The sequence below is a fragment of the Stenotrophomonas sp. YJH_SMC_120 genome (genome assembly GCF_059368675.1).
Genome location: NZ_JCAFRY010000010.1, coordinates 114,556 through 159,746 on the forward strand (window position 1 = coordinate 114,556; position 45,191 = coordinate 159,746).

Sequence of the window (45,191 nt, forward strand, 5' to 3'; positions counted from 1 at the left end):
CCTGTTCTTCGTCGCCGACGCCTTCCGTGCCGGCATGAGCGTGGACGAGATCTACGCGCTGTCCTTCATCGACCACTGGTTCCTGGACCAGATCGAGGAAATCATCGCGGCCGAAGGCGAAGTCGCCGCCGGTGGCATCGACGCACTGGACGCTGCGCGCCTGCGCAAGCTGAAGCGCGCCGGTTTCTCCGACGCGCGCCTGGCGCAGCTGACCGGCACCAACGAAGCCGCCATCCGCGCGCTGCGTCGTGCGCACAAGGTGCGCCCGGTCTACAAGCGCGTGGACTCCTGTGCCGGTGAATTCTCCACCGGTACCGCCTACCTGTACTCGACCTACGAGGACGAGTGCGAGGCCGCGCCGAGCAACCGCGACAAGATCATGATCCTGGGCGGTGGCCCGAACCGCATCGGCCAGGGCATCGAGTTCGACTACTGCTGCGTGCACGCGGCACTGGCGCTGCGCGAGGATGGCTATGAAACCATCATGGTCAACTGCAACCCGGAAACCGTGTCGACCGACTACGACACCTCCGACCGCCTGTACTTCGAACCGCTGACCCTGGAAGACGTGCTGGAAATCGTCGAACTGGAACAGCCGAAGGGCGTGATCGTGCAGTACGGCGGCCAGACCCCGCTGAAGCTGGCGCGCGCGCTGGAAGCCAACGGCGTGCCGGTGATCGGCACCAGCCCGGATTCGATCGACCTGGCCGAGGACCGCGAGCGCTTCCAGCAGCTGGTCGACAAGCTGGGCCTGAAGCAGCCGCCGAACCGCATCGCCCGCAACGACCAGGAAGCGCTGCTGCTGGCCCGCGAGATCGGTTACCCGCTGGTGGTGCGCCCGAGCTACGTGCTGGGCGGCCGTGCGATGGAAATCGTCTACGGCGAAGCCGACCTGGCCCGCTACGTGCGCGACGCGGTGAAGGTGTCCAATGATTCGCCGGTGCTGCTGGACCGCTTCCTCGACAACGCCGTGGAGTGCGACGTCGACATCATCGCCGACAAGGAGGGCAACGTCCTGATCGGTGGCGTGATGGAGCACATCGAAGAAGCCGGCGTGCACTCGGGCGATTCCTCCTGCTCGCTGCCGCCGTACTCGCTGTCGGCTGAAACCCAGGCCGAGCTGCGCCGCCAGGTGGTGGAGCTGGCCAAGGCCCTGAACGTGGTCGGCCTGATGAACACCCAGTTCGCGATCCAGACCAGCGACGAAGGTGCCGACACCATCTACCTGCTGGAAGTGAACCCGCGTGCCTCGCGCACCGTGCCGTTCGTGTCCAAGGCCACCGGCATGCCGCTGGCCAAGATCGCCGCGCGCTGCATGGCCGGCAAGAGCCTGGCCGAGCAGGGCGCGACCAAGGAAATCGTGCCGGACTATTACTCGGTGAAGGAAGCGATCTTCCCGTTCGCCAAGTTCCAGGGCGTCGACCCGATCCTCGGGCCGGAGATGCGCTCCACCGGTGAGGTGATGGGCGTGGGCCGCAGCTTCAACGCCGCCTTCGCGCGTGCGCAGGAAGCCGGTGGCATCAAGGCGCCGCCGGTCGGCAAGGCCTTCGTTTCGGTCCGCGATCCGGACAAGAAGCGCGTGCTGCCAGTGGCCAAGGCGCTGCTGGCGCGTGGCTACAGTCTGGTCGCGACCCGTGGCACCGCCGCGTGGCTGCAGCAGCACGGCATGGACTGCGAGATCATCAACAAGGTGGTCGAAGGCCGTCCGCACATCGTCGACTCGATCAAGAACGGCGAGATCGTCTACATCGTCAACACGACCGAAGGTCGTTCGGCGATCAACGACTCGTTCTCGATCCGTCGCGAGGCGCTGCAGCATCGCGTTACCTACTCGACCACCATTGCCGGCGCCAAGGCGCTGGTGGATTCACTGGAATTCCGCGGCACCGGCCCCGTCTGGTCGCTGCAGGAGCTGCACAAGGAGTTGAATGCATGAGAGCCCCCATCACGATGAAGGGCGCGCAGAAGCTGCGCGACGAACTGGATCACCTGAAGTCGGTCAAGCGCCCCAAGGTGATCGCCGCCATCGCCGAAGCACGTGAGCATGGCGACCTGAAGGAGAACGCCGAGTACCACGCCGCGCGCGAGGAACAGGGCTTCATCGAAGGCCGCATCAAGCAGCTCGAAGGCGAGCTGTCGCACGCCGAGATCATCGACGTGAGCAAGCTCAATGCAGGCTCCAAGGTGGTGTTCGGCGCCAGCGTGACGCTGGCCGACGTGGAAACCGACGAAGAGAAGAAGTACCAGATCGTCGGTGACCTGGAGGCGGACATCAAGCAGGGCCTGATCGCGATTTCCTCGCCGGTGGCGCGCGCGATGATCGGCAAGCTGGAAGGTGATTCGATCGTGATCGACGCCCCGGCCGGCCAACGCGAGTACGAGATCGTCAGCGTCAGCTACGTGGACTGACCCGGTGGCAACGGCGACCCTGCTGTTGCCGGCACGCAGCCGCTTTGCCGCGGCTGCGTTGCCGGACGATGTGGCGCGCGCGCTTGGCCGCGCCACGACGGTGCAGGTCGCACCGGGTGAACGCGCGCAGCTGACGCGCCATTTCACGGTCGCCGCGCCGCAGTGGCCGGTGGCCGCGTTGACCCGCCAGCGCGACGTCGGCGATGCCGCTGGCGCCAGCTGGCTGCGTGCCGATCCGGCCTGCATGGTGCCGGACATGCATGGCGCGCGGATGATGGCCTACGGCGAAACGCTGCGACCGACCCTGGCCGACTGCCTGGCCCTGCTGCCGGTGCTGCAGCCCTTGTTCGCCGATGCCGGATTCGTGCTCGACGCACCGGACCCTTCGCGCTGGTACCTGCGCCTGCCGATCGACCTGGCCCTGCCGGACTTCGACAGTCCGGACGAGGTGCTGGGCGATGACCTGTTCTCGCACCTGCCGGAAGGCGAGGGCGGCCGCCGTTGGCGGGCGCTGATGACCGAAGCGCAGGTACTGCTGCATAACCATTCCTGGAACCAGCAGCGCGCCGCGCAGGGACAACAGCCAATCAATTCGCTGTGGTTCTGGGGTGGTGGCGTGATGCCGGTGTCGGTCAGCACGCCGCACGCACAGGTGCGCAGCCGCGATGCGCTGCTGCAAGGCCTGGCTCTTGCGGCTGGCGTAGCCGTGGATGGCGAGCAGGCGGTGGATGCACTGGTTGATCTGCGCCAGCTGCGCTCGCTGCAGCAGCTCGGCAACGATGCGATCCGTCCGCTGCTGGCCGCGCTCAAGCGCGGCGAGCTGCAGCGGCTGGTGCTGGATTTCGAGGACGGCCTGCAGTTCCAGCTGGATCGCGGACAGCACTGGCAGTTCTGGAAGAAGCCGCGCCAGCTTCACGACTGATCGGGGCCTCCGCCGAGCGGGGTCGGGTCCGTTCTCCTAGGGAAAACGGCTCTGACCCCATTTTGTCTATCGATATCTGAAAGATGTGTCGACCAAGGTCGACACCTACCAGCAGCGGCGTGAACCTGTCGAAGGTGGGGCGGTGTCGGATTGCGGGGTGTCAGCCGCATGGATGCGGCTGCCAAGCCTACAGGGACGTACTTGCGGCGTCCCCGCAATCCGACACCGCCCCGCCAACCCACGGACTCCCCGCTGTTGCTGTTGCTTCGGATGTTGCTTCGGCAGGTGCAGGGCGCAGCCCTGCAAACAATCACCTCACCGTGCTGACCACGGTCGGCAGCTGCCAATGCCCTCCCGCCACGCCGCGGCACTGCCCGGTGGTGAACTCGCCGCTCTTCACGAATCGCGCGCCATCCCAGGCCCAGTCGTGGCCGGAGAAGCAGTCACCGATGCCGCGTCCACGGAAGCGCCCACGCAGCGTCGCGTCATCGCGATCAAAGTCCTCCGCGTTGGAGGTCACGAACTTCGCCTGGTACGGCGCCTTGTCCTGCACTACCCAGTAGCCGCTGCTGAAGTTGTAGGCACCCATGAAGCAGCTGGTGCTTGCCAGTACATGCTGGGCGTCCAGTCGCTGGGTCTCGATCTCGTCTGTCCCACCCTCGCTCAGGCGGCCGCACTCATCCGGCTTCGGCAGGCTGGCGATCAGTGCCTTGCGCAGGCCCGGTGCGTTCGCCAGTGCCGCGTCCGAGGCGCGCGGTGCCATCAGCGTGCCGCGCATGATCACTGGCACCGGCAACGCCGCAGGCACGCTCGCTTCAGCCTTGTCGCCACGCCGCACCAGCGCACCGGGCGTGCCCAGCCGGCCTTGGGCCTCGTCCATCTTCAGCAGTACGGCCGCTGCACCACTGTCGGAGATCGGCCACGCCTTGCCCTTGCCGTCGATGATGCCGATGCGTGCGTGGCGCGGCAGCGCGGCGACCAGCGCATCGGTCTGTCCCTGCTGCAGCAGTACTTGATCTCCTTCGCCGGTGTCGCGCACCGGGCCCAGGTCCTTGCCGTTCAGGCGCAGGCGCAGCGCCCCGGTCGGCGTCGCGCTTTCGCCATCCTCGCCATTGCGCAGCCGCGCGAGCACCTTCGTACCCGGGCCGCCCGCGCGTTCCAGCATCAGGCTGAGCAGATTGCCGGGTTGTTCCGGACTGTAGCCGGCGGCGCGGCAGGTGCGGGTGTTGTCACAGGCCAGCGATCAGTCGTTGTGCTGGAACTGCACGCCGGCCTTCGGTTCGGGCGTGGCGGCGTGGGTGGCCGGGGCCAGGGCGAGGCCCAGCAGCGCGGGAAGGAGCGTGCGATGCATGCGTTGAAGTCCATTTCCGGGCCGACAAGCATGGAAGATGGGCTGGCAAACTCCAAATGCCAGCGATCGGGGTGGAGCCTCCTGCGGGCAGAGAGATCCGACCCCGCGCTATCATGGGCATGTCTTCCGCAACCCGGCGATGCCGATGTCCCTTGCCGCCGATGCTGCGCAGCCGTCCTCTGATACGCCGATGATCCGCCGCCGCGATGCGGTCGTGCCCGGCAGCTGGCCAGACGGCACGCTGCCACTGCTGGCGCGACTCTATGCCAGCCGCGGCGCCGGTACGCCAGAGCTGGCACTGCCGAAGCTGGGCAGCCTCCACGCGCCGGAGCTGCTGACCGGCATCGATGATGCGGTGGGTCTGCTGATCGAGGCCATCGCCAACGACAAGCGCATCCTGGTGGTCGGCGATTTCGATTGCGATGGCGCCACCGCCTGTGCGGTCGGCGTGCGGGGCCTGCGCATGCTCGGCGCGCAACACGTCTTCCACGCGGTGCCGAACCGCATGGTGCACGGCTACGGCCTGTCACCTTCTCTGGTGGAGGAGCTGGCCGAGCTGCAGCCGGACCTGCTGGTCACGGTCGACCACGGCATCGCCTGCCATGCGGGCGTGATCGCGGCCAAGGCACGTGGCTGGCAGGTACTGGTCACCGACCATCATCTTCCCGGTCCGCAGCTGCCGCCGGCCGATGTCATCGTCGATCCCAATCTGGACGGCGATGCGTTCCCCAGCAAGTCGCTGGCCGGCGTCGGTGTGATCTTCTACGTGCTGATGGCGCTGCGCCGTCACATGCGCGAGGCCGGCGTCTTCGCCGATGGCAAGGGGCCGGACCTGACCACGCTGCTGGACCTGGTGGCGGTCGGCACCGTTGCCGACCTTGTGGCGCTGGATCCGAACAACCGGGCACTGGTCAGCGCGGGCCTGCGCCGTCTGCGCGCGGGGCAGGGCTGCGTCGGCCTGCGAGCGCTGATCGAAGCCAGCGGCCGTGATGCGGCGCGGCTGACCGCCACCGACATCGGCTTCGCGCTCGGCCCGCGCCTGAATGCCGCGGGCCGGCTGGAAGACATGGCGCTGGGCATCGCGCTGTTGCTGACCGAAGACCCGCGCCAGGCGCGGGAGATCGCGCAGACGCTGGAGCAGATCAACTCAGAACGCCGCGCGGTGCAGCAGGCGATGACCGATGACGCCGAGCAGGCGTTGACCCGCGTGGTGCTGGACATGGCCGGGCAGCGCCCGGTGGCCGCCTGCCTGTTCGATGCCGACTGGCATCCGGGTGTGGTCGGCCTGGTCGCGTCGAAGATGAAGGATCGCCTGCATCGCCCGGTGATCGCCTTCGCGCCGGCCGAACCCGGCGCCGACACCCTGCGAGGCTCGGCGCGCTCGATTCCCGGCCTGCACATCCGTGACGCGCTGGCGTTGGTCGATGCACGCCATCCGGGCCTGATCGAGCGCTTCGGTGGGCATGCCATGGCGGCCGGCCTCAGCCTGCGGCGTGACCACGTCGATTCCTTCAAGGCCGCCTTCGTCGCGGTGGTGCTGGAAATGCTCGACCCGGCGGCACTGCAGCAGCAGGTGCTCAGCGACGGCGAACTGGCCGCGGACGAGCTCGATCATCGCCACGCCGATGCGCTGCGGTTGGCCGGCCCATGGGGCCAGGGCTTCCCCGAACCCCTGTTCGACGGCCACTTCGAAGTGGCCAACTGGCGCGTGCTGAAGGAGCGCCACCTGAAGCTGGAACTGCGCCTCCCGGGCGTGCCTGGCACGATCAACGCGATCCACTTCGGCGGCTGGCACGGCAATGCCCCTGGCCGCCACGTGCATCTGGCCTACCGGCTGGCCTGCGACGACTATCGCGGCGGCAGCGCCATCCAGCTGATCGTGGAGCACTGCCTGCCCGCCTGAGAAAAAGGGGACGGAGGGGATTAAGTCGCAACTGGCAAACAGGGCATAAGCGACTTAATTCCCTCCGTCCCCTTTTTGGGGCCCCGCCAACCCCGTTACGGTTGCTGGTGCGTTCAACGATCCACGATCCCACTGGAGTCCGGTCATGGTCTTCGCCCGTTGCTGCACTGTGTTGTTGCTGGCCCTTGCGGCCTGGCCCGCTGGCGCACAGTCGCCGCCGATCTCCCGGCCGCAAGCCAGCACGCCGTTGTTGATTGCCCCGGCTGCCGAGCAGGCGGTCCAACTGCGACACGCCCGCATCGAAGGCGAAGTCCAGGCCGGCATTGCCCAGACCCGGATCACCTTGGAATTCCACAACCCGAACCGTCGTGTGCTGGAGGGTGAGCTGCAGTTCCCGCTGGCTGACGGCCAGCAGATCACCGGCTTCGCGCTGGATATCAACGGCGAGATGCGTGACGCGGTGCTGGTGGCCAAGGACCGCGGCCGCCAGGTGTTCGAGGAGATCGCCCGCCGTGGTGTCGATCCGGGCCTGCTGGAACAGACCGCCGGCAACCAGTTCCGCCTGCGCGTCTACCCGCTGCCGGCCGGTGGCAGTCGGCGTGTGCAGCTGGTGATCCGCGAACCGCTGGCCTTCGCCGGGCAAAGCTGGCAGTGGACGTTGCCGCTACAGTTCGCCGCCGGTGCAGCCTCGGTTGAACTGAAGGTGCATGCTCCCGACGCGGCCACCGCAGGTACTGCGCCATTCCGCATCAGCGCGGGCCAGCTGCAGTGGCAGGGCAAGGGTGCGCAGCTGCCGAAGCAACTGCAGTGGAACCTGCCGGCAGCCCGCCACGCACAGGTGCAGGTGGCGCCCTGGCAGGATGGGCACTACCTGTTGGCACAGCTGCCGGTGGCGGCCAGCAGTACACCCCGCACGTTGCCGAGCGAGATCGGCCTGCTGTGGGACGGCTCCGGTTCGGCGGGGCAGCGCGATCGCACACGTGAGTTCGCCCTGCTGGATCGCTATTTCGCCGCGCTGGGTGACGGCACCGTGGCCTTGACCGTCCTGCGCGATCGCGCCGAGCCGGTGCGTCGATTCCGTATCCGCGCCGGCAACTGGAACGAGCTGCGCGCAGCGTTGCAGGCGGTGCGCCCTGACGGTGCCAGCGCGCTGGCGCAGTGGCAGCCGCAGCCGGGCGTGAAGGAATACCTGCTGGTCAGCGATGGACTGTTGACCTACGGGCCGGAACAGCTGCCGGCGATGGCGCCGGATCAACGCTTGTTTGCGGTCAGCAGCGCCGGTGCGCGCACCGATGCCGTGCGACTGCGTGGTTGGAGCGAAGCGCGTGGCGGCCGCTTCGTTGCGCTGGGCGAGGATGTCGATTCGGCGGCGCGCGAGCTGCTGTCGTCGCCGCTGGATGTGCAGGTCGATGCGGGGCGCGGCGTGCAGGACGTGGTTATCGATCGTCGCAGTGAAGCCCAGGGCTGGCTGTGGCTGCACGCACGACTGGCGGCCGACGGAGTGCCGATGCGGGTGCGCGTGGGTGGCGGCGAATGGCAGGCGCTGCCCGCCACGCAGAAGAGCAACGACGGAGAACTGCTGGCGGGCTTGTGGGCGCAGGCGCGCCTGCAGCAGCTGGCCGCCGACCGCCGTGGCAACCGCGAGTCGATGCAGCGGCTGTCGCAGCAGTTTGGCCTGGTCGGCCCGGACACCTCGCTGATCGTGCTGGAGACGCTGGAGGACTACCTGCGCTATGCGATCCGCCCTTCGGGCACGCTGCGCGCCGGGTACGACGCCAGGTTTGCAGTGCAGGTAAGAGATCGCGCCGCTGCTGATCGCCAGCGCCTGGATGAAGTGGCGGCACGCTGGAAGGAGCGCCAGCAGTGGTGGAGCCGCAGCTGGCCGAAGGGCGGGCCGCCGCAGGCGAAGGGCGGGGCGCTGGAAGTGGCCTCGGCGGACTACGCGATGGAATCGGCGCCGGTGGCAATGCTCGCCGCGCCGGCCCCTGCGGCACCGCCCGCCCCGGCACCGATGGCCGCCGCCGCCGAGCAGCGCATGGAAGCCAGCCGCGCGCGTGCGCGTCGCTCTGCGCCTGCGTCGAACAAGGCCCTGGATTCAATAACGGTCACTGGTGGTCGTGTCGCTGCGCCCGCTGCCGCCAACGAGGGCGAGCTCGGCATCCAGCTGGCGGCCTGGCAGTCGGATTCGGCCATCGCCCGGCGCCTGCGTCAGGGCCCGGCGTCGCAAGTGTATGACCGCTACCTGGCCGAGCGCGATGCGCATGCCGACAGCAGCGCGTTCTTCCTCGACGTAGCCGACCTGCTGCTGGAGCAGGGTCAGCGCGACCTGGCACTGCGTGTGCTGTCGAACCTGGCCGAGATGGATCTGGACAACCGCCACCTGCTGCGCGTGCTCGGTTACCGGCTGATGCAGGCTGATGCCCCCGCACTGGCGGTGCCGGTGTTCGAGCAGGTCCTGGCGATGGGCCAGGAAGAACCGCAGAGCTTCCGCGACCTGGGCCTGGCACTGGCCGCGGCCGGCAAGCCGCAGCAGGCGCTGGCGCCGCTGTACCAGGTGGTGGTGCGGCCGTGGGACAGCCGCTTCGATGGCATCGCCCTGATCGCATTGGATGAACTGACCAACCTGGTGGCCCGCAGCACGCCCCGGCTGGATACCACCAGCATCGACCCGCGCCTGCTGCAGGCAATGCCACTGGACCTGCGCGTGGTGCTGTCGTGGGACGCCGACAACAGCGACATGGACCTGTGGGTGACCGACCCGAACGGCGAGCGCGCCTACTACGGCAACCGCCTGACCTACCAGGGTGGGCAGATGTCGGAGGACTTCACTGGTGGCTATGGCCCCGAGCAGTTCTCTCTGCGCAACGCCAAGCCAGGCAAGTACAAGGTGGAAGCGAACTACTTCGGAAGCCGGCAGCAGCTGGTGACCGGCGCGACGACCCTGATGCTGCGCCTGACCACCCACTGGGGCACGGCCAAGCAGAAGGACCAGATGGTGACGATGCGCCTGAAGGACCGTGCCGAGACCGTGCTGGTGGGCGAGTTCGAGGTGCGTTGATCGCTCGGACGTCCGCGTAGCGTCGAGCTTGCTCGACTGCTTTGCTGTAGAGCCGGGGCCATGCCCGGCTCACGGCACAGGCAGCCGAGCCTCGGCGCGGCGCTACAACGCCACGGTGCGCGCCTTTGACGCCGCTGGCGGTTCGGCACGCAGGCCGAACAGGGGCCGCAGCCAACGCACGCGACGGATCAGCAGTTCGTGGATCAGCAGGCAGCCGCCCACCGTGCCGCCCAGCAGCAGTGCCGGTTCCAGCCACGGTCCCAACTGAAGCGGCCTGAGCCAGAACAACAGCACGATGATCAGGCTCTGGTGCAGCATGTACCACGGATAGATCGCCTCGGTACAGTACGGCAGCCAGCGGAACGGGCGATCGAGGAAGACCTTTCCCCAGCCGAGGATGGCCAGCAGCGCGGTCCATACGTAAAGCGACTGGCTGGCCCGGCCCTGCAGGTCCCAGAACGGTTCGGGCCATTGCCGCAGCGGGGAATCGGCGGGCAGCACCTGGCCGAGGATGCGCAACCCCAGGTACCAGCCAACGGCAGCAAGCGCCAGCCACAGCGTGGTGCGGCGCAGGGCGACCACGCGCTGCCAGAACACCGGCTCACGACCCAGCAGGTAGCCGGCCAGGAATACCGTGGCGTACTTCGCGTGCTGGTACCAGTCGCTGAGCAGGGCATTGGTGGACGGGTAGATCGGCTCCAGCCAGATCACCCAGGCCAGCAGCAGGGCGGACGGAAGGCCGATCAGCAGCATCGGTGATGCTGCGCAGAACGCCACCGCGCGGCGCACCACCGCCGTTCCCAGCAATGGCATCAGCAGGGCCAGGGCCAGGGTGTAGTTCCAGAGATACGCCAGGTACCACAGATGGTTCCAGGTGATGCCGTACTGCCAACCGGCGAAACTCCCTTCCGGCCACGGCCGCACCTGCCAATAGCGCAGCAGGAAGTGGCCGAAGCCGGGTGCCACGTGGCCGTTGGCTACGCCTTCGCAATAGGGCTGGATCGGCACGATCACGAACATGCCGAACAGCAGCGGCAGCAGCAGCCGCCAGGTGCGCAGGCCGGCGAAGCGCAGCAACCTGCCTTCCGGCCGCATCAGCGCGATGGCGATACCCGAGATCAGGAACAGCAGCGACATCCGCCAGCGGTTGACGAACAGCATCGGCCACTGCAGCCATTCGGCGGTATGCACGCTCTTGAGGTGAAAGCCCCAGTCGTCCACGTAGGCCATGGCGGTGTGGTAGAGGATCAGCAGGGCGAAGGCGAACACGCGCAGGGCGTCGATGTCGTAGCGTCGGGTCATGGTGGTGGTGTGCCGGAGAGTCGAGCCAAGGTGACGCCGTCCGGTCCGTGCGGCGACCGGCAAGGGGCCGCTGGAACCGACGCAGTGACCAATGGCGGGGGTGGTGGGACCAATGGAGCCGCTACCCTTGGTCCCTTGAGGCAGGCTGGAGCACCGCAACGACATGGATGCAGCAATGACCCAGGGCCGACCATCGCGCTGGCGTACTTCAACCCGCCTGCTGGTATGGGCGGCGATCCTGTCGGCCTCGGCAGTGACCAATGCGCTGGTGGAAGTGATGGACGCCAGTCGCCGCGGCGCCGATCTCGGGCTGTGGGAGCCGATGATCTGGGAGTTCAGCAGCCTCGCCCTGATCCTGTTGACCCTGCCGTTGCTGTGGTGGGGCTGCGAGCGCTGGCCGCTGCATGCCGATACCTGGAGGCGGCGGTTGCCACTGTATCTGCTGGCCAGCGTCGGCTGGTCGCTGCTGCACGTGGTGGGGATGATGCTGCTGCGGCATCTGGCCTACGCGTCGCTGGGCTACCGCTACCAGGACGATGCCGGTTTGTTGGAGCGTTTTGCGTACGAGTACCTGAAGGATGTGCGCACGTTCGCGATGTTCGTGGCCCTCGAGCACTTTGCCAGCTGGTTCGGCAGGCGCAGGCAGGGCGAAGCGAGCCTGCTGGCCGAGCCCGACGTCGGCCCGCCGGTGGAGCCGGTCGAGCGCCCCCAGCATTTCCTCGTGCGCAAGCTGGGCAAGGAGTTCCTGGTTGCCACGGCCGACGTGGAGTACGCCCAGGCCGCGGGGAACTACGTGAACCTGCGGGTACGTGGCCACGACTACCCGCTGCGCATCACCATGGCGGTGCTGGAGCAGCGGCTGGACCCGGGCGAGTTCCTGCGCCCGCATCGCAGCTGGCTGATTAATCGCGGCCAGTTGCGCTCGATCGAGCCGCTGGACGGAGGCGAGGCCCTGCTGCACATGGCCGATGGAGCCAAAGTGCCCTGCAGCCGGCGCCAGCTGCCGGTCCTGCGGCAGGCGCTGGGCGGCGCGGGCGCGGGTAGAGTCGACTGTTGGTCGACTATCGCGCGCAGCGCGGGCTCCACCGCAACCTGAATGAAAAGCAGTCGACTGACAGGCGACTCTACAGGGGCGGGTCTACCAGTGGTTGGCTCCCAGCGGCAGGCCTGGTCCCTCATTCCGGGCGCCCCCGGCCTGCGGTATCATTGGCAGTCATCTTTTGAATGCATAACCGCCGACATGATCGAACTGAATCCTGTCCGCCAGCGCATCACCGATCTGACCGATCGCGTGCTGTCGCTTCGGGGGTATCTTTGACTACGACGCCAAGAAAGAGCGTCTTGAAGAAGTAACGCGGGAGCTGGAAAGCCCCGACGTCTGGAACAACGCCGAGTACGCCCAGAACCTGGGCCGCGAGCGTTCCAGCCTGGAAAAGACCGTGGGCGGCATCGCCTCGGTGCTGGATGGCCTGAACGACGCCACCGAACTGCTCGAGCTGGCCGAGTCCGAGCAGGACGAGGACACCGCACTGGCGGTGGTCGCCGACCTGGACAAGCACCAGGCGCACGTGGAGAAGCTGGAGTTCCAGCGCATGTTCTCCGGCGAGATGGACAATGCCGCTGCGTTCGTCGACATCCAGGCCGGTGCCGGTGGCACCGAAGCCCAGGACTGGGCCGAGATCCTGCTGCGCATGTACCTGCGCTGGTGTGAATCGCGCGGCTGGAAGACCGAGCTGATGGAAGTCTCCGGTGGCGACGTCGCCGGCATCAAGTCGGCCACGCTGCGCGTGGAAGGCGACTACGCCTATGGCTGGCTGAAGACCGAAACCGGCGTGCACCGCCTGGTGCGCAAGTCGCCGTTCGACTCGGACAACCGCCGCCACACCAGCTTCACCTCGGTGTTCGTGTCGCCGGAAATCGATGACAACATCGACATCACCATCAATCCGGCCGACCTGCGTACCGACGTGTACCGTTCGTCGGGTGCCGGTGGCCAGCACGTCAACAAGACCGAGTCGGCGGTGCGCATCACCCACATCCCGACCAACATCGTCGTGGCCTGCCAGACCGGCCGCAGCCAGCATCAGAACCGCGACAACGCGATGAAGATGCTGGCCGCCAAGCTGTACGAGCTGGAGATCCAGAAGCGCAACGCCGAAAAGGACGCCGTGGAAGCGACCAAGTCCGACATCGGGTGGGGCAGCCAGATCCGCAATTACGTGCTCGACCAGAGCCGCATCAAGGACCTGCGTACCGGCATCGAACGTTCGGATACGCAGAAGGTGCTGGACGGCGATCTGGACGAGTTCGTCGAGGCCAGCCTGAAGGCCGGCCTGGCCGTGGGCTCCAAGCGCGTCGATGCCTGATCGGCGCGCCTGCGCGGATATCGTCACCCTCGTGCGCAACGCCGAGGGTGGCTGATCACGCTTCCGGTAGAGCCGAGCCCATGCTCGGCTGCTGTTGGCGCGGTAGCAGATGCGTCGAGCATGGCTCGACGCTACAACAGGTACGGCGGTAGCGATGATGCGCAGCGAAAGTGAACGCAAGGAACTCGGCGGCTTCCTCAAGGCCTGCCGCGCCCGTGTCGACCCCGCCACGCTTGGCCTGCCGGCTGGGCGGCGGCGCACCCCGGGCCTGAAGCGCGAGGAAGTGGCGCTGGCGATCGGGGTCAGCGTGAGCTGGTACACCTGGATCGAGCAGGGTCGTGAAGTGCGCGCCTCTCCCGAAGTGCTCGAGCGCCTGGCACAGGTGCTGCGCATGAGCGACGACGAACGCGCCTATGCATTCGCGCTGTCCGGCTACGGCGTGCCGCTGCAATCACCGGACGAGAGTGTGACCGACGGCCTGCGCCAGCTGGTGGAGGCGATGCAGCCGATCCCGGCGTACGTGCGCAACACCCGCTTCGACATCCTGGCCTGGAATCCGGCCATTGCCGATCTGTTCGTGGACTACAGCCAGCTGGCACCGCATGAGCGCAACACGCTGCGGCTGATGTTCCTGTACCCGCCGTACCGCACACTGATCCTCAACTGGGAAGAAATGACCCGCGGCCTGCTGGCAGGCTTCCGCGCGGCGATGGCGCAGGCGCCGGACAAGGCCCCGTTCCTGGCGCTGGTCGAGGACATCTCGGCGCACAGCGAGGAGTTCCGCCAGTGGTGGCCGGAGCACGATGTGCGCCGGTTCGATGAAGGTGCGAAGAAGCTGAACCACCCCACGCGCGGGTTGCTGGACCTGCAGTACGTGGCGCTGGTGCCGGAGAGCCGGCATGACCTTTCCCTGGTGACCTACCTGCCGCGGAAGTAGGGGGTGTTCGGCAGGGCTTGCAGCCCTGCACCTGCTCAATGCAACGGCCAACGCCAGAGCCAGAGCTAGGTTCCGTGGTTTGGCGGGGCGGTGTCGGAGTGCGGGGACGCCGCAAGTACGTCCGTGTAGGCTTGGCAGCCGCATCCATGCGGCTGACACCCCGCACGCCGACACCGCCCCACCTTCGACAGGTTCACGCGGTTGTTGGCAACTGCGGCTTTGTTCCGCGCGGCTGTTGGTAGGTGTCGACCTTGGTCGACACGATCTTTCTCTCAGAAATCGAATGAGTCATCCACGCATGGCGTGGGTCTACTGTGTCGACCAAGGTCGACACCCACCAACAGCAACGCACTGCGCCGTCCCGACAGATCGCGGGAAATTGTCGAAGGCGGGATGGGTCCGGTTGCGGGAGTGTCCGCGGCATGGATGCCGCGGCCAAGCCCCCAAGGACGGGTTTACGGCGTCTCCCGCAACCGGACCCACCCCGCCATCCCTCAGGAAACCAGCTTCTGCTGTTGCTGTTGCTGTTGCTGTTGCTCTGGATCGTAGCGGGTGCAGGGCGCAGCCCTGCCGAAAACCCCATTCAGGCAGGTAAGTGCAGGTCACAGGATAAGCAGACGCCTTGTTGCCTCCGCCATTCGGGTCCACATTCCTGTGCAGGAGACGGGCCGCCCGCCCGTTGTCGAGACACCAGGAGCCCTGCATGTCCGCTGCCCCCACCACCGCCATTTCCCGTGATCCGGCCACCGGCCAGCAGATCGCCAGCCATCCCTTCGCCACCGACGCCGAGCTGGAAACAATCCTGGATCGCGGCCAGGTCGGCTTTGCGGCCTGGAGCATCAAGAGCCTCGAACAGCGCGCAGACGTACTGCGTGCGATGGCCGCGGTGCTACGCCGTGACCGTGAAAAGCTGGCCGCGCTGGCTACCGCCGAAATGGGCAAGGTCCAGGCCGAAGCGCTGGCCGAAATCGAGAAGTGTGCTGTGCTGTGCGACTGGTACGCCGACAACGGTGCGCAGTTCCTGCGCGACGAACCGACCCAGGTGCCCGACGACAAGGCCTACGTGTCCTACCTGCCGCTGGGCGTGGTGCTGGGCATCATGCCGTGGAACTTCCCGTACTGGCAGGTGATGCGCGCGGCGGTGCCGATCCTGATGGGCGGCAACGGCTTCCTGCTGAAGCCGGCCGAGAACATCGTCGGTACCGCGCAGCTGCTCGACGCCGCCTGGCGCGATGCCGGCTTGCCGGAGGGCACCTTCATCGCGGCCAACATCAGCCGCGAGGGCACCAGCCGCGCGATCGCAGATGACCGCATCGCGGCGGTGACCCTGACCGGCAGTGTGGCCGCCGGCCGCAGCATTGCTGCACAGGCCGGGCAGGCGCTGAAGAAGGTGGTGCTGGAACTGGGCGGTTCCGATCCGTTCATCGTCCTGGCCGATGCCGATCTTGATGCGGCCGTCGATGCGGCGGTGGCCTCGCGCTTCCAGAACACCGGGCAGGTCTGCATCGCCGGCAAGCGCATCATCGTCGAAGACGCGGTCTACGATCGTTTCGTGGCGCAGTTCTGCCAGAAGGTGCAGGCACTGACCATTGGCGACGGCCGCGACCCGGCGAACCGCATCGGCCCGATGGCGCGCCAGGATCTGCTGGAGCAGCTCGACGCGCAGGTACGTGCTTCGGTCGACGCCGGTGCGCAGCTGCTGGTCGGCGGGCACCAGCTGGATCGTCCGGGTGCGTTCTATGCCCCCACCGTGCTGGCCGGGGTTGAGCCGGGCATGCAGGCCTTCGACACCGAAACGTTCGGGCCGGTGGCCTCGATCAGCCGCGCCCGCGACGCCGACCATGCGGTGGAACTGGCCAACCAGAGCGAGTTCGGCCTCAGCGGCAACCTGTGGAGCGGCGACCGCGCCCGTGCGATGCAGCTGGCGCGCCGGCTGCAGACTGGCGGTGTATTCGTCAACGGCTTCTCCGCGTCCGATCCGCGCGTGCCGATCGGCGGCGTGAAGAAGAGCGGCTTCGGCCGTGAGCTCTCGCACTTCGGCATCCGCGAATTCGTCAACGCGCAGACGGTGTGGTTCGACAAGCGTTGACGCGCAGCTTCCATCCTTCCTGCAACGATCCACCATCAGTCCAGCGAAAAGGACGGCATTCCAATGTCCAAGGGTTCAGATCTGCTTGTCGCCGCACTTGAGAACGAAGGCGTCGAGCGCATTTTCGGCATTCCCGGCGAAGAAAATCTCGACGTGGTCGAGTCGCTGCGCCATTCCAGCATCGAGCTGGTCATCACCCGCCACGAGCAGGCGGCGGTGTTCATGGCGGCCACCTATGGCCGCCTGACCGGCAAGCCGGGCGTGTGCCTGGCCACGCTCGGCCCCGGCGCGCTGAATTTCACCACCGGCGCCGCGTATGCGCTGCTTGGCGCATGGCCGGTCATCATGATCACCGGGCAGAAGGGCATCGTCGCCAGCAAGCAGGCGCGCTTCCAGATCGTCGACATCGTCAGCACGATGAAGCCGCTGACCAAGCAGGCGCGGCAGATCGTGTCGGCGCGCACCATCCCGACCATCGTCCGCGAGGCGTTCCGTGTCGCCCAGGAAGAGCGCCCGGGCCCGGTGCTGCTGGAGCTGCCCGAAGATATCGCGGCCGATGAGGTCGAGGGCGTGGCGCTGATTCCGCCGCACGCGGTGGATCGTCCCATTGCCAGTCCGGAGGCGCTGGATCGGGCGGCGGAGATCATCCGCAACGCCAGGCGCCCCCTGCTGATGATCGCCTCGGCGGCGTCGCGGCCGCAGTCCAGCGAAGCGCTGTCGGCGTTCGTGTTGCGCGCCGGCATTCCGTTCTTCACCACGCAGATGGGCAAGGGCGCGGTGGCCGGTGGTTCGGGCCTGTACATGGGCACCGCGGCGCTGACCGAGCGCGATTACGTGCACATGGCGATCGACCAGGCCGACGTGATCGTGACCATCGGCCACGAGGTCACCGAGAAGCCGCCGTTCGTGATGCGCCCGGGTGGGCCGACCGTGATCCATATCGGCTACTCGCAGGCGGCGGTGGAGCAGGTGTACTTCCCACAGGTGGAAGTGATCGGTGACATCGGTCGTTCGCTGACCCAGTTGGCCGATCGTATCGAAGGCGCGGTGCCAAACGCTGACGCGCTGCTGCCGCTGCGCGCGACCATTCTGGAACACCTGGCTGACCGAGCCGAGGAGGCTGGATTCACGCCTCAGCGGCTGGTGCACGACGTGCGCCAGGTGATGCCGCCGGACGGCATCGTGGCGCTGGACAACGGCATGTACAAGATCTGGTTCGCGCGCAATTACCGCACCCAGGTGGCCAATACGCTGCTGCTGGACAATGCGTTGGCGACCATGGGCGCGGGCCTGCCGTCGGCGATCATGGCTTCGATCCTGTACCCGCAGCGGCGGGTGCTGGCGGTGTGTGGCGATGGCGGGTTCATGATGAACAGCCAGGAGCTGGAGACCGCGCGTCGGCTGGGCCTGAACCTGGTGGTGCTGATCCTCAACGACGGCGCCTACGGCATGATCCGCTGGAAGCAGGCGGTGGATGGCTTCACCGACTACGGCATGACCTTCAGCAATCCCGATTTCGTGAAGTATGCCGAGGCCTATGGCTGCAAGGGGCATGAGGTGACGGCCATCGAGCAGTTCATCCCGACCCTGGAGGCGGCCTTCAACGAGGGCGGGGTGCACCTGGTGTCGGTGCCGATCGATTACTCGGAGAACCAGCGGGTGCTGGTGGACGAGCTGCGGCAGGCGTTTCCCGGGAACGGTTGACGCCGGGACGAGCGCCAACCAAGGTTGGCGGCCATCTGGGCGGGCCCGGCCCAAGGCCGGGGCAGGGCGGTTTTGGTATGCTGGGCAACCGGCTGTGCCGGGTGCAACATCCCCCCTCACTACACGATTCCCGCAGATCCATGAGCGAAGCTACCGATACCCCCCCCGTCGACGAAAACAAGTTGATCGCCGAGCGCCGCGAGAAACTCAAAACGCTGCGTGGGCAGGGCATCGCGTACCCGAACGACTTCCGTCGCGAGGACTTCGCCGGCCGCCTGCAGGAAGAATTCGCCGATGCCGAGACCTGGACCGCCGAGGCGCTGGAAGGCAACGGCCGCCAGGTGAAGATGGCCGGCCGCCTGATGGCCAAGCGCATCATGGGCAAGGCCAGCTTCGCCCAGATCCAGGACGAGTCCGGCCGCATCCAGCTGTTCCTGCAGGGCGCGGTGCTGGGCGATGCCTACACGGCCTTCAAGGGCTGGGACGTGGGCGACATCATCGCCGTCGAAGGCGGCCTGACCCGTACCAAGACCGGCGAACTGTCGGTCAAGGCCGAGTCGATCCGCCTGCTGACCAAGTCGCTGCGCCCGCTGCCGGACAAGTGGCACGGCCTGGCCGACGTCGAGCAGCGCTACCGCCAGCGTTACGTCGATCTGATCGTGACCCCGGAATCGCGCGCAGTGTTCATCAAGCGCTCGAAGATCATCCGCGCCATGCGCGCGTGGCTGGACAACCGCGACTTCCTGGAAGTCGAGACGCCGATGATGCATTACATCCCCGGCGGCGCGGCGGCCAAGCCGTTCACCACGCATCACAACGCGCTGGACCTGGACCTGTACCTGCGCGTGGCGCCGGAGCTGTACCTCAAGCGCCTGACCGTGGGTGGCCTGGAGCGTGTGTACGAGATCAACCGCAACTTCCGCAATGAAGGCGTCAGCACCCGCCACAATCCGGAATTCACCATGATGGAACTGTACGAGGCCTATGCCACGTACAACGAAATCATGGACCTGACCGAGGGTGTGATCCGTGATGTGGCCAAGGCCGTGAACGGTGGCACCGAAGTGGAATGGGACGGCGCGAAGATCGACCTGGGTCCGGCGTTCCGCCGCTGGCGCATGGATGAGGCGGTGCGCCACCACAACCCGGAAATCTCGGCCGCTGATTGCACTGACCGCGATGCGCTGCTGCGCCATTGCGAGCGCTTGAACATCCGCGTCAAGCCGTCCTACGGCTGGGGCAAGCTGTTGCTGGAGATCTTCGAGGCCACGGTCGAGCACACCCTGATCCAGCCGACCTTCATCACCGACCATCCGGTCGAGGTCTCGCCGCTGGCCCGTGCCAATGACAACGACCCGGGCTACACGGATCGCTTCGAGCTGTTCGTCAACGGCAAGGAGCTGGCCAACGGCTTCTCCGAACTGAACGACCCGGAAGACCAGGCCCAGCGCTTCCAGGCCCAGGTGGCCGCGAAGGAGGGTGGCGACGACGAGGCGATGCACTACGACGCCGACTACATCCGTGCGCTGGAGTACGGCATGGCCCCGACCGGCGGCCTCGGCATCGGCGTTGATCGCCTGGTGATGCTGCTGACCGGCAGCAGCTCGATCCGTGACGTGCTGCTGTTCCCGTACATGCGTCCGGAGCAGTAAGTCGTCTTTTTGACTCCCGTTTGTGCGCGCCGTCGCGAAATGAGACGGCGCGATTGACGCCTTCCGCGCTCGGCGTATCGTTAATGCACTACCTTGACGTCTGTTATGGCTTGATCGGCGCCAGGGGGAGTGCGCATTGTGGAGAGTCCGCTTCACAATGTGATGACGATCATGAACCGGGATGCATGACACGGGAGTCGGGCCGATGCAGGGTGCGAGCGTTCGCAGCAGCAGGGTATCCTCGCCTGCTGATGATCCAGCATGGTCGAGAAACCAGGCGGAGTACGCGTTGAACATCGTCATTGTTGACGACCAGACGTCCGCGCGGACGATGCTGCGTCACGTTATCGAAGACATCGCGCCGGAACTGAGCGTGTATGACTTCGGTGATCCGCTGACCGCATTGGCCTGGTGCGAGGCGCACCCGGTCGACCTGCTGCTGCTCGATTACCGCATGCCGGAGATGGACGGGCTGGAGTTCGCCCGTCGATTCCGTCGCCTGCCCAAGCACCGCGATATCCCGGTGATCCTGATCACCGTGGTCGGCGACGAGCCGATCCGCCAGGCGGCGCTGGAAGCAGGGGTCATCGACTTCCTGGTCAAGCCGATCCGTCCGCGCGAACTGCGCGCGCGCTGCTACAACCTGCTGCAGCTGCGCCAGCAGACCGAGAACGTGAAGCAACGTGCGTTGTCGCTGGAGCAGCGCCTGCTGGCCAGCATGCACGAGGTCGAGGAACGCGAACGCGAGACCCTGTCGCGATTGGCCCGGGCGATCGAGTTCCGTGATGCCGGCACCAGCGCCTATCTCGAACGCATGGCGCGCGTTGCGGGGCTGATCGCCGAGCAGCTTGGCCTGCCCGAAGACGACGTGCGCCTGATCGAGATGGCGGCACCGCTGCATGACATGGGCAAGATCGCCATTCCCGACGCGGTGCTGCTCAAGCAGGGCAAGCTCAATGACGAGGAGCTGGCGATCATGCGCCGGCACCCACGCATCGGCCACGAGCTGCTCAGTGGCAGCCAGAACCGTTTCATCCAGGTGGGCGCGCTCATCGCGCTGCGCCATCACGAGCGCTATGACGGCAGCGGCTATCCCGACGGCCTGGTCGGCGAAGCGATTCCGCTGGAAGCGCGGATCGTTGCTGTCGCCGACGTCTTCGATGCGCTGATCTCGCCCCGTCCGTACAAGGAAGCATGGACCATGGAAGCCACTCTGGCTTATCTGTACGCCCAGCGTGGGCGACTGTTCGATCCGCGCTGCGTGGATGCGCTGATGCGCGGCCACCAGCAGTTGATGGATATCTGCGCCCAGCACTCGACGGCATCGACGCGACCGGGTGGGTGACATGCAGGACCTGTTCGCACGCGTGAGGCGTCGGCTGGCGCAGCGTCCGGATTCGGAACATGGCCAGGCGATCGTGCGGGGGGTGCTGATCTCGCTGATCCTGGTCTATGTTCTGTTGTCCGGCGCCCGCCTGCACCGGCTGGATCAATACCAGGGCGCGCTGGCTACGGCGTTGACCGGACTGGGCCTGTCGCTGCTGTTGTTCGGCTGGCTGCTGTGGAAGCCGCAGCGCTCGGACCCGCGGCGGGTGGCCGGGATGCTGGCCGATTACGGCCTGATCGCGATCGGCATGATCCAGATGGGTGAGCCGCTGGCGTGGGTGTATGCGGTGGTGATGTGGGTCACGGTGGGCAACGGCCTGCGCTTCGGGCCGCGTTACCTGACCGCTGCCATCGTGCTGGCGATGATCAGTTTCGGCACTACCGTGCTGTTGACTCCCTATTGGCAGGCCAACCTGGGGCTGGCCATTTCCCTGTGGTTGGGGTTACTGGCAGTACCGTTGTGCTGCTCCTCCCTGCTGCGCCGAAGGATGCGACATCCAACCATGGATACGATTCCCGCCGCTGGATCCGACAAGCGCTCGCTGTTGGCCCGCTTCAAGCAGCGCCTGTCCGGGCGCGAGGACAGCGAGCACGCGCAGAACCTGATCCGCATCATCATCACGGCACTGTTCATCAGCTATCTCGGCTGGCGCTCGCTGAGCGGCGGCGGTGAGGCGCTGACGGCGACGTGGCTGATCCTCGCCTTCGAGCTGACCATTTCCGCCGGCCTGCTGACCGCGATCCTGGTCAATCCGGGCGTGTCGCATGTGCGCCGGGTGATCGGCATGCTGACCGACTACACCTGCATGGCCTGGATCATGACCATCCAGGGCGAGCCGGCCGCACCGCTGTATGCGGTGATGCTGTGGGTGACGATCGGCAACGGCATGCGCTACGGCAGCACCTACCTGCGCGTGGCCACGGCCATGGGCTGTCTGGCCTTCCTGTGCACGGTGATGCTGTCGCCGTACTGGCGCGGCCACGATTATCTGGGCTGGGGCCTGTTGCTGGGCCTGGGTGCGATTCCGCTGTACTTCGATTCGCTGCTGCATGCCTTGACCCGGGCGGTGGCCGAGGCGCGGCAGGCCAACGAAGCCAAGAGCCGCTTCCTGGCCAACATGAGCCATGAGTTCCGCACGCCGTTGAACGGGCTGGCCGGCATGACCGAAGTGCTGGCCACCACCCGCCTGGACGACGAACAGCGCGAGTGCCTGAACACCATCCAGGCCTCGACCCGCAGCCTGCTGGCGCTGGTGGAAGAGGTGCTGGACATCTCCGCGATCGAAGCTGGCAAGGTGCGCGTGGAGTGGCACGAGTTCGCGCTGGCCGACGTGCTGCAGGCGATCAACCTGATCCTGACCCCGCAGACCCGCTCCAAATCGCTGGATTATCGCGTGCAGGTGGACGACAACGTACCGCCGCGCCTGTTGGGGGATGCCGGGCATCTGCAGCAGATCCTGCTGAACCTGATGGGCAACGCGGTCAAGTTCACCGACAGTGGCTACGTGCATCTGCGCGTGTCCAGCCCCGATGCGCTGGGCAGCGAGCGGATGCGCCTGCGATTCGAGATCGTCGATACCGGCATCGGCGTGCCGGTGGCGTTGCGCGGACGCCTGTTCAATGCGTTCGAGCAGGGCGATGTCGGCCTGGCCCGTCGCCATGAAGGCACCGGTCTGGGCACCGCCATTGCCAAGGGCCTGGTCGAGTCGATGGGCGGGCAGGTCGGCTATGCGCCGAACAGCCCGCGCGGCAGCGTGTTCTGGGTCGAGATCACGCTGGACGTCGCAGACACCTCATCAGCCCCGGCGGTTCCGTCCGAGGTGGCTGAAGCCGGCAATGTCATCGCGTTTTCCAACCCCTTCCTGCGCCATCGTGCACGGGTGCGGAGCCTGCGGGTTCTGGTCGCCGACGACCACGAGGCCAATCGCATGGTGCTGCAGCGGCTGCTGGAGAAGGCCGGCCACAAGGTCACCTGCGTCAACGGCGGCGCCGAAGTGCTCGATGCGCTGGAGCAGGCCAGTTACGACGCAGCGATCGTCGACCTGCACATGCCCGGCATGAGCGGACTGGATCTGCTCAAGCAGTTGCGGGTGATGCAGGCCAGCGGTATGCCTTACGTTCCGGTCATGGTGCTGAGCGCAGACGTCACCCCCGAGTCCATCCTGCGTTGCGAGCAGGCCGGCGCCCGCGCCTTCCTTGCCAAGCCCGTGGTGGCCACCCGCCTGCTGGAAGTGCTGGCCGATGTCGCCGCCAACACCCGCGCCGAGCCCGGCATCCAGTCGGTGCCTGCATTGCCGGTCGGCGATGGCGTGCTCGATACCGCGGTCCTGGACGAGCTGGCGTCGCTGGGCATGGGCGATGGCTTCGAACGCAAGTTCATCGACCAGTGCCTGGCGGACGTCGACGCGAGCATGGGCCAGCTGCAGGGCTGCGGCGAGCGCCAGGCCTGGGAGGATTTCCGCGAGCACGCCCACGCGCTGCGCGGCGTGGCAAGCAACCTGGGGCTTGTCCAGGTTGCCGCCTCCAGTGGCGAAATCATGCGCATGGCGGACTGGCAGCTGAAGGGTGAATGGAGCTCCCGCCTCGGCAACCTGGCGACCGCTCTGCGCAACGGCAGGAATGCGTTGGCTGCCCGAAGTGCGGGGGCACCGCATCGCGACGACAGCGAGCGCAGCCCGTCCTGACCCGCCAGACGATCAGGCCGGGTCGCCATTGCGTCGGGCCTGCGCCCGTACCAGCCGATCCATGGTGCGCAGGGACTTCTCGCCGAGCTGCATCGCAGTGTCTACCCAGATCTCGGTGATCCGCATCATTTCATGCAGCGGCACCATGGTGGCGATCTCGTTGACCTCACGCATCGCCGCCCAGGCGTGCGGGATGCGTCGGCTTTCCTTGATCACCTGTTCGACTGCGGCAACACCTTCGCCCACCGGCACCACGATGTCGACCAGGCCCATTTCCTTCAGCTGGCTGGCGGTGTAGAGGTTGCCTTCCAGCATGATCTTCTCCGCCAGCCGCGGACTGATCCGCTGGCACAGGAAGGAGTAGGCGCCCATGCCGGGGAACAGGTCGAACAGCACCTCCGGCAGGCCCATCAACACGCCTTCCTCTGCGACGATGGTGTGGCAGCTCAGTGCGGCCTCGAAGCCGCCCCCCAGTGCATTGCCCTGGACCAGGGCGATGCTGTGGGCACGGGTGCCCAGGCCGGCATGGAAGGCATGCACGCCGCGCACGCAGCGCTGGGCATAGTCGAGCAGGCGGGCGCGGTCGCCCTCGCGGATCAGGCGGCAGAACAGTTCGAGATCGCCGCCCAGGTTGAACACGTCGCTGTCCGAGGCAAGTACGACATGGGGTGACAGAGCGTGCGAGGCGCTGAGGCGATCGCCCAGTTCGCGCTGGTAGTCGACGATGTCATCGACCAGGCGCGAGGCGAAGCACGGCCGGCCCGGCTGGTTGACCAGGTTGGCGTGCATATGGATCCAGTAAACATCCCGCTCGGGTTCTTCGGTGATACGCAGGGTAGGGTGCTGCGAGGGACGGGTAATGATGGGGCGTACTGCAGACATGGGAGTTCTCCGTGTGACCGTCCGGCCAACCGCAGAGCGGACGGAGAGGAGTGAGGGGGCGAGCTGAACATGCGGCGGCGACTGATTCTATGCACCCGTCGTGAACCGCCCGCAAGCGCCGGGCCGGACATGTTCCGGCAATAAAAAGACCCCGCCGTCTCCGGCGGGGTCCCCTGTACTGTCGTGTTGCCCGGAAACCCTTACTGGGCGGGCGTATCACGCAGCTCGCGACGGAGAATCTTGCCGACGTTGGTCTTCGGCAGCTCCTTTCGGAATTCTACGATTCTGGGGTGCTTGTAACCGGTCAGGTTGGCCCGGGCATGTTCCTTGACCATTTCCGCGGTCAGGTTCGGGTCCTTCTTCACGATCACGACCTTCACGACCTCGCCGGACTTCTCGTCCGGGACACCGACCGCAGCCACTTCCAACACGCCCGGCATCATCGCGATCACGTCCTCGACTTCATTCGGGTACACGTTGAAGCCGGACACCAGGATCATGTCCTTCTTGCGGTCGACGATGTAGAAGAATCCGTGTTCGTCCATCTTCGCCATGTCGCCGGTGTGCAGCCAGCCGTCGGCGTCGATGGCGGTGGCGGTTTCCTCCGGGCGCTGCCAGTAGCCCTTCATCACCTGCGGGCCCTTGATGCACAGCTCGCCCACTTCGCCCAGCGCCAGGATGTTGCCGTTGTCGTCCTTGATGCAGGCATCGGTGGACGGGATCGGCAGGCCGATGGCGCCGTTGTACTCGGGCAGGGTGAGCGGGTTGATGCAGGCTGCCGGCGAGGTCTCGGTCAGGCCATAGGCTTCGACCAGGGTCACCCCGGTGACCTTCTTCCAGCGTTCGGCCACGGCACGTTGTACCGCCATGCCGCCGCCGAGGGTGAACTTGACCGAAGAAAAGTCGATCTCGTCGAAGCCGGGCGTGTTGAGCAGGCCGTTGAACAGCGTGTTGACGCCGGTGATGGCGGTGAAGCGGGTGCCCTTGAGCTCCTTGACGAAACCCTTCATGTCGCGCGGGTTGGTGATCAGGTGGTTGCAGCCACCGAACTTCATGAAGACCAGGCCGTTCGCGGTCAACGCGAAGATGTGGTACAGCGGCAGGGCCGTGATGATCACTTCCTTGCCCGGCTCGATGCCCGAGGTGGACAGCCACGCCGACGCCTGCTGCATGTTGGCGATCAGGTTGCGGTTGGTCAGCATCGCGCCCTTGGCCACGCCGGTGGTACCGCCGGTGTACTGCAGGAAAGCGATGTCGTCGTGGTCGATCTCGACCTTCGGAAGCGCGTGGCGGCTGCCCAGCTTGAGCGCCTGCCTGAAGCGGACGGCGCCCTTGATGTGGTAGTTGGGCACCATCTTCTTGACGTACTTCAGCACGAAGTTGACGATCGCGCCCTTGGCGCCGAGCAGGTCGCCCAGGCCGGTGGTGACCACGTGCTTGACCGGCGTATCGGCGATGACCTGTTCGACGGTGTCGCCGAAGTTGTCGACCACCACCAGCGCACTGACGCCCGCGTCGACCAGCTGGTGCTTGAGTTCGCGCGCGGTGTACAGCGGGTTGACGTTGACCACGGTCAGTCCGGCGCGCAGCACGCCGAAGGTGGCCACCGGGTACTGCAGGCAGTTGGGCATCATCAGGGCGACGCGGTCACCCTTCTTGAGCTTGAGCTCACCCAGCAGGTAGGCGGCGAACTGGGTGACCAGCGCATCGGTCTCACCGTAGGTGAGCACTTTGCCGAAGCTGGAGTAGGCCGGACGGTCGCGGAATTTCGCGACGGAAGCGTCGAAGACCGAAGCTACCGAATGGAACTCGTTGACGTCGATTTCGGCGGGAACGCCTTTCGGATAGCTCTGCAGCCAGGGACGATCCAGACTCATATTCCCCCTCCAGGAATCGTGATGTATTAGGTTCCGGCCCTGAGCGTAGCGACAATGGCCGTTCATTGCAGCATACCCCGCCGTAGGGAAAACGCGAAGAGGCCCCGAAGGGCCTCTTTGCTTGGTCGTGCCGGCCGCTGGCCGGCATCTGCGCTCGATCGGGATTCCGGTGGATGCCGGCCAGCGGCCGGCACTACCGTGTCGCCAGGCGGGGCGCTTGCGTCAGTCCTGCTTGCGCACCGGTGCACCGTTGGCCTTGTAGTACGGCGCGGTGCTGCGGGCCAGCGGGGTGCGGCCGCGGATCACGTCGGCCAGCTTCTCGGCCATCATGATGGTCGGCGCGTTGAGGTTGCCGGTCACCACCTGCGGCATGATCGAGGCATCGACGATGCGCAGGCCTTCCAGCCCGTGCACGCGGCCCTGGCCGTCGACCACCGCCATCGGGTCATCGGCATGGCCCATCTTGTTCGAGCACGACGGGTGGTAGGCGGTCTCGGCATGTTCGCGGACGAACGCATCGATCTGCGCATCGGTCTGCAGCGCGCTGCCCGGGGAAATCTCGCGGCCGCTGTACGGTGCCAGCGCCGGCTGCGCGAAGATCTCGCGGGTGATGCGGATCGCCGCGCGGAACTCGCGCCAGTCCTGCTCATGCGACATGTAGTTGAAGAGGATGCTCGGATGTTCGCGCGGATCCTTCGAACGCACGTGGATGCGGCCGCGGCTGGGCGAGCGCATCGAACCGACGTGCATCTGGAAGCTGTGCGCCTTGATCGGGTTGGAGCCGTTGTAATTGATCGCCACCGGCAGGAAGTGGTACTGCAGGTTCGGCCAGTCGAATTCGGCGTCGCTGCGGATGAAGCCGCCGGCCTCGAACTGGTTGCTGGCGCCGATGCCGGTGCCCAGGAACAGCCACTCGGCGCCGATGGCCGGCTGGTTGTACAGCTTCAGTGCCGGTGCCAGCGAGACCGGCTTCTTGCACTCGTACTGCAGGTACATCTCCAGGTGGTCCTGCAGGTTGGCGCCGACGCCCGGCAGGTGGTGCACCAGGTCGATGTCCAGGCTGCGCAGCAGGTCGGCCGGGCCGACGCCCGAACGCTGCAGGATCTGCGGCGAGGCGATGGCGCCGCCACACAGCAGCACTTCGCGGCGCGCGGTGGCACGCTGCGGCTGGTCGTTGTGCAGCCACTGCACGCCCACCGCACGCTTGCCCGAGAACAGGATGCGGTCGGTAAGCGCGTGGGTGACGATGGTCAGGTTCGGGCGCGGCTTGGCCAGGTCCAGGTAACCACGGGCGGTGCTGGAGCGACGGCCCTTCGGGGTCACCGTGCGGTCCATCGGGCCGAAGCCTTCCTGCTGGTAGCCGTTGAGGTCGTCGGTGCGCGGGTAGCCGGCCTGCACGCCGGCTTCGACCATCGCAGCGAACAGCTCGTTGTTGCCGGCCTTCGGCGTGGTCACCCGCAGCGGGCCGTCGCCACCGTGGTAGTCATTGGGGCCGATGTCGCGGGTTTCCGCCTTGCGGAAGTACGGCAGGCAGTCCAGGTAGGTCCAGTCTTCCAGGCCCGGCATGCTGGCCCAGTTGTCGTAATCCATCGCGTTGCCGCGGATGTAGCACATGCCGTTGATCAGCGACGAGCCGCCCAGGCCCTTGCCGCGGCCGCAGTCCATGCGGCGGTTGTTCATGAAGGGCTCGGGATCGGTCTTGTACGCCCAGTTGTAGCGCTTGCCCTGCAGCGGGAAGGCCAGTGCCGCCGGCATCTGGGTACGGAAGTCGAGCCGGTAGTCCGGGCCACCGGCTTCCAGCAGCAGCACGCTGACATCGGCATCTTCGGTGAGGCGGGTAGCCAGCACGTTGCCGGCCGAACCGGCGCCGATGATGATGTAGTCGTACTCGTTGTGGGTGCTCATGGGTGTCTCCTGCAGGCCGGGGCGCGCTGCATGCAGGCGTCCCGGCGGAATGTCGGATCGGCGCGGTGGCCGGACGAGGGTGCGCGCTCGGGGCGCGCCGGTCAGAACACGCTGGCGTAGTCGCCCAGTTCCACCTGCACCGACTTGATGCGGGTGTAGTGGCCGAGGGTGGAGATGCCGTTCTCGCGGCCGACGCCGGATTCCTTGTAGCCACCGACCGGCATTTCGGCCGGCGACTCACCCCACGTATTGATCCAGCAGATGCCGGCTTCCAGGCGGTGGATGATGCGGTGGGCGCGGCTGATGTCCTTGCTGACCACGCCGGCGGCCAGACCGAAGGTGGTGTCGTTGGCGCGACGCACCACTTCGTCTTCGTCGTCGTAGGCGAGGATGCTCATCACCGGCCCGAAGATCTCTTCCTTGACGATGGTCATGTCATCGCGGCAGTCGGAGAACACGGTCGGCAGAACGTAGGCGCCATTGGCCAGCGCGCCTTCGGTGGCACGGCCACCGCCGGTCAGCAGGCGGGCGCCTTCGGCCTTGCCGCTTTCGATGTAGCGCAGCACGTTTTCCATGTGCGGGAAGCTGGTCAGCGGGCCGAAGTTGGTCTCAGCGGCCATCGGGTCGCCGATGCGGATGCGCTTGACGCGCTCGACAACGGCGGCCTCGAATGCGGCGAGCATGCTGCGCGGCACGAACACGCGGGTGCCGTTGGTGCAGACCTGGCCGGAGCTGAAGAAGTTGGCCATCACCGCGATGTCGGCGGCGCGGTCCAGGTCGGCGTCATCGCAGATCACCAGCGGCGACTTGCCGCCCAGCTCCATGGTCACTTCCTTCAGCGAGGAGGACGCGGCGCTGGCCATGACCTTCTTGCCGGTGGCGACGCCGCCGGTGAAGGAAATCTTCTCGATCACCGGGTGCTCGGTCAGCCACTGGCCGATCTCGCGGCCCGGGCCCTGCACGACGTTGAACACGCCGGCCGGCACGCCGGCTTCGGTGTAGATCTCGGCCAGCCGGATCGCGGTCAGCGGGGTCACTTCCGAAGGCTTGAACACCATCGCGTTGCCGGCGGCCAGCGCCGGGGCCGACTTCCACATGGCGATCTGGATCGGGTAGTTCCAGGCGCCGATGCCGGCGACCACGCCCAGCGGCTCGCGACGGGTGTAGAAGAAGCTCGATTCGCGCAGCGGCAGCTGGATGCCCTCGATGGCGGTGGCCAGGCCAGCGTAGTACTCGACCACGTCGGCGCCGGTGACGATGTCCACGGTGGTGGTTTCGGCCAGCGCCTTGCCGGTGTCCAGGGTTTCCAGGTGGGCCAGTTCGTCGTTGCGCTCACGCAGGATCTCGACGGCGCGGCGCAGGATGCGCGAGCGCTCCATCGCGGTCATCGCGGCCCACACCTTCTGGCCTTCGGACGCGCTCTGCACGGCACGCTCGACGTCGGCCTGGCTGGCAACCTGCACTTCGGCGATCACCTCACCGGTGGCCGGGTTGACGGTCTTGAAGGTCTTGCCGCTGGTGGCATCGACGCGCTGGCCGTGGATGTAGAGCTGTTGGACGGGCAGGGTGGTCATGGGGCGTACTCCTTGGAAGGGGGCGGGTGCTGAAGCGCTTATAGCGCGACAGCCTGCAACTGGAAGTCGATGTAGCCGTAAGCGATGCGCCGGGACTTCTCGGCGTTGAACTGGCCGCCGACCAGGCTGCCGCGCAGCCACAGGCCATCGATCATCGCGGCCAGCCCGCGGGCGGCCAGGCGGGCCTGCGGGTGGGGCAGCAGGCGGTTGAACTGGTGGCACAGGTTGGAGAACAGGCGCTGGTCGTTGGCGCGCTGCAGCCGGGCCAGTTCCGGCTGGTGCATGCTCGCGGCCCAGAAGGTGAGCCAGACGCGCATCGCGGTGCCGTTGATCTGGCTGTCGTCGAAGTTGCCGTCGACGATGGCGCGCAGCTGCTCGCGCGGGTCGTCGCTGGCGTCGGCGCGGTAGCGGGCGACCGCGTCCTTCAGCTCGCGCAGGATCTGCCGCATTGCAGCATTGAGCAGGCCGTCCTTGTCGCCGAAGTAGTGGGCGACGATGCCGCTGGACAGCCCTGCCTTCTTCGCGATGGTGGCGACGGTCGCATCGGCCATGCCGATCTCGTCGATGGTCTGGAAAGTGGCCCGGATCAGCTGTTCGCGCCGTACCGGTTCCACGCCTTTCTTCGGCATTGTCTCTCCACGGATTGCGACCCGAAGGATCGGGCTGCCCGCCATTATGCTTTTTATTGATTGAACGTTCAATCAATAAACCCTAGGATGCGCTCGCGCCCCACGCCATGGGCCCGGTTTACCGGTCCGGCCCCGCCCATGTGCTCCCTCGGACTTGATGAGACGACCCCATGTCTTCCCTGGCTCATCCCAAGCGTTCGCCCCTGCGCTTGAACCGTTTTGTCTTCTTCAGCTCCTCGGTGTCGATCGGCATCCTCGGGCTGCTCACCGTTCTCTATCCCGAAGGCAGCGAGCACTGGCTGCAATGGGCGCAGGCCGAGGTGTCGGCCGCGTTCGGCTGGTGGTACATGCTGCTGATCGTGCTGTGCCTGGGCTTCGTGCTGTGGCTGGCGTTCTCGCCGTATGGCCGCATCCGCCTGGGTCACAACGAGGAATCGCCGGCCTTCGGCTACGTCGCCTGGGTCTCGATGCTGTTCTCGGCCGGCATCGGCATCGCGCTGCTGTACTACGGCGCCTACGAGCCGCTGGACCACTTTCTGCATCCGCCCGGGCAACCCGGCGGCACCGTGGCCGCCGGCCGCGAGGCGATGGTGCTGACCTTCCTGCACTGGGGCCTGCACGGCTGGGCGCTGTATGCGCTGGTCGGCGTGGCACTGGGCTATTTCGCCTACCGCCGTGACCTGCCGCTGGCGCTGCGCTCGGCGCTGTACCCGATCTTCGGTGAGCGCATCCATGGCCGCATCGGCGACATGGTCGATGGCTTCGGCATCCTCGCCACGCTGATCTCGATGGTCACCAACCTCGGCATCGGCGCGCTGGTGGTGCAGTCCGGCCTGGTCTACCTGTTCCACATCCCGGATACGCCGCAGGTGCTGGTGGCGATCGTGCTGGTGATGATGGTGGTGGCCACCATCGGCGTGGTCGCCGGAGTGGAGAAGGGCATTGCCTGGTTGTCCAACCTCAACGTGCGCCTGCTGTGCGGCCTGCTGCTGTTCGTGCTGGTCACCGGCCCGACCCTGCACCTGTTCGATGGCCTGATCCAGAACACCGGCGATTACCTCGGTGCGTTCGTGCGCAAGAGTTTCGACATGTACCTCAACGACCCGAAGGGCCGTGAGTGGATGGGCTCGTGGACGCTGTTCTACTGGGCCTGGTGGATCGCCTGGGCGCCGTTCGTCGGCCTTTTCGTGGCACGCATCTCGCGCGGCCGCACCATCCGCGAAGTGATCATGGGCGTGCTGCTGATCCCGCTCGGCTTTACCCTGGCGTGGCTGTCGATCTTCGGCAACACCGCCATCGACCTGGTGCTCAACCATGGCCAGGCGATCCTGGGTGACGTGGCCCAGCACGATGCGGCGATGACGCTGTTCAAGCTGCTGGAATACCTGCCCGCCGCGCCGTACGTGGCCGGTGCCGCGGTGGTGATCGGCTTCGTGCTGTTCCTGACCCCGGTCGATTCGGGCACGCTGATGATCGCCAACCTGTGTACCCGTCGCGTTGACGATGGGGTGGAAGACGGTCATGACGCGCCGATCTGGCTGCGCGTGTTCTGGGCCGTCGGCATCACCGTGGCCAGCGTCGGGCTGCTGCTGGCCGGCAATTTCAGCGCAATGCAGACGGCGGTGGTGCTGTGCGGCCTGCCGTTCTCGTTCACCCTGGCGTTCTACATGTGGGGCCTGCTGAAGGCGCTGCGCACCGACCCGGACGCGCCGCGCCGGTGATCGCGCACCTGGCGCCCATCGCGGTGCCGCCGGAGTTGCGGTAGAGCCAGGGCATGCCTGGCTGCAGAGAAACAGGAAGGGCCGGATCCGCGAGGATCCGGCCCTTTTGTTGGGTAGTCGACTAGCCGTCGACTCTACCGAGAGCGGAACGTTACTTGCTGGCCAACTGGCGCAGCACGTACTGCAGCAGGCCACCATGACGGAAGTACTCGACTTCCTTCGGGGTCAGCAGCATCACCGACACCTCGAAGGTCTTCTTCGTGCCATCGGCCTTGGTCGCGGTGACCGTGGCGCGCTTGCTGGCGCCATCCTGCAGGCCGGTGATGTCGATCACTTCCGAGCCGTCCAGGCCCAGGCTCTGCGCGTTCTCGCCGTTGCGGAACTGCAGCGGCAGCACGCCCATGCCGACCAGGTTGGAGCGGTGGATGCGCTCGAAGCTTTCGGCGATGACCGCCTTCACCCCCAGCAGCAGGGTGCCCTTGGCAGCCCAGTCACGCGACGAGCCGGTACCGTATTCCTTGCCGGCCAGCACCACCAGAGGCACCTTGTCGGCCTTGTACTTCATGGCCGCATCGTAGATCGCCAGCTTTTCCGGCTGGCCGCCACCGGCCGGGTAGTACAGGGTGTTGCCGCCTTCCTCGCCACCGAACATCAGGTTCTTGATGCGGATGTTGGCGAAGGTGCCGCGGACCATCACGTCATCGTTGCCGCGGCGGCTGCCGTAGCTGTTGAAGTCGGCCGGCTGCACGCCGCGCTCCTGCAGGAAGCGGCCTGCCGGCGAGTCCTTCTTGATGTTGCCGGCCGGGGAGATGTGGTCGGTGGTGATCGAATCGCCGAACAGGCCCATCACGCGCGCGCCGTGCACGTCGTCGATGCTGCCGGTCTGCATGGTCATGCCATCGAAGTACGGCGGGTTCTTGATGTAGGTGGAGGCATCGCTCCACGCGTACAGGTTGCCGTCCGGCGAGGCGATGGTGTTCCAGCGGGTATCACCCTTGAACACATCCGCGTAGTTCTGCTTGAACATCTCCGGGCCGATGGTGGCGGCGATGACGTCACCGATTTCCTTGTTGCTCGGCCAGATGTCGCGCAGGAACACCGGCTGGCCATCGCTGCCGGTTCCCAGCGGCTGGGTGGTCAGGTCGATGTCGGTGGTGCCGGCGATGGCGTAGGCCACCACCAGCGGCGGGCTGGCCAGGTAGTTCATCTTCACTTCGGGGTGCACGCGGCCCTCGAAGTTGCGATTGCCCGACAGCACCGAGGTGACCACCAGGTCGCCGGTGGCGATGCCGGCGCTGACTTCGGTCGGCAGCGGGCCGGAGTTGCCGATGCAGGTGGTGCAGCCGTAGCCGACCACGTAGAAGCCGATCTTTTCCAGCTCCTTCAGTACGCCGGCCTTTTCCAGGTAATCGGTGACCACCCGCGAGCCCGGCCCGAGCGAGGTCTTCACCCACGGCTGGCGGTTCAGGCCCTTGGCGGCCGCATTGCGGGCCAGCAGGCCGGCGCCGATCATCACCGCCGGGTTGGAGGTGTTGGTGCACGAAGTGATGGCAGCGATGACGACCGCACCGTCCTTCAGGCGGACCTTGCGGCCTTCGATCTCGATGTCGGCGAAGCCCTTGGCCAGCTGCTCGTTGCCGACCGCGGCGCCGCCGCCTTCGTTGACGAACGAGGAGACGTCGTCGCTGCGCTTGTCACGGTTGGCGGTCATGCCGACCAGGGCTTCACGGTAGTTCTTCTGCACGTCTTCCAGCAGCACGCGGTCCTGCGGGCGCTTCGGACCGGCCAGCGACGGCTTCACCGTGCCCATGTCCAGTTCCAGCGTGGTGCTGTACTGGGCGTGCGGGCTGCCCGGCTCGTGCCACAGGCCCTGCGCCTTGGCGTAGGCCTCGACCAGGTTGATCTGCTCTTCGCTGCGGCCGGACAGGCGCAGGTAGTTCAGCGACTCGGCGTCGATCGGGAAGATGCCACAGGTGGCGCCGTATTCCGGGGCCATGTTGCCGATGGTGGCGCGGTCGGCCAGCGGCAGGTGCTGCAGGCCGTCACCGTAGAACTCGACGAACTTGCCGACCACGCCCAGCTTGCGCAGCATCTGGGTGACGGTCAGCACCAGGTCGGTGGCGGTGGCACCCTCGGGCAGCTTGCCGGTCAGCTTGAAGCCGACCACCTGCGGGATCAGCATCGACGATGGCTGGCCGAGCATGGCGGCCTCCGCTTCGATGCCGCCCACGCCCCAGCCCAGCACGCCGATGCCGTTGATCATGGTGGTGTGGCTATCGGTGCCGAACACGGTATCGGGGTAGGCCACGGCCTTGCCATCCTTGTCCGCGGTCATCACCACGCGGGCCAGGTTTTCCAGGTTCACCTGGTGGACGATGCCGGTGTTCGGCGGCACCACCTTGAAGTTGTCGAAGGCCTTCTGGCCCCAGCGCAGGAAGCCGTAGCGTTCCTGGTTGCGCTGGAATTCGATCTTGCCGTTGAGGTCCAGTGCGTCCGGCTTGCCGAACACATCGACCTGCACCGAGTGGTCGATGACCAGTTCGGAGGGAATCTGCGGGTTGATCTGCTCCGGCGAGCCGCCGAGCTTGACCACCGCATCGCGCATCGCGGCCAGGTCGACCACACAGGGCACGCCGGTGAAGTCCTGCAGGACCACGCGCGCCGGCATGAAGGCGATCTCGGTGTCCGGTTCTGCCGCCGGATTCCAGCGGGCCACGGCTTCGATGTGGTCCGTGCCGACGGTGATGCCGCCGTCCTCGTGCCGGAGCAGGTTCTCCAGCAGGATCTTCATCGAGTAGGGCAGGTGGGAGATATCGAAGCGCTGGCCCAGCGTGGGCAGGCTGAAGTAGTCGTAGGTCTTGCCGCCGACGTTCAGCTGGCTGCGGGTGGAGAACGAATCGCTCATGCGGGGTAACTCCTTCTTGCGGATGGCTTGCTCTGGCCCGTGCGTGCAAGGGCCTGCTTGCGGTCGCCGGTGGCATTCCGGCCCCGGATCCTGCCCAGTATCGGCGATCCAGCGCCCGGCAATGACCCGGCTGGCTTGGAACGCAAGGTTACAGCGGTGTGTGTAGCCTTCGTGTCAGCGCGTGCGGTCGTCGCCCGCTGGCCCGAACGCAGACGGGACGCCCATGGGCGTCCCGTCCGGAAGTGCGTGTCGAGCAGGACTTACTTGCCGTTGGCGGCATCCAGCAGCGGATTGCCGGTCTTGCCAACAGCGTTGCTCTTGGACTTGGCCGTCAGCACACCCTGCTTGTTGAATTCCAGGACGGTCGCTTCCTGGATGTTCTTGCCGAAGGTCTTGATCTTCACGTAGTCGTAGTACCAGACCTGGGTGTCGCCCAGCTGTTCGCGGCGGCCGGGTGCGCCGAACTTCTCACGGACCTGGTCCTGGCTGGTCTTGCCGACTTCCAGGGTGTCCATCTGCTGTTGGGTGATCTCGACGCCGGTGGTGTAGGCGCCGAACGGATTGGCGTGGGCTGCCGTCGTCGAAAGGGCCAGCGGGGCAGCCAGCATCAGGGCAAGGGTCAAGGCGCGCATGGAACATCCTTTTATGGCGGGTAGGTGCGGGCGGCACGCGGTGCGTCCAGCCCGGGGCCGCAGCAGGTCGCTGCGGAGCCAGTCTAACCCCCGGATGCGACCAGCGCAGGATCGCGGTCACGGATTGGCCGGGTTTGTTCCAGATACTGCGAGTATGTATAATTCATGCATACTTTTTGAGGCGTACCCCCATGGAAGCCACCGTTGCTGAACGCGGACAGATCACCCTGCCCAAGGCGGTGCGTGATGCCCTCGGCCTGACCAAGGGCACGCTGCTGAAGGTCGAGCTGGACGGCAGCCGCATCATCCTGCGCAAGAGTGTTGACGATGCCATCTCACGGGCGCGCGGCAAGTTCGCGCTGGACGGCTTCGAATCATCCGACGCGGCGGTGCGCGCGGTGCGTGACGAGGAGTAAGCCGTGATGATCGCCGTCGATTCACCGGTGCTGGTCGAGCTGCTCAGCAATGGTCCGCAGGCCGATGCGGTGGAAGCCATCCTGCGGCAGAGCCTGGTCGGCGGCCGCGTGGTGGTCTGTGGCGCGACGTTGGCCGAAGTCTGCGCTTCGCTGCGCGGCGGTGCCGAAGTGCTCGAAGCGCTGGAAGAGATGGGCGTGCATTTCAACCCGATGGAAGCCAAGTCGGCACTGCGCGCCGGCGAGATGCACCGCCGTCATCGCCAGCGCGGCGGCAGCCGCCGCAGCCTGGACGAATTCATGGTCGGCGCCCACGCACTGCTGCAGTGCGACGGCCTGATCACCTGGAACGACACGTTTTACCGCGACTACTTCAAGGGCCTGAAGCTGATCGTGCCGCAAGCCTGAGCCCACTTTGTTATTTCAACCTACGCATTACCCGGGAGTTGTCATGTTGGAAGCCTACCGCCACCACGTCGCCGAGCGCGCTGCGCTTGGCATCCCGCCGCTGCCGCTGAGCGCGCAGCAGACGGCCGATGTCATCGAACTGCTGAAGAACCCGCCGCAGGGCGAGGCCGAGTTCCTGCTCGACCTGCTGACCCACCGCGTGCCGGCCGGCGTCGATGACGCAGCCAAGGTCAAGGCCTCGTACCTGGCCGCGATCGCGCTGGGCAGCGAGCAGAACCCGCTGATCAGCCGCGAGCGCGCCACCGAACTGCTGGGCACCATGCTCGGCGGTTACAACGTTGCGCCGCTGGTGCAGCTGCTTGACGACACCAGCGTCGGCACCATTGCCGCCAATGGCCTGAAGAAGACCCTGCTGGTGTTCGACGCGTTCCACGACGTGCAGGAAAAGGCCAAGGCCGGCAACGCCAACGCCCAGGCCGTGCTGCAGAGCTGGGCCGATGCCGAGTGGTTCACCAGCAACCCGGAAGTGCCGCAGAGCCTGACCGTCACCGTGTTCAAGGTGCCTGGCGAGACCAACACCGACGACCTGTCGCCGGCACCGGATGCGACCACCCGCCCGGACATCCCGATGCACGCCCTGGCGATGCTGAAGAACAAGCGCGACGACGCGCCGTTCACCCCGGAAGAAGACGGCAAGCGCGGCCCGATCCAGCAGATCCTCGACCTGAAGGACAAGGGCCACCTGGTTGCCTATGTCGGCGACGTGGTCGGTACCGGCTCCTCGCGCAAATCGGCTACCAACAGCGTGCTGTGGTGGACCGGTGATGACATTCCGTTCATCCCGAACAAGCGCGCCGGTGGCGTCTGCCTGGGTTCGAAGATCGCCCCGATCTTCTACAACACCATGGAAGATGCCGGCGCACTGCCGATCGAGCTGGACGTGTCGAAGATGGAGCACGGCGATGTGGTCGAGCTGCGTCCGTACGAAGGCAAGGCGCTGAAGAACGGTGAAGTGATCGCCGAGTTCCAGGTCAAGTCCGAAGTGCTGTTCGACGAAGTGCGTGCCGGTGGCCGCATTCCGCTGATCATCGGCCGTGGCCTGACCGGCAAGGCGCGCGAAGCGCTGGGCCTGGCCCCGACCAACCTGTTCCGCCTGCCGGTGCAGCCGGCCGACACCGGCAAGGGCTTCTCGCTGGCACAGAAGATGGTCGGCCGCGCCTGTGGCCTGCCGGAAGGCCAGGGCATGCGCCCGGGCACCTACTGCGAACCGAAGATGACCTCGGTCGGCTCGCAGGACACCACCGGCCCGATGACCCGTGACGAGCTGAAGGACCTGGCCTGCCTGGGCTTCTCGGCCGATCTGGTGATGCAGTCGTTCTGCCACACCGCCGCCTACCCGAAGCCGGTGGACGTGAAGACCCACCACACCCTGCCGGAGTTCATCTCCACCCGTGGCGGCGTTTCGCTGCGCCCGGGCGACGGCGTGATCCACAGCTGGCTCAACCGCATGCTGCTGCCCGACACCGTGGGTACCGGTGGTGACTCGCACACCCGCTTCCCGGTGGGCATTTCGTTCCCGGCCGGTTCGGGCCTGGTCGCCTTCGCTGCGGCCACCGGCGTGATGCCGCTGGACATGCCGGAGTCGGTGCTGGTGCGCTTCAAGGGCAAGATGCAGCCGGGCGTGACCCTGCGTGACCTGGTCAACGCGATTCCGCTGTACGCGATCAAGTCGGGCCTGCTGACCGTGGCCAAGGCGGGCAAGAAGAACATCTTCTCCGGCCGCATCCTGGAAATCGAAGGCCTGCCGGAGCTGAAGGTCGAACAGGCGTTCGAACTGTCCGACGCCTCGGCCGAGCGTTCGGCGGCCGGTTGCTCGGTGCGCCTGAACAAGGAACCGATCATCGAGTACCTGACCAGCAACATCACGCTGCTGAAGTGGATGATTGCCGAGGGCTACCAGGATCCGCGTTCGCTGCAGCGTCGCATCGAGAAGATGGAGGCGTGGCTGGCCAACCCGCAGCTGCTGGAGCCGGATGCCGACGCCGAGTACGCCGCCGTCATCGAGATCGACCTGGCCGACATCCACGAGCCGATCGTGGCCTGCCCGAACGATCCGGACGACGTGAAGACCCTGTCCGAAGTCGCTGGCGCCAAGATCGACGAAGTGTTCATCGGTTCGTGCATGACCAACATCGGTCACTTCCGTGCCGCTGCCAAGCTGCTGGAAGGCAAGCGTGACCTGCCGACCCGCCTGTGGGTGGCCCCGCCGACCAAGATGGATGCTTCGGAGCTGACCAAGGAAGGCGTGTACGGCACCTTCGGCGCCACCGGTGCCCGCATGGAAATGCCGGGCTGCTCGCTGTGCATGGGCAACCAGGCGCAGATCCGCGAAGGCTCCACCGCGATGTCGACCTCGACCCGCAACTTCCCGAACCGCCTGGGCCGCAACACCAACGTGTACCTGGGTTCGGCCGAACTGGCCGCGATCTGCTCGCGTCTGGGCCGCATCCCGACCAAGGAGGAGTACATGGCGGACATCGGCGTGATCAACGCCAATGGTGCGGAGATCTACCGCTACATGAACTTCGACCAGATCGAGGAATACCAGGACGTGGCCAACACGGTCGCTGCCTGACGCGGTAGTGCCGGCCGCTGGCCGGCACGCCGTTGAAACGAAGAACCCCCGGTGAGAACCGGGGGTTCTTCGTTTGTGGGCGTACCCAGGTTCAGGCCTGGGTAACGGCCGCCGCTTCCTCGGTCACGGTCGGCGTTTCCGCCGGAAGCTCGGCTTCCACCGCGGGCTGCGGCAGAACGCCATGGTCGGGGAACAGGCGGGGCAGCTCAGCCACGAAACGCGCGATGCAGGCCTCGGCGAACTCACGCGACGCCGCCTTGGCCTTCGCATAGTCGTCTGCCTGCCATTCCTGCAGCGGGGCAACCCGTGCTTCGTCCCGGCAGTGCACGCCCTGGCCGCCACTGGCGCTGCGGAACAGCTTGCGCACCACCGGGAAGCCGATGGTTACATCGTGGCGCAGCTCGTAGGGGGTCTCTGCATCGCTGAGCTTCTGGTACACCAGCGACCACTGGCCGGCACTGGCTTCCACGGTGCGCTCGTCGCTGGGAATGGCGCCGGGGTGGGCCGCGAAATAGAGTGCCAGCTGCTCGCGGATCATGCCGGGCAATGCGCCGAAGGCCGGGCTGGGCACAGAGTGGATGTCCTCGCCACGGACGTTGTTCTTGCTGAAGCTGTTGCTGGTGCCGATGTCACCCACGCCAGTGACGAACGCCAGAGCAGACAGGCCGACCTTGGCCGCGGTGACGGCAGCGGTGTCGGCACGCATCACCAGGCGCAGCACGTGATCGCCCACGCGATTGCCGTTGGGGCCTGCACCCAGTCCGGAAGTGACCTTGACGTGCTGCAGGCTGCTGTAGTCGAGAGGAGCTGCCACGGCGGCTGTGACATTCCCGATGGCCGGATCGGCCGCGGTGGGGGCGTGCGCCGCGTCTGGCGCGGTCGCCGCATCCGTTGCTGGATCGAGCGTTGATCCGCTGGTGACCGCGGAATCCACGGCAGGCGTGGGTGTGGGTGCTTCGTCGTTGGCGTAGGCCGACGGCGCCAGCAGCAGGGTGGCCGCGATCGCGGCGGTGAGGCAGGTTGGGCGTAATGCCACGGTAGTACTCCTTGAGGAAACGAAAATGAGGCGCTGTGCGCGCTCTGGTGGTTGATGCCCGGCGAAGGCCGAAGGCAGGGGAGCGATTGCTCAGCGCGGCGCGAACTCCCTGATCGGGAACGCATTGCAATGGGCGATCGCAGCGGCGATGTCGACCGGAGCATCGGCGGCGGCGCTGCGGCGCCTGTTCACCGTGGCCGCCTCTTCCCACAGGCTGGGCAATACCTGTGGTGCGTCCAGTACGCGTTCGCGCACGGCATCGTGAAGGGCGCTGCTGTAATCGGTAGCCGGTACCACCACGCACAGGCGTGTGCCGGGATTGCTGCTGGCCTGCTGCAGCATCTTCCGCAGTGCCTCGGTGCTGCCCGCGTCGTCGGTCAACCGTTCCGGTGCGCTGCCCTGGCGGGCATCCTGGATCTGCAGCTGGCCTGGGCTGAACAGCAGGACCTGCATGTCCTGCCGCGGTTCAACGCGCACCGGCGCACGCGTGCCCTCACAGATGCTGGGGGTCTTGCGCGCAACCTGTGGCGTCGTGCTGCCATCGGCGTGTACCTGGCGCAGATGCAGGCGGCACATCTTGTCGGCCACTTCCATTTCCACTTCGTAGTCCTGCCCGGGCCTGGCCACGAACTGACCCGACAACTGCCCGTCGCAGTACATGCGGCTTGATGCGTCGAAGCGCGCTTCGACGATCAGCGGCTTGCCGCCGGCGACTTCGTACTCCTGGTAGCTGAGCATGGAGAACCGCTCGTTCTCCTTGCTGCGCAGGGTTTCCGTGGCGGGGATGCCGAGCACGCCCTTGTCACCGGCGTTGTTGTACTTGACGTCGATCCTGTCACGGTAATCCTCGCGGCAGGCGGCGTCGGTGTACAGGGTGGTGGTCCGCCCCAGGCTGGCATAGATGCGCACCCGTGCCGGCGGCACGGCACCGCCTGCGTAGGCCGTGAGATCTTCAGCAGCAAGCGGGCGAGGGTACATCGCCGGTATTCGCTTGATGAGCTGCTCGGTGCACTTCATCGTGATCACCTGGGCGGCAATCTTGAGCCTGGCGTAGTCATTGGCCTGCCACTCGCCCAGGGTCGCCCGGTCGTCGCTGTCACTGCATCTGATGATTTCAGCCAGGGTGCCATCGGCACGGCGTTGCTCGATGGTGCTGACGTGGTTGAGGCGGTAAAGGGGATCCTTCCGTGTGTTGCCCTGGTGCACCAGCGCCCAGGTGTCTGCACTGAAACGCAGGGTGCTGCTCTGGTTGGGCAGCGCGTCGGGCGCATAGCTGAAGTAGCCACCCACCAGCGCCCTGGCTACGTTGGGCATCAGCGTGATGGCGGGGCTCGCCTGGCTCTCGACGATGCTGCCGGGCAGGGTGTTGCGCCGGAAGTAGTCCGGCTCATTGCCGCTGAAAAGCAGTGCGAGGCCCTTTGGCGTGAGCGACTCGCTGTCATCGGGGGTGACGATGCGCAACGCCACGTCGGGTGCGTGGAGGCGCTTCGATGCGGTATCCGGACCACTCTGGATGTGGACGCGATCGGTCCAGGCGGTGCCCTTCGCGACGGGGGCGGGGGGAAGGCCCGGGGTGGCCTGCGGCGGTGCTGGCACGCCGGCAGCGGTGGCTGCCAGCGGAGCCAGCAGAGCGGCCGCCAGCAGTGACGGTTGGTAAGGGAAGAGACGCAGGGCCACGGTCAAACTCCTTGGAAAACACGACAGCCGTGCCGGCCCTTCCGGGGCCGGCATCTGAAAGGGGGAATCAGGCGGTGCGATGCCGCGGACGATCAGCCGCGGGCGAGCGCCAAGAGTCGTTCGGCGATCCGTTCCAATGGCACCTGTTCTTCGGCCGCTCCCAGTTTGAAGGCAGCGCCGGGCATGCCCCAGACTACGCTGGTGGCTTCATCCTGGACCAGCGTCGGCGCGCCGGCCTGGCGCATTTCCAGCAGGCCGCGCGCGCCATCGTCACCCATGCCGGTGAGGATGGCGCCGATGGCGTTGCCGCCCGCGCTCTGCGCGACCGAACGGAACAGCACGTCCACCGCGGGCTTGTGACGGTTCACCGCAGGGCCATCGTCGACGCGGCAGCGCCAGCGCGCACCGTCGCGGATGATCCGCAGGTGCTTGCCACCCGGTGGCAGGTAGGCATGGCCAGGCAGCACTGCCTCGCCGTCGCTGGCCTCACGCACGGCCATCGCGGAGTGCCGGTCCAGGCGCTCGGCGAAGGCGCTGCTGAAGCTGGCAGGCAGGTGCTGGGTCATCACCACGGCAGGCGCATCGGCCGGCATGCCTTCCAGCACCACGCGCAGCGCCTCGGTGCCGCCGGCCGAAGAACCAATCGCGATCAGGCGGTCGGTGGTGCGGAACTGCGGTGCAGCCGGGCGCATTGCAGGAGCTGCTTCCAGCAGGAGTTTCGGAGCGGCAGCACGCACCAGCGGGCGCACCCGCGAGCGCGCCGCCATCTTCACCTTGGCGATGATCTCGTCGGCGTAGCCCTGCAGGCCGCGTGCGACGTCCAGCTTGGGCTTGGAGACGAAGTCCACGGCACCCAGTGCCAGTGCCTGCAGCGTGGTATCGGCGCCGCGCTCGGTCAACGAGGAAATCATCACCACAGGCAGTGGATGCAGCCGCATCAGGTTTTCCAGGAAGGCGAGGCCGTCCATGCGTGGCATTTCCACGTCCAGCGTGATCACGTCCGGGGCCAGGCGCTTGATCTTCTCGCGTGCCAGCAGCGGGTCGGCAGCGGTGCCGACCACGTCGATGGCCGGATCGCTGGACAGGATTTCCGTGAGCATCTGGCGCACGACGGCGGAGTCGTCGACGATCAGGACCCGGCAGGGGGCGTTGCCGGTCAGGGTCATTCGAACAACTCCACGCCACCGGTGACCGGGGCCTTGGACAGGCGCGCACGCACTGCCGATTCGGTGGCAGCCACTTCGGCTTCGTGGGCATGCGGCAGGCGCTGCACCACCACGCGGCCGGTGTCGGCGAAGAACCAGATCTTGCGCGGATGGATGCCGCACAGGTCCTCGGCGATGATCGGAATATGCTCGGCCTGCAGGTACTGGCGCACGAACTCGGCGTTACGGGTACCGACCGGATTGCTGGTGAAGCCCTTCAGTACGTTGGCGCCGCCGAACACCTTGGCCTCGATGCGCTTGCGGTGCGCGCCGCGCTTGAGCATGTCGTTGATCAGCAGTTCCATCGCATAGCTGCCGTAACGCGCGGGCGCGCCGTCGCCGGCGTTGCCCTCGGGCAGCAGAAAGTGGTTCATGCCGCCGATCTTCAGCACCGGGTCGCGCAGGCAGGCGGCCACGCACGAACCCAGGGTGGTGGTCAGCGCGGTGGTGTCATCGACCACCAGGTACTGGGTGGGCAGCAGCTTGGCGGCAAGGGTCTGGAAGCGTGCATCCTGGTAGCGCATCACGTCGTCGGTACGCAGTGAGGCGTTCATGCGCCGGCCTTTGCCGCGCGGCGGTACAGGGTGCGCCCGCAGGGCTGGATCAGGTCGGCGGCGTGCAGGTAGTTCTCCGAGTGTCCGGTGTAGAGCAGGCCATCGTCGGCCAGGTGTTGCACCAGGCGGCCGAGGATGGCGCGCTGGGTCGGCTTGTCGAAGTAGATCATCACATTGCGGCAGAACAGCGCGTCGAACGGGCCGCCGACGTCGTAGCGCGGGGCGAGCAGGTTCAGTGGACGGAACTCGATCAGCTCGCGCAGCGCCGGCAGCACGCGGCACTGCCCCTCGTTGGGACCGCTGCCACGCTGGAAGTAGCGGCGGCGCAGGTCCGGGTCGAGATTGGCGACACGGTCGATGTTGTAGACGCCGCGGCCGGCGGTGGCCAGTACCTGGGTATCGACGTCGGTAGCGATGATGCGCACCGGCGGCTTCAGCGTACCGAAGGCCTCGCAGGCGGTGATCGCCATCGAATAGGGTTCCTCACCGGTGGACGCCGCGCACGACCACAGCAGCAGCGGCGAACGGCTGGAACGCTGCTGCAGTTCTTCGCGCAGCTTGTCGAAGTGGTGCGGCTCGCGGAAGAACGAGGTCAGGTTGGTGGTCAGTGCGTTGGTGAACGCCTGCCACTCGTCACCGTCTTCCTGCTCAAGATGGTCCAGGTACTGCTGGAAGCTGCGCATGCCCAGCGTGCGCAGGCGGCGCGACAGGCGGCCATAGACCATGTCGCGCTTGGCCGGTGCGAGGGCGATGCCCACGCGCTGGTAGATCAGGTCGCAGACGCGGCGGAAATCACGGTCGGCGAACTCGAATTCGCGCGGGCCGGTGACGATGGGGGTAGGACTTTGCACGGGGGACGTGTCCATCGGCAGAGGCGGCGGCCGAAGCCGCCGCGGGTGGGTCTCAGAATTCCTGCCAGTCACTGTCGCTGGCGGCGAAGGTGCTGCCGTTGCTGCTGCGACGTACCGGCGCGGGCGTGCTGGTAGGCTGCGGACGTGCCACGGTGGTGATGCGCGCCGGTTCGACGCGTTCGGCGACAGCCTTCACTGCGGCGGAGACCTGGTTGTCGAGGCGGAAGATCGCCACGGCGTCGGCCAGCTGCGCGGCCTGGTCTTCCATCGCACGTGCGGCGGCGGTGGCTTCTTCCACCAGCGCGGCGTTCTGCTGGGTGGTCTCGTCCATCTGCACCACGGTCTGGTTGACCTGCTCGATGCCGGCCGACTGTTCCTGCGAGGCGGCGGAGATCTCGGCCATGATGTCGGTCACGCGCTGCACCGAGGCGACGATCTCGCCCATGGTGCTGCCGGCCTGGTGGACCAGGCTGGAGCCTTCGGCGACCTTGCCGACCGAATCATCGATCAGGCCCTTGATCTCC

The 45,191-nt window shown here is 66.6% G+C and carries 32 protein-coding genes (1 of these 32 running past the window's edge); 17 read left to right on the forward strand and 15 right to left on the reverse strand.

Going from position 1 to position 45,191, the window contains the following annotated elements:
- The 3 genes in view from carB to AC5P60_RS13480 are tightly spaced (at most 8 nt apart) and all read left to right on the forward strand, a layout consistent with a single transcriptional unit that may run on beyond the window.
- Positions 1 to 1,936, forward strand: partial view of a carbamoyl-phosphate synthase large subunit gene (carB, locus tag AC5P60_RS13470; protein WP_495201757.1) — the 3' portion only. 1,307 nt of this gene lie to the left of the window's left edge; the window shows 1,936 of its 3,243 coding nt (coding positions 1,308-3,243); the start codon falls outside the window, past its left edge; its stop codon occupies positions 1,934 to 1,936.
- An 8-nt stretch (positions 1,937 to 1,944) separates the two neighbouring features.
- Complete coding sequence (greA, locus tag AC5P60_RS13475; RefSeq protein WP_181453298.1) at positions 1,945 to 2,409, forward strand: transcription elongation factor GreA; 465 nt, start codon at positions 1,945 to 1,947, stop codon at positions 2,407 to 2,409.
- 4 nt (positions 2,410 to 2,413) lie between these two features.
- Positions 2,414 to 3,331 (forward strand): phosphoglycerate mutase, encoded by a 918-nt coding sequence (locus AC5P60_RS13480; RefSeq protein WP_033833450.1) that lies wholly within the window; start codon positions 2,414 to 2,416, stop codon positions 3,329 to 3,331.
- 310 nt (positions 3,332 to 3,641) lie between these two features.
- Here the strand turns inward: AC5P60_RS13480 and AC5P60_RS13485 are convergent, their stop codons facing one another.
- Complete coding sequence (locus AC5P60_RS13485) at positions 3,642 to 4,571, reverse strand: DUF1176 domain-containing protein (RefSeq protein WP_483693033.1); 930 nt, start codon at positions 4,569 to 4,571, stop codon at positions 3,642 to 3,644.
- Positions 4,572 to 4,827: 256 nt separating this feature from the next.
- On the opposite strand from AC5P60_RS13485, the gene recJ reads away from it, so the two are divergent.
- Both recJ and AC5P60_RS13495 read left to right on the forward strand, forming a co-directional pair.
- The gene (gene recJ / locus AC5P60_RS13490) at positions 4,828 to 6,585 is read left to right on the forward strand and encodes a single-stranded-DNA-specific exonuclease RecJ (RefSeq protein ID WP_049402830.1); all 1,758 of its coding nucleotides are present in this window, start codon (positions 4,828 to 4,830) and stop codon (positions 6,583 to 6,585) included.
- A gap of 145 nt (positions 6,586 to 6,730) precedes the next feature.
- A complete protein-coding gene (locus AC5P60_RS13495) occupies positions 6,731 to 9,643 on the forward strand; it encodes a DUF2135 domain-containing protein (RefSeq protein ID WP_483692733.1) in 2,913 nt (970 codons plus the stop codon).
- A gap of 102 nt (positions 9,644 to 9,745) precedes the next feature.
- Here AC5P60_RS13495 and AC5P60_RS13500 read toward each other — a convergent pair whose 3' ends face one another.
- Positions 9,746 to 10,945, reverse strand: a complete 1,200-nt coding sequence (locus tag AC5P60_RS13500; protein WP_049402813.1) for an acyltransferase family protein — start codon at positions 10,943 to 10,945, stop codon at positions 9,746 to 9,748.
- Positions 10,946 to 11,120: 175 nt separating this feature from the next.
- Here AC5P60_RS13500 and AC5P60_RS13505 point away from each other — a divergent pair, with 175 nt between their 5' ends.
- From AC5P60_RS13505 to AC5P60_RS13540, 8 genes are all read left to right on the forward strand, one after another.
- On the forward strand, positions 11,121 to 12,041 hold the full coding sequence (locus AC5P60_RS13505; RefSeq protein ID WP_024958345.1) for a LytTR family DNA-binding domain-containing protein: 921 nt from the start codon (positions 11,121 to 11,123) through the stop codon (positions 12,039 to 12,041).
- A gap of 144 nt (positions 12,042 to 12,185) precedes the next feature.
- Positions 12,186 to 13,311, forward strand: a protein-coding gene (gene prfB / locus AC5P60_RS13510) for a peptide chain release factor 2 (RefSeq protein WP_014037064.1) whose coding sequence is annotated in 2 segments (ribosomal slippage) — positions 12,186 to 12,260 and positions 12,262 to 13,311 — 1,125 coding nt in all. Because the reading frame shifts where the segments join, the coding sequence is not laid out codon by codon here.
- A 154-nt stretch (positions 13,312 to 13,465) separates the two neighbouring features.
- Positions 13,466 to 14,248: a helix-turn-helix transcriptional regulator gene (locus AC5P60_RS13515; RefSeq protein WP_049452205.1), complete on the forward strand. Its 783-nt coding sequence runs from the start codon at positions 13,466 to 13,468 to the stop codon at positions 14,246 to 14,248.
- Positions 14,249 to 14,951: 703 nt separating this feature from the next.
- Positions 14,952 to 16,337 carry an NAD-dependent succinate-semialdehyde dehydrogenase gene (locus AC5P60_RS13520; protein WP_033832968.1) on the forward strand — a complete coding sequence of 462 codons (1,386 nt, stop codon included), beginning with the start codon at positions 14,952 to 14,954 and terminating at the stop codon, positions 16,335 to 16,337.
- Between the two features lie 63 nt (positions 16,338 to 16,400).
- Positions 16,401 to 18,041 (forward strand): acetolactate synthase large subunit, encoded by a 1,641-nt coding sequence (locus AC5P60_RS13525; RefSeq protein ID WP_483692731.1) that lies wholly within the window; start codon positions 16,401 to 16,403, stop codon positions 18,039 to 18,041.
- Positions 18,042 to 18,181: 140 nt separating this feature from the next.
- On the forward strand, positions 18,182 to 19,693 hold the full coding sequence (lysS, locus tag AC5P60_RS13530) for a lysine--tRNA ligase (protein ID WP_005409494.1): 1,512 nt from the start codon (positions 18,182 to 18,184) through the stop codon (positions 19,691 to 19,693).
- A 205-nt stretch (positions 19,694 to 19,898) separates the two neighbouring features.
- Positions 19,899 to 21,038 carry a cyclic di-GMP phosphodiesterase response regulator RpfG gene (gene rpfG / locus AC5P60_RS13535; protein ID WP_005409495.1) on the forward strand — a complete coding sequence of 380 codons (1,140 nt, stop codon included), beginning with the start codon at positions 19,899 to 19,901 and terminating at the stop codon, positions 21,036 to 21,038.
- A 1-nt stretch (position 21,039) separates the two neighbouring features.
- Positions 21,040 to 23,763, forward strand: a complete 2,724-nt coding sequence (locus AC5P60_RS13540) for a response regulator (RefSeq protein WP_483692730.1) — start codon at positions 21,040 to 21,042, stop codon at positions 23,761 to 23,763.
- 12 nt (positions 23,764 to 23,775) lie between these two features.
- Here AC5P60_RS13540 and rpfF read toward each other — a convergent pair whose 3' ends face one another.
- The 5 genes from rpfF to betI form a co-directional block, all read right to left on the reverse strand.
- Positions 23,776 to 24,645 carry a diffusible signal factor synthase RpfF gene (gene rpfF / locus AC5P60_RS13545; RefSeq protein WP_012480080.1) on the reverse strand — a complete coding sequence of 290 codons (870 nt, stop codon included), beginning with the start codon at positions 24,643 to 24,645 and terminating at the stop codon, positions 23,776 to 23,778.
- A 200-nt stretch (positions 24,646 to 24,845) separates the two neighbouring features.
- Positions 24,846 to 26,522: a long-chain fatty acid--CoA ligase gene (locus AC5P60_RS13550; RefSeq protein WP_414498163.1), complete on the reverse strand. Its 1,677-nt coding sequence runs from the start codon at positions 26,520 to 26,522 to the stop codon at positions 24,846 to 24,848.
- Between the two features lie 222 nt (positions 26,523 to 26,744).
- Complete coding sequence (gene betA / locus AC5P60_RS13555; RefSeq protein WP_005409499.1) at positions 26,745 to 28,427, reverse strand: choline dehydrogenase; 1,683 nt, start codon at positions 28,425 to 28,427, stop codon at positions 26,745 to 26,747.
- A gap of 101 nt (positions 28,428 to 28,528) precedes the next feature.
- Entirely contained in the window at positions 28,529 to 30,001 is a 1,473-nt protein-coding gene (gene betB, locus AC5P60_RS13560) for a betaine-aldehyde dehydrogenase (RefSeq protein ID WP_005409500.1), read from the reverse strand.
- A 38-nt stretch (positions 30,002 to 30,039) separates the two neighbouring features.
- Positions 30,040 to 30,630 carry a transcriptional regulator BetI gene (gene betI / locus AC5P60_RS13565; protein WP_005409501.1) on the reverse strand — a complete coding sequence of 197 codons (591 nt, stop codon included), beginning with the start codon at positions 30,628 to 30,630 and terminating at the stop codon, positions 30,040 to 30,042.
- Between the two features lie 170 nt (positions 30,631 to 30,800).
- On the opposite strand from betI, the gene AC5P60_RS13570 reads away from it, so the two are divergent.
- Positions 30,801 to 32,351 (forward strand): BCCT family transporter, encoded by a 1,551-nt coding sequence (locus AC5P60_RS13570; RefSeq protein WP_005409502.1) that lies wholly within the window; start codon positions 30,801 to 30,803, stop codon positions 32,349 to 32,351.
- Positions 32,352 to 32,502: 151 nt separating this feature from the next.
- Here AC5P60_RS13570 and acnA read toward each other — a convergent pair whose 3' ends face one another.
- Positions 32,503 to 35,256 (reverse strand): aconitate hydratase AcnA, encoded by a 2,754-nt coding sequence (gene acnA / locus AC5P60_RS13575; protein WP_033832964.1) that lies wholly within the window; start codon positions 35,254 to 35,256, stop codon positions 32,503 to 32,505.
- A gap of 260 nt (positions 35,257 to 35,516) precedes the next feature.
- Positions 35,517 to 35,888: an outer membrane protein assembly factor BamE domain-containing protein gene (bamE, locus tag AC5P60_RS13580; protein ID WP_005409504.1), complete on the reverse strand. Its 372-nt coding sequence runs from the start codon at positions 35,886 to 35,888 to the stop codon at positions 35,517 to 35,519.
- A 191-nt stretch (positions 35,889 to 36,079) separates the two neighbouring features.
- On the opposite strand from bamE, the gene AC5P60_RS13585 reads away from it, so the two are divergent.
- From AC5P60_RS13585 to acnB, 3 genes are read left to right on the forward strand one after another with little or no spacing between them, the layout of a single operon-like run.
- Entirely contained in the window at positions 36,080 to 36,304 is a 225-nt protein-coding gene (locus tag AC5P60_RS13585) for an AbrB/MazE/SpoVT family DNA-binding domain-containing protein (protein WP_005409505.1), read from the forward strand.
- A 6-nt stretch (positions 36,305 to 36,310) separates the two neighbouring features.
- Positions 36,311 to 36,709, forward strand: a complete 399-nt coding sequence (locus AC5P60_RS13590) for a type II toxin-antitoxin system VapC family toxin (protein WP_005409506.1) — start codon at positions 36,311 to 36,313, stop codon at positions 36,707 to 36,709.
- Between the two features lie 43 nt (positions 36,710 to 36,752).
- Positions 36,753 to 39,344 carry a bifunctional aconitate hydratase 2/2-methylisocitrate dehydratase gene (gene acnB / locus AC5P60_RS13595; RefSeq protein ID WP_005409507.1) on the forward strand — a complete coding sequence of 864 codons (2,592 nt, stop codon included), beginning with the start codon at positions 36,753 to 36,755 and terminating at the stop codon, positions 39,342 to 39,344.
- A 91-nt stretch (positions 39,345 to 39,435) separates the two neighbouring features.
- Here the strand turns inward: acnB and AC5P60_RS13600 are convergent, their stop codons facing one another.
- The 6 genes from AC5P60_RS13600 to AC5P60_RS13625 all read right to left on the reverse strand — a co-directional run.
- Positions 39,436 to 40,380, reverse strand: coding sequence for a hypothetical protein (locus AC5P60_RS13600; RefSeq protein ID WP_111172439.1), 945 nt, complete (start codon positions 40,378 to 40,380; stop codon positions 39,436 to 39,438).
- 90 nt (positions 40,381 to 40,470) lie between these two features.
- On the reverse strand, positions 40,471 to 42,057 hold the full coding sequence (locus AC5P60_RS13605) for a hypothetical protein (protein WP_033832961.1): 1,587 nt from the start codon (positions 42,055 to 42,057) through the stop codon (positions 40,471 to 40,473).
- Between the two features lie 92 nt (positions 42,058 to 42,149).
- Positions 42,150 to 43,223, reverse strand: a complete 1,074-nt coding sequence (locus AC5P60_RS13610) for a protein-glutamate methylesterase/protein-glutamine glutaminase (RefSeq protein ID WP_005409510.1) — start codon at positions 43,221 to 43,223, stop codon at positions 42,150 to 42,152.
- Positions 43,220 to 43,816, reverse strand: coding sequence for a chemoreceptor glutamine deamidase CheD (gene cheD / locus AC5P60_RS13615; RefSeq protein WP_005409511.1), 597 nt, complete (start codon positions 43,814 to 43,816; stop codon positions 43,220 to 43,222). The genes AC5P60_RS13610 and cheD overlap by 4 nt, the downstream gene beginning before the upstream one ends.
- Positions 43,813 to 44,682, reverse strand: coding sequence for a CheR family methyltransferase (locus AC5P60_RS13620; protein ID WP_049402309.1), 870 nt, complete (start codon positions 44,680 to 44,682; stop codon positions 43,813 to 43,815). Before AC5P60_RS13620 ends, cheD begins: the two co-directional genes overlap by 4 nt.
- 37 nt (positions 44,683 to 44,719) lie before the next feature.
- A partial coding sequence (locus AC5P60_RS13625; protein WP_495201758.1) for a methyl-accepting chemotaxis protein occupies positions 44,720 to 45,191 on the reverse strand: 472 nt, incomplete at its 5' end.

Bases quoted from the DNA above. Each gene is read 5' to 3' on its own strand.
- recJ (WP_049402830.1), top strand. From the start codon at position 4,828: ATGTCCCTTGCCGCCGATGCTGCGCAGCCGTCCTCTGATACGCCGATG.
- AC5P60_RS13495 (WP_483692733.1), top strand. From the start codon at position 6,731: ATGGTCTTCGCCCGTTGCTGCACTGTGTTGTTGCTGGCCCTTGCGGCC.
- AC5P60_RS13500 (WP_049402813.1), bottom strand. From the start codon at position 10,945: ATGACCCGACGCTACGACATCGACGCCCTGCGCGTGTTCGCCTTCGCC.
- AC5P60_RS13505 (WP_024958345.1), top strand. From the start codon at position 11,121: ATGACCCAGGGCCGACCATCGCGCTGGCGTACTTCAACCCGCCTGCTG.
- AC5P60_RS13515 (WP_049452205.1), top strand. From the start codon at position 13,466: ATGATGCGCAGCGAAAGTGAACGCAAGGAACTCGGCGGCTTCCTCAAG.
- AC5P60_RS13520 (WP_033832968.1), top strand. From the start codon at position 14,952: ATGTCCGCTGCCCCCACCACCGCCATTTCCCGTGATCCGGCCACCGGC.
- AC5P60_RS13525 (WP_483692731.1), top strand. From the start codon at position 16,401: ATGTCCAAGGGTTCAGATCTGCTTGTCGCCGCACTTGAGAACGAAGGC.
- lysS (WP_005409494.1), top strand. From the start codon at position 18,182: ATGAGCGAAGCTACCGATACCCCCCCCGTCGACGAAAACAAGTTGATC.
- rpfG (WP_005409495.1), top strand. From the start codon at position 19,899: ATGCAGGGTGCGAGCGTTCGCAGCAGCAGGGTATCCTCGCCTGCTGAT.
- AC5P60_RS13540 (WP_483692730.1), top strand. From the start codon at position 21,040: ATGCAGGACCTGTTCGCACGCGTGAGGCGTCGGCTGGCGCAGCGTCCG.
- rpfF (WP_012480080.1), bottom strand. From the start codon at position 24,645: ATGTCTGCAGTACGCCCCATCATTACCCGTCCCTCGCAGCACCCTACC.
- AC5P60_RS13550 (WP_414498163.1), bottom strand. From the start codon at position 26,522: ATGAGTCTGGATCGTCCCTGGCTGCAGAGCTATCCGAAAGGCGTTCCC.
- betA (WP_005409499.1), bottom strand. From the start codon at position 28,427: ATGAGCACCCACAACGAGTACGACTACATCATCATCGGCGCCGGTTCG.
- betB (WP_005409500.1), bottom strand. From the start codon at position 30,001: ATGACCACCCTGCCCGTCCAACAGCTCTACATCCACGGCCAGCGCGTC.
- betI (WP_005409501.1), bottom strand. From the start codon at position 30,630: ATGCCGAAGAAAGGCGTGGAACCGGTACGGCGCGAACAGCTGATCCGG.
- AC5P60_RS13570 (WP_005409502.1), top strand. From the start codon at position 30,801: ATGTCTTCCCTGGCTCATCCCAAGCGTTCGCCCCTGCGCTTGAACCGT.
- acnA (WP_033832964.1), bottom strand. From the start codon at position 35,256: ATGAGCGATTCGTTCTCCACCCGCAGCCAGCTGAACGTCGGCGGCAAG.
- bamE (WP_005409504.1), bottom strand. From the start codon at position 35,888: ATGCGCGCCTTGACCCTTGCCCTGATGCTGGCTGCCCCGCTGGCCCTT.
- AC5P60_RS13585 (WP_005409505.1), top strand. From the start codon at position 36,080: ATGGAAGCCACCGTTGCTGAACGCGGACAGATCACCCTGCCCAAGGCG.
- AC5P60_RS13590 (WP_005409506.1), top strand. From the start codon at position 36,311: ATGATCGCCGTCGATTCACCGGTGCTGGTCGAGCTGCTCAGCAATGGT.
- acnB (WP_005409507.1), top strand. From the start codon at position 36,753: ATGTTGGAAGCCTACCGCCACCACGTCGCCGAGCGCGCTGCGCTTGGC.
- AC5P60_RS13610 (WP_005409510.1), bottom strand. From the start codon at position 43,223: ATGACCCTGACCGGCAACGCCCCCTGCCGGGTCCTGATCGTCGACGAC.
- cheD (WP_005409511.1), bottom strand. From the start codon at position 43,816: ATGAACGCCTCACTGCGTACCGACGACGTGATGCGCTACCAGGATGCA.
- AC5P60_RS13620 (WP_049402309.1), bottom strand. From the start codon at position 44,682: ATGGACACGTCCCCCGTGCAAAGTCCTACCCCCATCGTCACCGGCCCG.